54 protein-coding genes (2 of these 54 cut by a window edge) are annotated in these 57671 nt (G+C 71.4%); 31 read left to right on the forward strand and 23 right to left on the reverse strand.

The window, feature by feature from the left end; all coding sequences use genetic code 11:
* Positions 1-2237, reverse strand: partial view of a SpoIIE family protein phosphatase gene (locus tag ACFWBB_RS00485; RefSeq protein WP_385264855.1) — the 5' portion only. It extends 358 nt beyond the left edge of the window; only the first 2237 of its 2595 coding nucleotides appear in the window; it begins with the start codon at positions 2235-2237; its stop codon lies off the left edge, out of view.
* Positions 2238-2356: 119 nt separating this feature from the next.
* On the opposite strand from ACFWBB_RS00485, the gene ACFWBB_RS00490 reads away from it, so the two are divergent.
* Positions 2357-3202 carry a DUF72 domain-containing protein gene (locus ACFWBB_RS00490; RefSeq protein WP_385264858.1) on the forward strand — a complete coding sequence of 282 codons (846 nt, stop codon included), beginning with the start codon at positions 2357-2359 and terminating at the stop codon, positions 3200-3202.
* A 136-nt stretch (positions 3203-3338) separates the two neighbouring features.
* On the opposite strand, the gene ACFWBB_RS00495 is transcribed toward ACFWBB_RS00490, so the two are convergent.
* Positions 3339-3992: a lipoprotein gene (locus ACFWBB_RS00495; RefSeq protein WP_385264861.1), complete on the reverse strand. Its 654-nt coding sequence runs from the start codon at positions 3990-3992 to the stop codon at positions 3339-3341.
* Between the two features lie 227 nt (positions 3993-4219).
* Between ACFWBB_RS00495 and rpmG the strand changes: the two genes are divergently transcribed.
* The 3 genes from rpmG to ACFWBB_RS00510 all read left to right on the forward strand — a co-directional run bounded on the left by rpmG (position 4220) and on the right by ACFWBB_RS00510 (position 6655).
* Positions 4220-4384, forward strand: coding sequence for a 50S ribosomal protein L33 (rpmG, locus tag ACFWBB_RS00500; protein WP_385264863.1), 165 nt, complete (start codon positions 4220-4222; stop codon positions 4382-4384).
* A 143-nt stretch (positions 4385-4527) separates the two neighbouring features.
* Positions 4528-5064: a cysteine hydrolase family protein gene (locus tag ACFWBB_RS00505; protein ID WP_385264866.1), complete on the forward strand. Its 537-nt coding sequence runs from the start codon at positions 4528-4530 to the stop codon at positions 5062-5064.
* Between the two features lie 163 nt (positions 5065-5227).
* A complete protein-coding gene (locus tag ACFWBB_RS00510; protein ID WP_385264869.1) occupies positions 5228-6655 on the forward strand; it encodes an alkaline phosphatase family protein in 1428 nt (475 codons plus the stop codon).
* A gap of 20 nt (positions 6656-6675) precedes the next feature.
* Here ACFWBB_RS00510 and ACFWBB_RS00515 read toward each other — a convergent pair whose 3' ends face one another.
* On the reverse strand, positions 6676-7083 hold the full coding sequence (locus tag ACFWBB_RS00515; protein ID WP_385264871.1) for a cupin domain-containing protein: 408 nt from the start codon (positions 7081-7083) through the stop codon (positions 6676-6678).
* Positions 7084-7740: 657 nt separating this feature from the next.
* On the opposite strand from ACFWBB_RS00515, the gene ACFWBB_RS00520 reads away from it, so the two are divergent.
* From ACFWBB_RS00520 to ACFWBB_RS00535, 4 genes are all read left to right on the forward strand, one after another.
* Positions 7741-8433: a hypothetical protein gene (locus tag ACFWBB_RS00520; protein ID WP_385265549.1), complete on the forward strand. Its 693-nt coding sequence runs from the start codon at positions 7741-7743 to the stop codon at positions 8431-8433.
* Between the two features lie 193 nt (positions 8434-8626).
* On the forward strand, positions 8627-10693 hold the full coding sequence (locus ACFWBB_RS00525) for a DUF1996 domain-containing protein (RefSeq protein WP_385265552.1): 2067 nt from the start codon (positions 8627-8629) through the stop codon (positions 10691-10693).
* Between the two features lie 231 nt (positions 10694-10924).
* Complete coding sequence (locus ACFWBB_RS00530) at positions 10925-12316, forward strand: diacylglycerol kinase family protein (RefSeq protein WP_385264873.1); 1392 nt, start codon at positions 10925-10927, stop codon at positions 12314-12316.
* A complete protein-coding gene (locus ACFWBB_RS00535; protein WP_385264875.1) occupies positions 12309-12911 on the forward strand; it encodes a phosphatase PAP2 family protein in 603 nt (200 codons plus the stop codon). Before ACFWBB_RS00530 ends, ACFWBB_RS00535 begins: the two co-directional genes overlap by 8 nt.
* A gap of 75 nt (positions 12912-12986) precedes the next feature.
* Here ACFWBB_RS00535 and ACFWBB_RS00540 read toward each other — a convergent pair whose 3' ends face one another.
* Positions 12987-13622: a class I SAM-dependent methyltransferase gene (locus ACFWBB_RS00540; protein ID WP_385264877.1), complete on the reverse strand. Its 636-nt coding sequence runs from the start codon at positions 13620-13622 to the stop codon at positions 12987-12989.
* Positions 13623-13751: 129 nt separating this feature from the next.
* Between ACFWBB_RS00540 and ACFWBB_RS00545 the strand changes: the two genes are divergently transcribed.
* Positions 13752-13925: a hypothetical protein gene (locus ACFWBB_RS00545; protein ID WP_385264879.1), complete on the forward strand. Its 174-nt coding sequence runs from the start codon at positions 13752-13754 to the stop codon at positions 13923-13925.
* 52 nt (positions 13926-13977) lie between these two features.
* Here the strand turns inward: ACFWBB_RS00545 and ACFWBB_RS00550 are convergent, their stop codons facing one another.
* Complete coding sequence (locus tag ACFWBB_RS00550; protein WP_385264882.1) at positions 13978-15810, reverse strand: NlpC/P60 family protein; 1833 nt, start codon at positions 15808-15810, stop codon at positions 13978-13980.
* Positions 15811-16049: 239 nt separating this feature from the next.
* Entirely contained in the window at positions 16050-16397 is a 348-nt protein-coding gene (locus ACFWBB_RS00555) for a helix-turn-helix transcriptional regulator (protein ID WP_385264884.1), read from the reverse strand.
* A 126-nt stretch (positions 16398-16523) separates the two neighbouring features.
* On the opposite strand from ACFWBB_RS00555, the gene ACFWBB_RS00560 reads away from it, so the two are divergent.
* The 11 genes from ACFWBB_RS00560 (at position 16524) to ACFWBB_RS00610 (ending at position 27578) form a co-directional block, all read left to right on the forward strand.
* Complete coding sequence (locus ACFWBB_RS00560; protein WP_385264887.1) at positions 16524-17321, forward strand: ANTAR domain-containing protein; 798 nt, start codon at positions 16524-16526, stop codon at positions 17319-17321.
* A 248-nt stretch (positions 17322-17569) separates the two neighbouring features.
* Complete coding sequence (locus tag ACFWBB_RS00565) at positions 17570-18013, forward strand: hypothetical protein (RefSeq protein WP_385264889.1); 444 nt, start codon at positions 17570-17572, stop codon at positions 18011-18013.
* Entirely contained in the window at positions 18010-18669 is a 660-nt protein-coding gene (locus tag ACFWBB_RS00570) for a hypothetical protein (RefSeq protein WP_385264891.1), read from the forward strand. Before ACFWBB_RS00565 ends, ACFWBB_RS00570 begins: the two co-directional genes overlap by 4 nt.
* Positions 18669-20333 carry a putative T7SS-secreted protein gene (locus ACFWBB_RS00575; protein WP_385264894.1) on the forward strand — a complete coding sequence of 555 codons (1665 nt, stop codon included), beginning with the start codon at positions 18669-18671 and terminating at the stop codon, positions 20331-20333. Before ACFWBB_RS00570 ends, ACFWBB_RS00575 begins: the two co-directional genes overlap by 1 nt.
* Before the next feature lie 27 nt (positions 20334-20360).
* Positions 20361-20774, forward strand: a complete 414-nt coding sequence (locus ACFWBB_RS00580) for a DUF4279 domain-containing protein (RefSeq protein WP_385264896.1) — start codon at positions 20361-20363, stop codon at positions 20772-20774.
* Between the two features lie 79 nt (positions 20775-20853).
* Positions 20854-21228, forward strand: coding sequence for a hypothetical protein (locus ACFWBB_RS00585; RefSeq protein WP_385264898.1), 375 nt, complete (start codon positions 20854-20856; stop codon positions 21226-21228).
* A 455-nt stretch (positions 21229-21683) separates the two neighbouring features.
* Positions 21684-23198, forward strand: coding sequence for a flavin-containing monooxygenase (locus ACFWBB_RS00590; RefSeq protein ID WP_385264901.1), 1515 nt, complete (start codon positions 21684-21686; stop codon positions 23196-23198).
* 513 nt (positions 23199-23711) lie between these two features.
* Positions 23712-24551 carry an SDR family oxidoreductase gene (locus tag ACFWBB_RS00595; protein WP_385264903.1) on the forward strand — a complete coding sequence of 280 codons (840 nt, stop codon included), beginning with the start codon at positions 23712-23714 and terminating at the stop codon, positions 24549-24551.
* Between the two features lie 196 nt (positions 24552-24747).
* Entirely contained in the window at positions 24748-24975 is a 228-nt protein-coding gene (locus tag ACFWBB_RS00600; protein ID WP_385264906.1) for a hypothetical protein, read from the forward strand.
* A gap of 96 nt (positions 24976-25071) precedes the next feature.
* Entirely contained in the window at positions 25072-26538 is a 1467-nt protein-coding gene (locus ACFWBB_RS00605; RefSeq protein WP_385264908.1) for a cytochrome ubiquinol oxidase subunit I, read from the forward strand.
* Complete coding sequence (locus ACFWBB_RS00610; RefSeq protein WP_385264911.1) at positions 26538-27578, forward strand: cytochrome d ubiquinol oxidase subunit II; 1041 nt, start codon at positions 26538-26540, stop codon at positions 27576-27578. The genes ACFWBB_RS00605 and ACFWBB_RS00610 overlap by 1 nt, the downstream gene beginning before the upstream one ends.
* Before the next feature lie 10 nt (positions 27579-27588).
* On the opposite strand, the gene ACFWBB_RS00615 is transcribed toward ACFWBB_RS00610, so the two are convergent.
* The 15 genes from ACFWBB_RS00615 to ACFWBB_RS00685 all read right to left on the reverse strand — a co-directional run bounded on the left by ACFWBB_RS00615 (position 27589) and on the right by ACFWBB_RS00685 (position 42815).
* Positions 27589-29169 carry a GMC oxidoreductase gene (locus ACFWBB_RS00615; protein WP_385264914.1) on the reverse strand — a complete coding sequence of 527 codons (1581 nt, stop codon included), beginning with the start codon at positions 29167-29169 and terminating at the stop codon, positions 27589-27591.
* Between the two features lie 173 nt (positions 29170-29342).
* Positions 29343-29828: a gluconokinase gene (locus ACFWBB_RS00620; protein WP_385264916.1), complete on the reverse strand. Its 486-nt coding sequence runs from the start codon at positions 29826-29828 to the stop codon at positions 29343-29345.
* 26 nt (positions 29829-29854) lie between these two features.
* Entirely contained in the window at positions 29855-30799 is a 945-nt protein-coding gene (locus ACFWBB_RS00625) for a cyclase family protein (RefSeq protein ID WP_385264918.1), read from the reverse strand.
* Between the two features lie 3 nt (positions 30800-30802).
* A complete protein-coding gene (locus ACFWBB_RS00630; protein ID WP_385264920.1) occupies positions 30803-31681 on the reverse strand; it encodes a glycoside hydrolase family 15 protein in 879 nt (292 codons plus the stop codon).
* A 320-nt stretch (positions 31682-32001) separates the two neighbouring features.
* Positions 32002-32262, reverse strand: a complete 261-nt coding sequence (locus ACFWBB_RS00635) for a phosphopantetheine-binding protein (RefSeq protein WP_385264922.1) — start codon at positions 32260-32262, stop codon at positions 32002-32004.
* Positions 32263-32374: 112 nt separating this feature from the next.
* Positions 32375-32959, reverse strand: a complete 585-nt coding sequence (locus tag ACFWBB_RS00640; RefSeq protein WP_385264925.1) for a hypothetical protein — start codon at positions 32957-32959, stop codon at positions 32375-32377.
* A gap of 4 nt (positions 32960-32963) precedes the next feature.
* Positions 32964-34328: an aldehyde dehydrogenase family protein gene (locus ACFWBB_RS00645; protein WP_385264927.1), complete on the reverse strand. Its 1365-nt coding sequence runs from the start codon at positions 34326-34328 to the stop codon at positions 32964-32966.
* Between the two features lie 33 nt (positions 34329-34361).
* Positions 34362-34637: an acyl carrier protein gene (locus ACFWBB_RS00650; protein ID WP_385264931.1), complete on the reverse strand. Its 276-nt coding sequence runs from the start codon at positions 34635-34637 to the stop codon at positions 34362-34364.
* Positions 34634-36277, reverse strand: coding sequence for a class I adenylate-forming enzyme family protein (locus tag ACFWBB_RS00655; protein WP_385264934.1), 1644 nt, complete (start codon positions 36275-36277; stop codon positions 34634-34636). The genes ACFWBB_RS00650 and ACFWBB_RS00655 overlap by 4 nt, the downstream gene beginning before the upstream one ends.
* A 3-nt stretch (positions 36278-36280) precedes the next feature.
* Positions 36281-36979 (reverse strand): cupin domain-containing protein, encoded by a 699-nt coding sequence (locus tag ACFWBB_RS00660; RefSeq protein ID WP_385264935.1) that lies wholly within the window; start codon positions 36977-36979, stop codon positions 36281-36283.
* A 77-nt stretch (positions 36980-37056) separates the two neighbouring features.
* Positions 37057-38184 carry an SIS domain-containing protein gene (locus tag ACFWBB_RS00665; RefSeq protein ID WP_385264938.1) on the reverse strand — a complete coding sequence of 376 codons (1128 nt, stop codon included), beginning with the start codon at positions 38182-38184 and terminating at the stop codon, positions 37057-37059.
* Entirely contained in the window at positions 38181-38990 is an 810-nt protein-coding gene (locus tag ACFWBB_RS00670) for a BtpA/SgcQ family protein (RefSeq protein WP_385264940.1), read from the reverse strand. The genes ACFWBB_RS00665 and ACFWBB_RS00670 overlap by 4 nt, the downstream gene beginning before the upstream one ends.
* Complete coding sequence (locus ACFWBB_RS00675) at positions 38987-40498, reverse strand: pyridoxal phosphate-dependent aminotransferase (protein WP_385264943.1); 1512 nt, start codon at positions 40496-40498, stop codon at positions 38987-38989. The genes ACFWBB_RS00670 and ACFWBB_RS00675 overlap by 4 nt, the downstream gene beginning before the upstream one ends.
* A 130-nt stretch (positions 40499-40628) precedes the next feature.
* Entirely contained in the window at positions 40629-41486 is an 858-nt protein-coding gene (locus ACFWBB_RS00680; protein WP_385264946.1) for a TauD/TfdA family dioxygenase, read from the reverse strand.
* Positions 41487-41570: 84 nt separating this feature from the next.
* Complete coding sequence (locus ACFWBB_RS00685) at positions 41571-42815, reverse strand: MFS transporter (protein ID WP_385264949.1); 1245 nt, start codon at positions 42813-42815, stop codon at positions 41571-41573.
* 119 nt (positions 42816-42934) lie between these two features.
* Here ACFWBB_RS00685 and ACFWBB_RS00690 point away from each other — a divergent pair, with 119 nt between their 5' ends.
* From ACFWBB_RS00690 to ACFWBB_RS00740, 11 genes are all read left to right on the forward strand, one after another.
* The gene (locus tag ACFWBB_RS00690) at positions 42935-45814 is read left to right on the forward strand and encodes a class I tRNA ligase family protein (protein WP_385264951.1); all 2880 of its coding nucleotides are present in this window, start codon (positions 42935-42937) and stop codon (positions 45812-45814) included.
* A gap of 16 nt (positions 45815-45830) precedes the next feature.
* The gene (locus tag ACFWBB_RS00695) at positions 45831-47438 is read left to right on the forward strand and encodes an amino acid adenylation domain-containing protein (protein ID WP_385264954.1); all 1608 of its coding nucleotides are present in this window, start codon (positions 45831-45833) and stop codon (positions 47436-47438) included.
* Positions 47428-48492, forward strand: coding sequence for a GNAT family N-acetyltransferase (locus ACFWBB_RS00700; protein ID WP_385264956.1), 1065 nt, complete (start codon positions 47428-47430; stop codon positions 48490-48492). The genes ACFWBB_RS00695 and ACFWBB_RS00700 overlap by 11 nt, the downstream gene beginning before the upstream one ends.
* A 176-nt stretch (positions 48493-48668) precedes the next feature.
* The gene (locus ACFWBB_RS00705) at positions 48669-49052 is read left to right on the forward strand and encodes an NUDIX domain-containing protein (protein WP_385264959.1); all 384 of its coding nucleotides are present in this window, start codon (positions 48669-48671) and stop codon (positions 49050-49052) included.
* A gap of 171 nt (positions 49053-49223) precedes the next feature.
* Entirely contained in the window at positions 49224-50279 is a 1056-nt protein-coding gene (locus ACFWBB_RS00710) for a response regulator transcription factor (protein ID WP_385264962.1), read from the forward strand.
* Between the two features lie 137 nt (positions 50280-50416).
* The gene (locus tag ACFWBB_RS00715) at positions 50417-50953 is read left to right on the forward strand and encodes a hypothetical protein (protein WP_385264964.1); all 537 of its coding nucleotides are present in this window, start codon (positions 50417-50419) and stop codon (positions 50951-50953) included.
* A 165-nt stretch (positions 50954-51118) separates the two neighbouring features.
* Positions 51119-51328: a hypothetical protein gene (locus tag ACFWBB_RS00720; protein WP_385264966.1), complete on the forward strand. Its 210-nt coding sequence runs from the start codon at positions 51119-51121 to the stop codon at positions 51326-51328.
* 31 nt (positions 51329-51359) lie between these two features.
* Entirely contained in the window at positions 51360-51620 is a 261-nt protein-coding gene (locus ACFWBB_RS00725) for a response regulator transcription factor (protein WP_385264969.1), read from the forward strand.
* Between the two features lie 6 nt (positions 51621-51626).
* Positions 51627-53117, forward strand: coding sequence for a BTAD domain-containing putative transcriptional regulator (locus tag ACFWBB_RS00730; protein ID WP_385264971.1), 1491 nt, complete (start codon positions 51627-51629; stop codon positions 53115-53117).
* Between the two features lie 268 nt (positions 53118-53385).
* Complete coding sequence (locus ACFWBB_RS00735; protein WP_385264974.1) at positions 53386-53994, forward strand: flavin reductase family protein; 609 nt, start codon at positions 53386-53388, stop codon at positions 53992-53994.
* A 72-nt stretch (positions 53995-54066) separates the two neighbouring features.
* Positions 54067-54420: a hypothetical protein gene (locus tag ACFWBB_RS00740; protein ID WP_385264977.1), complete on the forward strand. Its 354-nt coding sequence runs from the start codon at positions 54067-54069 to the stop codon at positions 54418-54420.
* 48 nt (positions 54421-54468) lie between these two features.
* Here ACFWBB_RS00740 and ACFWBB_RS00745 read toward each other — a convergent pair whose 3' ends face one another.
* Positions 54469-55455: a helix-turn-helix domain-containing protein gene (locus ACFWBB_RS00745; protein WP_385264979.1), complete on the reverse strand. Its 987-nt coding sequence runs from the start codon at positions 55453-55455 to the stop codon at positions 54469-54471.
* 309 nt (positions 55456-55764) lie between these two features.
* On the reverse strand, positions 55765-57671 hold the 3' portion of the coding sequence (locus ACFWBB_RS00750) for an ATP-binding protein (RefSeq protein WP_385264982.1). The gene runs 349 nt beyond the window's last position; only the last 1907 of its 2256 coding nucleotides appear in the window; its start codon lies beyond the right edge, outside the window; the stop codon is at positions 55765-55767.

A 57671-nucleotide genomic window follows, 5' to 3' on the forward strand; every position in this document is an offset into this window, starting at 1 on the left:
CCGCGCAGGTCCACGACCTCGGTTCGGCCGTCGGGGTGGCGCAGCAGCGGCGGCAGGTGCCCGGCGCGCACCGCCCTGGCCACCCCGGTGGCGGGGTCCAGCCGCACGTAGCAGCAGCTGGCGAACTGTCCGGGGTCCAGGTCGATGAGGAGGTGGTTCGTGCCGCCCATGACCTCCTCGGGTGGCCGGTCGCCCAGCGCGAACGCCCGCACCGCGCTGCGCAGCTGCCCCATGGTGGCCGCCGCCTGCACGCCGTGCCCCTGCACGTCCCCGATCACCAGGGCCAGCCCGTCCCCGGCCTCCACGACGTCGTACCAGTCGCCGCCCACGTCCATGCCCTCGGTGCCCGGCAGATAGCGCCCGGCGGTCTGCACGCGCGCGTGCTGCGACAGCCGCCGGGGGAGGAGGGCCTGCTGGAGCCCTCGGGCGAGGGCGGCCTCGGTGTCGTAGCGCTGCGCCTTCTCCATCGCGTGGGCGATCAGCCCGGCCAGCGCGGTCAGCACCGTGCGTTCCTCGGAGCTGAAACTGCGCGAGCGGTCGAAGCCGAGGATGCACGAGCCGACCGGGCGTCCCGAGGCGATCAGCGGCAGGAAGGCGCGGGCGCCCTCCGACGCGTCGAGGGCGATACCCGGATAGGCGGCCGACAGCTGCGGCATCGAGTCGAAGAAGAGCGGCCGGCCCGTGGTGAGGGTCTCCACGCCGGGCAGCCGGGCGTCCAGAGCCACGCCTTCGAAGGGGCGCAGGAACCCTTTGGGGAAGCCGGACTCCCACGCCAGATACAGGTGCCGTTCCTGGAGCAGGTAGATGGCGAGCCGACGGCCGCCGAACGCGGGCAGCAGCTCCTGCATCACCACCGCCGACACCTGGCGCGCGGTCACCGCCTCCGTCAGCGCGATGGCCAGGACGATGGGCCGGTAGAGCGGGGCGGTCGAGGCGGCGGTGCCGGGCGCGGGCGGATCCGTCTCAGGGGGCTCGGGGGCCGTGCCGTCCGGCACGCGGTTCGCCGGTACCGCCGTGCAGGTGACGAGATCCGCGCCCGGGTACAGGGAGATGCGCAGCCAGTCGCCCTCGTACGGCCGGGGGACGGCGGAACGGCCGTCGGCGACGGGAAGCCGCACATGGAAGTGCGCGGGCTCCGGCGACAGCAGGGCGCCGCGCAGATGCTCCTCGGACGTGGGCTGGTTCAGCCACGGCACGGCCTCCCACAGCGACCGGCCGACCAGCCGGTCCCGCGGCACGCCCAGGAGATGCCCGGCCCGCGGGTTGGCGTACACGACGAGCCCCAGCCGGTCGAGACAGAACACCCCCTCCGGGAGGAGGTCGGCGGCTCCGTCGGCGAGCGCGCCCGGACCCGGATCGAGGAGGACGCCGGCGATGGGGCGGGGCGTGGCCGCGGACGCGACGGCATCGGGCGGGCCGGTCGCCGCGCCCGTCGCCTCCCACAGCTCGAGGAGCCGCAGGCCGCCCTCGGTGGTGCGCACCTGGAGCGGCAGCGGCGGGGGCCGGCCCCGGGCCGTCCGGTGCAGCAGGCCGGGGAGCCGGTGGGCGTCCGTCGGGTCGACGGCCCGGGCCAGGTCGTCCAGCGTGCCCGGAAACTCGCCCGGGGGCAGACCGAGCAGGGCGCGTGCCTGTTCGTCGAGGGTGACGACGTCCGTCGCCGGGTCCCACGAGAACCGCCCGACGCGTCCCGGGGCCGGCCCCGCGGCCGGCGGCCGTACGCACAGCGGTTCCCCGTCCCAGGTGGCGTCCCCGCCGTCCGCGTCGAGCCGCAGCAGGGCCGCTCCCAGGGAGTCCGCCACCCCCGTCAGGCGCTCACACTCCCCTTGCACCTCCGCCGCGTCGGCCGCCGCCGGGCGCAGAACGGCCAGCACCCCGAAGGACCGTCCGTCCGCCACGACGGGCACATAGATCGAACCGAACTGGAAGGGCAGGCCCGCCGCGAGCTGCGCGTAGTCGCGCATCATCTCGGTGGCGTTCGCCAGTACCACCGGTACGCCCGTCCGGTGCACGTCGGCCACCGGGAACGGCCGGTCCACGGTCACCCGCCACCAGGGGCGGAACAGCGGACCGGGCAGCCCCGCGAGGACCGCGAGGCGCAGCAGCCCGGGCGTGGCCGAGCACAGGTACACGCCACCGACGCGGCCGCCCGTCGCCCGCAGCGCGTCCGCCACGGCCCCGGTCAGCAGCGCGGGTGGCGGCCCGGACGGCGTCCGCTCGTTTCCGGCCATCCCAGTCATCAGGCCCTACCTCGTCCGTGCGCCGCCGCTTGGGCGACACAGCAAGAATGCGCCACACCTGGCCGGATGTGCATCCGCGCGACGGGAGAGATCGCGTTCCGGCGGGGTAGTCGCTCGCCATGGGTGAGATTCTCGTGGGCTCGTGCTCCTGGACGGACCGGACGCTGGTCTCCAGCGGCTGGTACCCGACCGGGCGGCGCGACGCGGAGGGACGGTTGCGCCACTATGCCGAACGCTTGCCGGTCGTCGAGGTCGACGCCACCTACTACGCGCTTCCGGGCGAGCGCACCAGCGGACTGTGGGCGCAGCGCACTCCCGACGGTTTCGTGTTCGACGTGAAGGCCTTCTCCCTGCTGACCGGCCACCCCACCCGGTCCGCCGTACTGCCACCGGGGCTGCCCGACGACATCCGGAGCCCCAAGGCCCTGGACGAGGTGTGGCGGAGGTTCACGGACGGGATCCGGCCGTTACGGGACGCGGGGCGACTGGGCGCCGTCCTCTTCCAGTTCCCGCCGTGGTTCCGCCCCGGCACACGGGCCGAAGCGTTCCTGGCCCAGTGCGCCGAGCGCACCGCCGGGTGGCCGGTCTCCGTCGAGTTCCGGCATCCCGACTGGTGGCGGGGCGAGCAGGAGCACGCGACCGCCGGACTGCTGCGGTCCCACGGCTTCGCCGCCGTCGCCGTCGACATGGAGCAGTCCCTGCCCTCCGCGGTGCCCCCCGTCACGCCCGTCACCTGCGGGCGGCTGGCGGTCGTCCGCCTGCACGGCCGCAGCCCGGCCTGGGGCACCGGCAGCAAGGAGGACCGCTTCCGGCACGAGTACACCGACGCCGAGCTCCGTGAGTGGGTGCCGAGGGTGCGGGCGCTCGCCCGGGGGGCCGAGCAGGTGCACGTGCTGTTCAACAACTGCTGCGGCGACTCCGCCGTACGCGCAGCCGGGCGGATGCGTGCCCTGCTCGGCCGCTGACCGCCCCGGCTCCGGCCGGTCGACCGGCCGGACGAGTCCCCGGTCCTCGGCCGGCGGCGGGGGCGGCTCACCGCGGCGCGTGAGCACGCCCCGGTCCTCGGCCGCCCCCGGGAGTACGGCCGGGGCCTGGGCCGGTTCAACCGGTGGCGTGCAGCGTGCTCTTGGCGAGCTCGTACGCCGGGAGCATCGCCTCGTGCTCCGCGGTGTCCATGCCGCCCAGATGCAGGACGACGGGACCCTCGGACGTGGTGACGGCGAGGGCGTGCTCCTTCTTCGTCTCATCGAGGAGTTCGCTCCTGGTGACGTACTCGACTTCGGTGCCGGTGACGTCGCCCGCCTGGACCGTGCGGTACTTCGCCGCGCTCGCGCCCTGCTCGGCGGCCACGAAGCCCTTCAGCACGGCACGCGCGTCGGCATCGCCGGGCTCACCGGTCCACACCCGCAGGAACCCGATCTTCCCGGCGGGCTTGGCGTCGATCTCGCACGCCATGGTGACCGGGCCCTGGCGCAGGAAGGCGTCCGCGAGGTCGGCCAGGTCGCCGGTGGCGGCTGTCGCCTCCCCGGCGTCGACGGCCTTGGCCTTCCAGAACTCGGCGACGTCGAAGGTGACGGGAAGTTCACAGGCGGACCCGGAGGCCCCGACGGACCCTCCGCGCTGCGCGACCTTCGCGGCCGTCCCCGCGGATGCCCCCGTGGACGCCCCCGACGCGGAGCCGGGGCCCGCCTCTTCGGCCGCGCATCCCGTCATCAGGCCCGTCGCCAGGACCGCCGGCGTCAACCACCGCCCCATGTGCCCCACATGCCCCACGTTCCCCACCCCAAAGCGCACCGCTGTGTCTCCTCTCGGTACCGGCGAGTTACCGGCGGAGCACTGTAACCGAGCAGGTCGCGGCGCCCGCCACCGAGATTCGCGGTCGGGCGGCCCTGTCGGGGAATGCGGCGGCCCCGCCCCCTGTTGCAGCTCCTGACTGACATGCACCGTTCAGTGGGTGCGAGTCGGTGTGAGAGGAGGCCCCCATGGCCCGCAGTACAGCGCGCCCCGTCATCACGCTGAGGTCCACCGCCGGTACCGGTGTCACCTATGTGACGCGCAAGAACCGCCGCAACGACGCCGACCGGCTGGTCCTGCGCAAGTACGACCCCGTCGCCGGGCAGCACGTGCCGTTCCGGGAGACGCGATGAGGCAGGCGCCGGCCCGGCAGAGCTGAGCGTCGCGGTCCGAGGCAGGGGAGCGGCCGGGATCCCGGGAAGGGAGCCCGGCCGCTCTCTCGTGCGGAAGAGTGATGTGCCGTCATATCCGTGCTGTGCCGGGAACCCATAGCGGCATGAGCAAGACCGCGCTGATCGTCATCGACATGATCAACTCCTACGACCACCCGGACGCCGAGCTGCTTCTGCCGTCGGCCCGCGAAGTGGTCCCGGTGGCCGCCGGTCTCGTCGACCGGGCCCGCCACGCCGGTGTGCCCGTCGTCTACGTCAACGACAACTTCGGCCAGTGGCGCTCCCACCACGGCGAACTCCTCGACAAGGCCCTGTCCGGATCGCACGCGGAACTCGTCGAGCCGCTGCTGCCCGACCAGAGGTCCCTGTTCATCCTGAAGGCCCGGCACTCGATCTTCTTCGAGACGCCGTTGTCCTACCTGCTCCGCCAGGAGGGCATCGACCACGTCGTGCTGTGCGGACAGGTCACCGAGCAGTGCGTCCTGTACTCGGCGCTCGACGCCCACATCCGCCACATCGACGTGACCGTCCCACGGGACGCCGTCGCCCACATCCACGCCGATCTCGCGGACGCGGCGCTGCTGATGATGGAAAGCAACATGGGGGTGCGGGTGTGCGACGGCGAGGAGCTGTGGTCCTGAACCAGGCGGGGCCGCCCACCGTCCGACGGACGGTCCGTCCGGCGCCGGTTCCGCGGTCTCCGCGTCCCCGGCCCGGGCGGAGAACGAGCGGTGGCCCGTCTCGCGCGGGGCACCGGCCGGTGCCTTCCTCCGCTTCCCCCGCTCACCGAGGGACACACCACACATGGCCGAGTTGACCCGACGCAGACTCCTGGGCTCGGCCGCGGGCGCGCTGGGGGCGGCGGCCACCCTCTCCCTCCTCCCGCCGAGCGTGCAGAAGGCCGTCGCGGCCGGACCGTCCCGGCGCGGCTCACTCGCCGACATCGAACACGTCGTCCTGCTGATGCAGGAGAACCGCTCCTTCGACCACTACTTCGGCACCCTGTCCGGTGTGCGCGGTTTCGCCGACCCCGACGCGCTCACCCTCGACACCGGACGCTCCGTCTTCTACCAGCCGGACACCGGGAACCCCGCGGGCTACCTCCTGCCCTTCCACCTGGACACCCGCACCTCCAGCGCCCAGGCCATCCCGTCCACGAGCCACGCCTGGTCGGTGCAGCACGAAGCCTGGAACGGCGGCCGGATGGACCGCTGGCTCTCGGCCCACCGCACGGCCGACGGCGCCAACGCCCCCTATGTCATGGGCTACTACACGCGTGAGGACATCCCGTTCCAGTTCGCCCTCGCCGAGACCTTCACCGTCTGCGATCACTACTTCAGCTCGGTCCTCGGCCCGACCTGGCCGAACCGCCTGATGTGGATGACCGGCACCATCGACCCCGAGGGCGCCCACGGCGGGCCGGTCGTCCGCAACTCCGCCCCGACGCCGTTCAGCTGGACGACGTACGCCGAACGGCTCCAGACGGCCGGGGTCGGCTGGAAGGTGTACCAGCAGGAGGACGACTACGGCTGCAACCTGCTGGAGCAGTTCGCCACGTTCAGGAACGCGCTCCCCGGCTCCGAGCTGTACGAGCGGGGCGTACGGCCTCAGCCGGAGGGCACCTTCGAGGACGACGCCCGGGCCGACCGGCTGCCGACCGTGTCCTGGCTGGTCCCGCCCGGGCACCAGTCGGAGCACCCGGACCACCTGCCGGCGGCGGGAGCGGCCTTCGTCGCCGCCAAGATCGAGGCCATCGCGGCCAACCCGAGGGTGTGGCGCAAGACCGCGTTCATCCTCAACTACGACGAGAACGACGGCCTGTTCGACCATGTGCCGCCGCCCACACCGCCGGTGGACACACCCGGGGAGTTCGTCGCCGGGCTGCCGATCGGCGGCGGGTTCCGGGTCCCCGCCATCGTCGTCTCGCCCTGGACGGTGGGCGGTTGGGTGGCCACGGAACCCTTCGACCACACCTCGACCCTGCGGTTCCTGGAACGGCTCACCGGGGTCATGGAGCCCAACATCAGCGGATGGCGGCGCAGCACCTTCGGCGACCTCACCTCCGTCTTCCGCTTCACCTCCGCCGGAACGGTCGCGCCGGCGCTGCCCGAGCACACTGCGGAGCAGCTGCTGCGGGCCCAGGAGGACGTCGTCACCCTGCCCGCGCCCGTGCTGCCGGGCGCCGAGCAGGCGTTCCCGGTGCAGGAGACGGGCCCCCGGCCACAGTGCTGACGCCGACGGGCCCGCCGGCGTCAGCCGCAGGCGACCTGGTCCGGCGGTTCTGCGCGCGTAGACAGCGGCCTGCCCTGCGGCAGAAAGAACAGGGCGCAGATGCGCAGGGGTTCCGGCTCCCGGTTCTCCGCCATGTGTACGCCCTGCGGCCCCACCGGTTCGACGACGCACCCGCCGACGGGCGTCACGCACTCGGATCCGTCCGCCAGGGTCCGGGTCAGGACGCCCGCGGTCACCACGGCCACGACCCGGCCCTCGTGGTAGTGCCAGGGCAGCGAGCGGCCCGGTGGAATCTCGTACTGCGCCACCACGACCCGGGTGTCCTCGGGTACCGCGAGTGCCAGCCGCTCCGTGAGCAGACCGTCGGCGAGCAGGGACGGTACGGGTTCGGCGGCGGGCCGGGCCTCGACCGGCGAAGGTCGCTTCACGCGGCGGTCGCCCGGGGCGGAAGAGGCAGGGGTTGAGGAAGGGGGCCAACGACGCCGGGACCGGCCGGCCCCGCCGCGCGAGGTAACCCGGCCCGGGTCATGTTCCGCTGGTCAGTGCGTTCCACAGCGGTGACATTAGCCCACTGGAGTTACGGGGGCGTGACCGGGTGTCATCGGGCCCGGTGGTCGCCTGCCGCCTCAGCGCCTCCGTATCTCCCCGGCCGCACCCGCCTTACCGGGACGTGGTCGGAATGTGAGGTAGACGGCCTGCGCGGGAGTAATCCTCGCGGGCCGTCCTTGCGTCTTCCGGGTCGTGACTCGTAGGAAACATCGTGCGACGAGTGTTTGGGGGAGACCTTGAGCATCCTGCGTCCGGACGTGGAGCGGCCTCGCGAAAGCCGTGCCGGGGACGAGCCGCGCGCGGGCCGTGGCGAGGGCGGGCCGCGCGGTGGCCGTCCCCAGAGCGGTTCACGCGGTGGCCGGACCAAGGGCGGGCCACGCGGTGGCAGTGCCACTGCCCGGCCGGGCAGTGGCCGTACCGAGGCCCGGCCGCGCGGTGGTCGTACCGGGGACGAGCCGCGCGCCGACCGTGCCGGGGACGAGCCGCGCGTAGACCGTGCCGAGGGAAGGCCGCGAGGCAATGCGCTCTCCCGCACCCTGGCGTTCGTAGGCCGGACGCTGCGGGGCGAGTGGTACGGCATCGTCGTCGATCCCCTCCGGCGGTTGCGCAGGCGCGGGCCGGCCGCGCTGGTGCTGGCCTTCGTCGCCTGTGGGGGTGTGATCTTCTTCCATGCCATCGCCCAGCACCCCACGGGCGCGACCTGGGTGCGGATCCTCGGCGGGGTCCAGGGCGACCTGCCGCTGTGGCTCGCCCTGCTCCGTACCCCTGTCTCCCTGTACGTCCCTGCCCTCGACCTGCCGGTGTGGGCGGGCATCACGCAGCTCTTCCTCGCCTTCGCCCTGGCCGAACTCGCCCTCGGCCGCCGCCGGACCCTGCTGATCGCCTACACGTCCACCCTGGCCGGAACCCTCACAGTGCGGGTGATGATGGCGATGGGGCCGGGGTGCTGGGGTCTCGGACTGCCGCCCGAGATCGGCCAGGTGCTCGACACCGGCCCGTCCGCGGCGGTCGTCGGACTGTTCTCCTATCTCTCGGTGGTCCGCCGCGCCCCCATCGTGTTCACGCTCACCGGCGGCTCCATGGTCCTCGAGTCGATCGCCAAGCCGAACCTCGCCGGCCGTGAACACCTCATCGCGGTGGCCGCCGCCGTCGCCCTGGGTCTGCTGCACGAGCGGGGGCGCCGTCGGCGGCAGGCCGCCACGAAGACCCAGGACGCGGCGTCTGTCTGAGATCTTGCTATGAATTCGTGGTGCGGCTGAACACTCCTGTGCCCGGTTGCGTATAGGGCCGGGGGACTTCATGCTCATGGCCGCCGACGACGTGTAGGAGCACTCCTTGGTACAGAACAGGCGCAGACGCCAGACGGGCGGACGCCGCGCGACTTTCGCGGCGTTGGCGCTCATTCTCGGCGGCGGTGGGCTGATGGCGGTGAATGTCTACGCCTCGGCCACCGAGGACGGCTCCGACGGCAACTCCGTGAAGCGGGGCGGCAACAGCGCCGTCACCATCGACTGTCCGGACGTCGGCAGCAAGCTGACCGACGTCCCGGAGCAGGCCTCGCCCGAGGTCGCCCGCGAACTCGCCCTGCTGGACGAGCAGATCGCCGCCGCGTACCGCCAACTCCAGGAGTCGGCGGATGCGGTGCGGCAGGACGCCGGCTTCGCGGACAACGCGGTCATGAACCCGTTGAAGGAGAAGCGCGGCGCGACGATCCAGCGCATCGCGGAGGCCATCGACCGGGCCGGTGACCGCCCCGAGGGCCTGGAGGACCTCGCCGGCTGCACCCTGCGAGCCAACGACGACCAGGCCGACGAAGGCGCCGACGGCAACGGCGACGAGAACCAGAACGGTGATCAGGCGGGCGACGACCAGAACGGCGACGGAAACCAGCAGGGCAACGGTCAGCAGGGCAACGGCGGCCAGCAGGGCAACGGCGGCCAGGCCGGAAACGGCCCGGTGGCCGCGGACTACGCCGACATCAACAGCGTCCAGCCGACGCAGCAGACCCCGGATCCCAGCTCAGGCCCCTCCCGCGGCACGTTCGTCACCAGCTGCGGAGTGAACGCGAACGGCCTGTTCAACTCCGACAACGTGATCGTGGCCCCGGGCGTCAGCAACGGCGCCCACCACTTCCACGACTACGTCGGCAACCAGTCCAACACCGCCTTCGCCTCCGACGACGACCTGGCGAAGGCCCGGACCAGCTGTGTGGACCAGGGTGACAAGTCCACCTACTACTGGCCCGTGCTGCGCCTGCAGAACGGCACCCAGGAGCGGGACGCGCAGAGCCCCGGTGGTGGCATCGAGGGCAACGCCGGCAAGATCGTCACCCCCAAGGACGTGACGCTGACCTTCGTCGGCAACCCGCGGACCCAGGTCACCGAGATGCCCCGGCTGCTGCGCGTCATCACCGGCGACGCCAAGGCCTTCGTCAACGGCACGGCCAACGCCAACGCGTCCTGGAGCTGCACCGGCTTCGAGGACCGGCAGCTGAAGGACAAGTACCCGCTCTGCCCGTCCGGCAGCGACGTGGTGCGTACCTTCCGCTTCCAGAGCTGCTGGGACGGCAGCAACATCGACAGTGCCAACCACCGCACCCATGTGGCCTTCGCCGCCGCGGACGGCACCTGCCCGAGCGGCTTCAAGGCCGTTCCGCAGCTGGTGCAGCGCATCGTGTACGACGTCGACGCGCCGAGCCTGCAGGACGGCGGCAGGACGACTCCGCTGTTCGCGGTGGACTCCTTCCCGGAGCAGCTGCACAAGCCGGTGACCGACCACGGCGACTTCATCAACGTCTTCGACGAGGACCTGATGCGGGAGATGGTCGACTGCATCAACGGGGGCCGCACCTGCGGCGCGGGTAACGGCGACGGTACCGGCGGCGACAACGGCTCCGGAAACGGTGACAACGGTTCCGGCAACGGCGGCGGCAACGGTGACGACGGCTCCGGCAGCGGTGACGACGGCTCCGGCAGCGGCGGCAATGCCGGCGACAACGGCTCCGGTGGCGACGGCAACGCCAACGGCGGCGGCAACGATTCCGGCAACGGCAACGGCAACGGCAACGGCAACGGCAACGGAGCCGACGGGGGTACGCAGCAGCCGTCCCAGACCCCCCAGGCACCGGTGACCACCGAGCCCGCCGAGGGCAACGCCGGTTCCGGCGGAAACTCCGCCACCACCGGGCCCCGCGTGTACACGAAGCCGTCGGCCAAGGCGGCCACCTCGGCGCCGGCGAGCAGCTCGGGCGGCGAGATCGGCACCCCGGCGACCGCTCCCGCGACCACTCCCGTGACCACTCCCGAGCAGTCGCAGAGCCCGGCCGGCACGGGGACCGACACCACCATCCCCGGCGGCACCGAACCCCAGGCGGTCCAGACCGGCGGCCTCGCCGAGACGGGCGCCAACCTCTGGCCCGCGGCCGGCGGAGGACTGCTGGTGATCGCCGGCTTCGCCGTCCTGTTCCGCAACGCACGCCGTAAGTACTGAGATTCAGCCACTCCACCGGGGGCCCGTCGCACTGCCGACGGGCCCCCTCCCCGTGCCCCCGCCGTGCCGCCGCCCCGGTGAACCTCACCCCCCGGCGTACGGGCATCGGCATGACACGCGCACGAACACGGGGACCACGGGCACATCCGGCTGCTCCGCCATGGACAATTGATCGGGATCGTCGGCGCTGTCGACGCACAAGAGGGGGCCTCGGAGCATGGCGGGCGCACGGTGAACGAGACACGTAGGACGAAGCGGGCGCTGTCGCACATCGACCCGGCCCAGCGGGACGCGGTCTCCCGCGCGCGGGGCTGGGCGCGGCTCGCCCTGGTGCTGCTCGCCGCCTGCGTCGGGGTGGTGATGGCGGGCGCGGGCTCCGGCGGCTGGCTGATCCTGTTCATCGGTTTCGTCCTCCTCGCGCTGGCGGGGGCGGGCGTGTGGTGGATGCTGGCGCACCGGGGCGGAGCCCGGCTGCTCGGCGGGCTGGTGGCCGTCACCGCGCCCGTGGGCGTGGTGGTGATGTACGCCTTGTCCGGCCTGTGGCCGGTGGCGGTGGGCGCGCTCGCCCTGTGGGCGGGGGCCCTGGCCTCGGCCCGGGCCTCGCTGCGCAGCGTCCGCCGTCCCAAGGGCACGCACGGCCGGAAGACCCCGCCGCCGCGCCGGCCGGTCCTGATCATGAACGTGCTCTCCGGAGGCGGCAAGGTCGTCAAGCACGGCCTCGTGGAGCGCGCCCAGGCGCTCGGCGCCCAGGTGGTGCTGCTCGGCACCGACGGCGTCTACACCGACCCGGAGGCGGAGGCCCGGCGGGCCGTCGCCGAGGGTGCGGACCTGCTCGGCGTCGCGGGTGGTGACGGCACCCAGGCGCTGGTCGCGGCCGTGGCCGCCGAACACGACATGCCCTTCCTGGTGATCGCTGCCGGCACCCGCAACCACTTCGCGATGGACCTCGGCCTCGACCGCACGGACCCCACCCACAGCCTCGACGCCCTCACCAACGGCGTCGAACTCCGCGTGGACCTCGGGGACGTCGGCGGACGGGCCTTCGTCAACACCGTCTCCTTCGGGGCGTACGCGGAGATAGTGCAGAGCCCCGACTACCGCGACGCCAAGGCCGCCACCGCGCTCGACCACCTGCCCGACCTGCTCCAGGGCGAGGCCGGCCCGACCCTGGACGTCCAGGCGGACGACACCCACGTGCACGCGCCGCAGGCCCTTCTGGTCAGCAACAACGCCTACGCGCGCGCCGACCCGCTCGGCGGCGGACGGCGGCCCCGGCTGGACGCGGGAGTGCTCGGTGTGATCGGTGTCCGGGTGGAGAGCGCGGCCCAGGCCGCCGAACTCGCGCTGCTCGGCGAGCGCGCGGGCAGCATCACCTCGGTGACGTCCCGGCGCGTCGTCGTCGACGCCGACCGGAAGCGCATCGCGGTGGCCGTCGACGGCGAGGCACTCGAACTGGCCACCCCTGTCGTGTGCACGGTACGGCCCGCCGCGCTGCGGGTCCGGGTGCCCCGGCACCGCCCGGGCGCGGCCTATGCGCCCCCCACGGTCGACTGGCGGCGCATCGTCCGCCTGGCGCTCGGCCATCCCGACCCTCGATCGATCAAGGAGGCCTACGATGTCTGACAGCCGGCCGACGGTGCCCGCCCTGAGTCTGGTCCGTGACCTCGTCACCATGGACCAGGCCCTGTACGAGACGGTCACCGTGACCAGAACGCCGACCCTGGACACCGCGCTGCGCCGGCTGTCGGCGGCCGCCGACCACTCCAAGCTCTCCTTCACGGTCGCCGCCGCGCTCGCCCTGCGGGGCGGGCGCCCGCGCCGCGCCGCGGTGCTCGGCGTCGCGGCCATCGGTGTCGCCTCGGCGACCGCCAACCTGCTCGGCAAGAAGCTCGTACGCCGTCCCCGACCGCACCGCGGCGAGGACTCGCCGTTCCCGGGGCGGCACGTGCCGATGCCGCACTCGGCGTCGTTCCCGTCCGGGCACACCGCCTCGGCCGTCGCGTTCGCGGCCGCGGTCGGCCCGACCCTGCCGGTCTCCGCGGTCCCGCTGGGCCTGCTCGCCTGCGCGGTGGGCTACTCGCGGGTTCACACCGGGGTGCACTACCCGGGTGACGTCGTGGCCGGAGCGCTGCTGGGCACAGGCTCGGCGGCGCTGGTTCTGGCGCTCACCTCCGGCAAGGTGGGCCCGCGGGGCCTGAGAGTGGCCCGCGGGGCCTGAGAGGTCCGCGGGGCCTGAGAGGTCCGCGGGCCGGGGGGTCCACGGGGTCCAAGCGGCCCGCGGGCCCCGACGGTCCTACTCCTTGCCGCAGTAGAGGAAGAGATGCGGCTCCGGTACGGCGTCGGGATGGTCGGGCGTGAACAGCACGTTCTCCTGGGCCGACACGGTCAGACCGGCCCCGGTGACCACGTCGACGAGATCCTGGCCGGCGAAGCTGGTCACCCGCACGGGCTGTCCCATGAACACGGCGTCGACCTCCACCACGTCCAGCGGCACGGTGGCCAGCACGAGACTGCCGCCCGGCCGCAGCGCCCGAGCCAGCCGCCCGACCAGCTCGGACTGCTGTGTCCGATCCAGTTGCAGCAGCGAGAAGTACACGCAGACGGCGTCGAACGAACCGTCTTCCAGAGGGAGTTCGCGTACGTCGGCACACCGGAACTCCGCCTCTGGCACCTGCCGGGCGGCCAGTTCCACCATGACGGGGGAGACGTCGACTCCGAGCACCTGATGGCCCGCCCGGGCCAGGGTCTCGGCCGTCGGCCGCCCCGTCCCGCTGCCGACGTCCAGCACTCGAGCGCCCGGGGCGAGCCGCCCCAGCAGCCACTCCAGGGACCTGCGATGCGCCTCCGAGTGCGCGAACGCCTCCTCGTACACGGACCCGAGCGCGTCGAACACCCGCGCGGCACGCTGCCCGCCGTCCTCGCTGATCAAGAGTGTTCCTTTCTGGCCGGAATCGTATTTTCCGCTACCGTAAGTAACATGATCCAATCCTCTTGACGCGGGCCCTACTGATGAGTAGCCAAGGCCCCGGGTAACCGTCGTTTCGTTCGGAGGACCCCCATGCCCTCGCCTGAGGACGCCCTGCAAGTCTCCCGTAACGCCTACGAGGAGCACGCACGCACCTGCCGTCAGTGTCACTTCGACATGTCGCCTTGCGCCGTCTCCAAACACCTCCTGCGCGCCTACAACAACGCCAGACGAGCCCAGGCGCGTCCGAACTCCGCGCTGCGCTGAGCGCCCCCGCCGACCGGCCACGCCCGGGCTCCGTCACACCGCTCGCCGCACCTCAGGCGGGTCGAACTGCGCCGCGCAGGGCGCCCTCCCCGAACGGGAGGATCGCCTCCTCGCGGATGTACGCGCCCGGACCCGGGGCGTGGATCATCATGCCGTTGCCCGTGCACAGGCCGGTGTGGCTGAGGTCGTCGAAGAAGAAGACGAGGTCTCCGGGGCGCAGTTCGGCCAGACTGATCCGGGTGAAGGCCTTGGCCTGGTCGATGGCGGAGCGCGGCAGCGTCACGCCGGCGGTCCGCCACGCGGCCTGCGTGAGACTGGAGCAGTCGTAGGACTCCGGCCCCGTCGCTCCCCATACGCACGGTCGGCCGATCTGTGCCCGGGCGAAGGCCAGAGCCTTGTCCGCCTTCCCCAGGTAGGCCGTCCCGGTGGCGCTGACCGTGACATCGGCGGGGGCGGCAGCCGGGGCCACGACCTCGGGGAGCGGGGCGGCGGGGGCCGTGAGGACCGTGACGGCGGGAGCGGACGGATAGCCGGTGCCCCCGGTGAGAAGGTCCCCCATGGGCGCCTGGTGGCTCGGCATGGGCGCGGAGGGCATGGAAGGCGCGAAGCCGGGTGTGGCATAGGCCGACTCCGGCGCGGCAAGGGGGAGTTCGGAAGTCGCATAGCCCGACGGCGGTGTGATGAAGCCGAGTTCGGACGCCGGGTATCCGGGTGCGGCCACGGCCGCGACCGGGCCTGCGCCGGGAGCGATGAGGCCGGGCGCCGTAAGGCCCGACTCCGGTGCCGTCAGGCCGAGTTCGGAGATCGGATAGCCGTACGGCGGTGTGGTGACACCGAGGTCCGGGGCCGGATAACCGGGAGCGGCCGCCGTGAAGGCGACTTCGGCTGCCGTGAAGCCCGATGCCGGTGCGCCGAAGCCGGGTTCACCTGCCGTGAGGAGGCCCTCCGAGCCGGTCGGTGAGGCCGTGCCCGGAGCGGCGGTGGGCGGCCGTCCCGCCCACGCGGCCGTGATCTCCGCACGGAACGCCTGCTGTTCCGCTGTGTCCCAGGGCTGCTGGACCGGCTGTGACTCGGCGGGCTGCGCCCCGGTCACGGGCAGCGAGGACGTGGGCAGGGAGGGCATGGCCAGGGAGGGCATGGGCGCGACCGGCGCGGGCAGGGAGGGCATGGGCGCGACCGGCGCGGGCAGGGACTGCATGGGCGCGACCGGCGCGGGCAGGGACTGCATGGGTGGGGACTGCATGGGAAGGGACTGCATGGGCTGAGCGAGGGCGCGGGCCAGCACCTCCCGGGCGGTGCTGAGCTTCCGCCCGATCTGCTCCTTGCTGTTCTTGAGCGAGGCCTGCCGGTCCGCGGGAGCGGAGGCGGAGGGCTCGGCCCGGGCGGGGGAGGGGGCGGCGGCAGGTGAGGGGACGGCGGGCAACAGGGCCCTGAGCTCCTCCGGGCGCGGCTCGGGTGCGGCGGGAAGCGCGGGGACGGCACGGGCCGTCAGTTCCGGGACCCGCCGGGTGGCCGCTTCCAGCTCCCTTGCGACGGTACTCTCGGCCGACCGCTCCGGTGCGCTCGCCTGGCGCGCGGGCCGAGCCGGACGGGCCGGCTGACGATCGTTCGGCAGCACCGCGGGCACGGTCGGCCCCACGCGGTCGCGCGCCACGTCGAACCACTGCCTGGCCACCGCCTCGAGCGATGGATCGGCCGACCCCCGGCCGCTGTTGGCGACGGACGTGACCGCCCTGCGCGTCCCGCTAGACCTGGCCCGGGTCATGTTGTAGGTGCCCGTGTCGCTCTCGGCCCGGTCGTAGAGCGAGTTGACCCGCTGCTGGATCTCCGCCCGGCTCGGTTCGTCGATGTTGCCTGGGGAGCGCGGGCTGCGATCCGTCGCCATGGAAGACGTACTCCTTCCGTGCTCCGCCTGTCGGTCGGCGGAGGAATCCGGGCGACCCTGCTTGCAGGTGCCCTCAAGCCCCCTGCCCTGAAGGGCAGTCGTACGGCCTGGGCGTCAACTTAACCAACTTGTGTGGCTGGCGTGAAGATTGAAGTGGTAAATGTCCGATACGTTTTCGTGACCTTCGTCTCTCGCCGGGATCGGCCCGGCCGTCCGCTTCACGGACCGTCGCGCGCCGGTCACGAACGGCGGTCGCGTCCCTCCGTTTCCAGGCGTCCGACGCGGCCCGCCTCGTCCTGGGCCAGCATGGACAGCAGGGCCGCCACGCTCAGACCCGCCTCGGCGGGATGGCGCAGCACCTTGTCGGCCTGGACCCGGTAGATGTTGCCACGCCCTTCCTTCGTATGGGACAGGTAACCGTCCGTCTCGAGGTCGGCGATGATCTTCTGCACCGCCCGCTCGGTGAGCCGGCAGTGCGCGGCGATGTCCCGGATGCGGGCACTGTGATTGTCGGCGATGGCGGCCAGCACGCGGGCGTGGTTGGTGAGGAACGTCCATCCGTTGTGTGACTCGGGCACTCCTTCCATGCGGCGATAGTACGGCGGGACATTCACGTATACAAAAGCCGGAACTTCGTTTCATGTATCGCTTGACGCATAACGGGTGGCGGGTGAATCTGGACGGGACATGTGAAGTGGCCGAGGGAGGAGGACATGCCGGAACCTGCTTACGATGCGCACACCGGAGACGGGGACGCCCGCGGCGGCGCGGAGGCGGGCGGTGCGCGCCACACCGGCGCCGCCCCTGTACCCGAGATCGGTGTCCGTCCTGACGGCGACCGGGTCGTCGTGGCGGTGTGCGGTGAACTCGACCTCGACGCGGCCGAGCAGCTGGGCCAAGCCCTGCGCACGGCTCTCGGCGCCGCGGTGCGCGGTGTCGATCTTGAACTCGGCGGTGTCGGGTTCTGCGACTGCTCCGCCCTGAACGTGCTGCTCGACGTGCGCGAACAGGGGCTGAAGCAGGGAAAGACGGTCGCCCTGCGCACGGTCGGCCCCGCGGTCGCACGGCTGCTGACCCTCACCGGCACCCGGACGCTGTTCGACGTCCCCCGCCCCGACGGCAACGGCGGCGGCGAGGGCGATGGCGATGGCGAGGCGAACCGTGATGGCGCCTCGGTCGGAGCCCCCGGTGGCATCGCCGCGGACGACCAGCGCATCGAGCTCGTCCAGTTGCGGCGCGCCATGCAGACCCGACCGGTCATCGACCTGGCCCTCGGCGTCCTCATGGCGTCCTTCGGTCTGAGTGTCCAGGAGGCCTGGCGGGTGCTGGTCCTGGCCTCGCAGAACACCAACACCAGGCTGCACCACCTCGCCCGCGACCTGGTCGCCGCCGTACCGGGCGAACCGCCCGGGGCGGCCGTGCAGGAGCAGGTGGCCTCAGCGGTCGCCACGGTCAGAGCGGAGATCGCCGCGAGCGGACCGAACGACGGAATCGATCGCGTCGACGACTGACTTCGGGCCCTCCTCGGCGTCACCGCCGCCCCGCGCCGTCTCCTCGTACTTCCCGCTCATGCCGGCGCCTGACGCCATCGACCCCCTGGCCCGTCGCCGGGTGAGGGCAGGCGAGTGGTCAAAGCTTCGTAAGCCCTCGTTGTCTCCGCAGACGCGCCGATGTGATGATTGCGATCGTGTCCAGCAACGGGGAAGACAGTACGGCGAACGCGCACAAACCAAGGTCCCGCTTGTCCGACTACGTGGATATGGACGTTCCGGCACCGGCCGAGCAGGCTCCGGAGCCGGCTGCCGGGAATCCCGAAGCGGCGGCGCGCAGGCGGCGGTTCGCGGAGTTGCTGGAGGAATTCCGGCATACGGCGGTGCTGGTGCCGCTGGGTGAGGCGGACGCGCCGGACCGTGAGCGGGGGATGCTGACCGCCGACCGGAACGGGGTGCGGTTCATCCTGGCGTTCTCCGACGGGCAGGCGCTTGCCCGTTATGCCCGGGCGCGGGGCGAGTTCGCCCGGGACTGGACGTATCAGACGGTCCTCGGCGCGCGGCTGCTGGATGTGGCGGTACCGGCCGCCGGGGTGCCCTGTGGGGTGGCGCTGGACTGCGCGGACGGGCCGGACGGGATGGTGTTTCCACCGGTGCGCGGTGTCGTGCCCGACGGTGCGGCGGTGGACTTCGAGACGGGGGGCCCGGCATGACCGGCGGTGGGGGCAAGGACCTGAAGACGGAAGGGCTCGCCCTGATCGTCAAGGGATTGACCGAGGCGCTGGGCGAGTTGAAGGAGCTGGGCATGGTGGGGCAGGCCGGGGCCGGGCGCGGCTTCGGCGACATCGCCCTGTCCGGGCTGGAACTCGGCCACGAGGGGCTCACGGGTGCGTTCACGTCGTTCTGTGAGCGCTGGGAGTGGGGCGTGCGGTCGCTGATCAACGAGGGCAACGGGTTCGCCGAGAAGACGGGTCTGTCGGCGGGCACGTACTACGAGACCGATCATTACGTCGAGGGCAGTTTCAAGGTCGTCGCCAACTCGGCCATCGGCAATCCGTACGCCTCCGAGGAGGAGGTGGAGAAGACGGGCTGGAGCGACATCGCGAAGTCCGGTGTCTACGGCGGCAACGTGGACTACAGCGAGGAGTCCTTCGACCGGGCGCTGGCCAACAGCGGGCAGGCCTGGAAGGACGCGGGCCGGGACGTGATGACGTCGCACACGGTCGGCCCGCTGGGCCTCAACCCCGAGAACCTGCACGGCACGCTCGGCGTGTCGGACCAGGAGTACGGCAATTTCCTGGACGACACCTTCGGTCCCTCTCCCGAGGAGCGGGCCAAGGCGGCCGAGCAGCAGGGCGCTGAGGGCTGATGGGGCTCGGAGACCTCACCAACTCGCTCCTGGGCGGCGCGGAGGACCTCTACGACGCGGGCAAGGAGAAACTCGGCGAGGGCGTCGACTGGGCCACGGACAAAGTGGGCGAAGGCCTGGACAAGGTCGGTGCGCACGACTGGGCCGACAATGTGCAGGACTGGGGCGACGAGGTCGCCTCGGACCTGGGCGCCACCCCCGGTGAGCAGCAGCTCGGTCAGACCGAGGAGGCCGACGAACTCGTCCACGGCAATCCGGACAGGATCCGCGAGAGCGCCAAGCACCTGAAGGACTTCCACGGCGCCTTCGGCAAGGTGAATGCGGGGCTGAAGAAGGTCGACTCCTCCGGCTGGCTGGGCGAGGGCGGCGACGCGTTCCGGGAGAAGTTCGGCGTCCATCCCGCCAAGTGGGCACAGGCGTCCGAGGCGTGCGACGCGGCGGCGGGAGCGCTGGAGTCGTACGCGGGCACCGTCAAGTGGGCGCAGGGCCAGGCCAAGGAGGCGGTGGAGCTCTACAAGAAGGGGGTGAAGGCGTCCCAGGACGCGGCCGACGCGTACAACAGGAAGGTCGACGCCTACAACGCCAAGATCAAGGCGAACGAGGACCCGGGCCCCAGGCCTGAGCCGTTCAAGGACCCCGGCAAGGCCGACGTCAGGGCGGCCGCCGAGAAACTCGCCGAGGCCCGCAAGCAGCGCAACACGGCCGCTTCCGAGGCGCAGGGCAAGGTGAAGGCGGCCCTCGCGCACGCACCCGCCGAACCGCCGCCGCTGGAGCGCCTCGGCAACGACTTCACGGACGGCTACCAGGCCGTCAACACCGAACTCACGCATGTCGTCGGCGGCGCTCTCAAGGGCACGGCCGGACTGCTCAACTTCGTCCGCGGCCTCAACCCCACCGACCCGTACAACCTCACCCACCCGGCCGCCTATGTGCAGAACGTCAACATGACGCTGGCCGGTCTGGTCTCCACCGCCTCGCATCCCGAACGGGTCGTCCAGGCAGCCGTCGACGGCTTCGAGAAGGACCCCTCCGAGTTCGTCGGCCGCCTCATCCCCGAGCTCGTCGGAACCAAAGGCGCCGGCCTCGCCCGCGGCGGACTGCGCCTGGCGGCGAAGGAGGGCCTGGAGTCGGCGGCGCAACGCGGAGTGCGGGAGGGCCTCGAGCGTCAGGCCGCCAGAGGTTCCGGGGACCCCATGCCCGAGCGTGCCGACGTCATGCAGGCGCTGCGGGACTCCAAGCCGGAGGTTGTCAAGAAGGACTGGCCGGACACCGACGGCCGCTACTACGCGGACCGGGTTCTCGCCGGTGGCCGCCCGGACGGAGAGAAAGTCTTCGCCGGTCATGGCTACCTCACCCGCAACGCCGGCGACGTCGTGGTCCCCGAGGGAACCAACATATCTTTTTATGTGCAACACGGAGACCCACTTCCGGGACTCAACGGCCTTACCGTTGAGCGGGGTGTCTACCCGGGAGGTTACGTGGAGACATTCGGACCGGGCGACGTCCTTCCGAACTACACGCTGGGGCCTCCCGCCCCCATGGGCGGCGGAGGTTTCAGTGTGTTCGAGAATTCGACGACCGTCGGCCAACGAGCCACGCTGCAAGATCTACTGGAGCCAGGCATGGGGAATGTTCACTGGGCGGCGTGCCGCGAGATTAAGTAGGATGTCTCGACCTGCGAGGAGCCATACATGGATGTAGCGAAGAAGCGCGACTGGGTATTGACAGACGTGACACTCATGATCAGTGGAGGGAATCTCAAGCCCGAGGAGATAACGTCCCTTCTCGGTATCGAGCCCACTGGCGTGCGCAACCCGGGCCCCAGCAAATGGGCTCGGCCGGGCGACGTCGACGGACTGTGGAGTATCAGCTGCGACGAGCACGTCAGCCGGGACTTTCACGAGCAGATGAACAACATCCTTTCCACCATGGAAAGCAAGCGGCCCGAGCTCGTGCAACTGACCGGACGGGGGTATGAGGTGACCGTCGAAGTGTACGGATTCGCCGGGAACGACTGCACTCTCGCCCTCCAGCCGGAGGAACTCGGACGAATCGCCCGCCTGGGATTCCCCCTCCAGGTCGCGGCCAATATGAACGAACGCTGAAAGAACAGTCATGGAACCTGGAGCGAAGTTGAAGACGTGGGGAAACCTGAGCACGTCCCTGGTTGTATCAGGTCGGGAAGTGGATTCTGCTTCCCTGCTTTTCGAGTTGCAGCTCGCCGACAGTGAAGAATTCTCCTCGTCCGAGGGCCTGGGCGTCTATTCCGGCCCCGGCTGGGCCACGCTCACCGTCGACGAGCGACATTCGAAAAGCGCCGACGAACAGGCCACGGAACTCATCGGATTCCTCGGCCCCCGCAAGCCGGCGCTCGACGCGCTGAAGGAAGCGGGTAAATCGGTGAAGATCGATATGGCAGGCGTCGCCGAGTCAGGATCGGGACTCCGCATCTCGCCGGACGTTCTTGCGGCTCTCGCAGAGCTGGGAGTCCCTCTCACCTTTACGACGGTCCGGGCATCGGGGGAGGACGAGGAAGACCCACTGGCCTGGCTCGGCTGATCCCTCTCGGGTCTGTGGGCGTTGCTCGGGACCTTCCGTTACACCGCGGGCCAGGGCAGAGCGGGATTCCGCACGCGCAGCGCATGCGGCCGACTCTGCCCGCCCCTTCCTTCACCGCCACCCTGCGTGACGACCACGGCCGCCGCATCGACGACTCTTCGTGGGGATCCGACTGCCACCGGAGCTGAACCTGCCTGATCGGGTGGGGTGACGCCGCGGCGTCACGATCGTTGGCGGTAGGTGATCACACCACTCAGGCGGGTCTCGTCCCTGCCTTCCCTGCTGTCCCACGCCGCCGCCCAGGCCGCCATGTCCCGGACGCAGTTGTCCGGATCCGCCCGCCGAACGGCTCTGCGAGAGCTGCGTGCGGGCCGTGACCTGCGCGCCGGCCGCACGGCTGGAGCGTCGCTGTGATCCCGCCGCAGAGGGCACGGACCGGCAGGGACGCGCGAGCCGTGATCGTGGGAGCCGGGTTCTCCGGAATCGGGGCCGCCGTACGGCTTCGCGAGGAAGGGGTCGAGGACATCCTCGTTCTGGAGAAGGGGACGCAACTCGGCGGCACCTGGAGGGAGAACACCTACCCGGGCTGCGCCTGCGATGTGCCCTCGACGCTCTACAGCTACTCCTTCACACCGGACGCAGCCTGGAGCAGGATCTTCGCCGGGCAGCGGGAGATCCTCGCCTATCTGCGGGCGACAGCCGAGCGGTACCGGCTCGGTGACGTGCTGCGCTGCGGTGTGCAGGTGCTGGGGGCCCGGTGGGACGGGGCGGCCGGCCGCTGGCTGCTGGAGACCAGCGACGGGCCCTACAGTGCGGCGGTGCTGGTCCTGGCCACCGGCCCGTGGCACGTCCCGCGCCGCCTGGACGTTCCCGGGATCGAGGACTTCGACGGTCCCGTGTTCCATACCGCCCGGTGGGATCACAGTGTCGACCTGACCGGGCGGCGGGTGACCGTGGTGGGTGGCGGTGCCTCCGCCGTCCAGATCGTCCCGGCCATCGAGGCACAGGTCGCGGCCGTGAACCTCTTCCAGCGCACGCCCCAGTGGGTGCTGCCCAGGCCCGATCTGCCGGTACCCGCAGCACTCAACCGGCTGGTGGACCGCGTCCCCGGCGCGCGCGGCGTCCTGCGCGCCGGCCAGTACACCCTGCAGGAGGGTTTCGGCTATGCCTTCCGCCACCCGCAGGCCGCTCGTCTCCTCGAGGCGGGCGCCCGCGCACACCTGCGCCTGGCGGTCCGTGACGGGCAGTTGCGCCGGCACCTGACACCGGACTACCGGCTGGGCTGCAAGCGTCTTCTGACGTCGAGCACCTTCTACCGGGCCCTGTCCCAGCCGCACGTGCGACTGCATCCCACCGCCGTGAGCGCCGTGCGCGGCAACGAGGTCGTCGGCGCGGACGGCACCGCCGTGCACACCGACGTGCTCATCGAAGCCACGGGCTTCCGCGTCGGTGAGCTACCGCTGGCCACGACCCTGCACGGCACGGACGGACAGACACTCGACGAAGCCTGGGGCGGCGAACCGCAGGCGTACCTGGGCACCACCGTGAGCGGCTTCCCCAACCTCTTCCTGCTTCTGGGACCCAACCTGCTCGGCGGATCCACCTCCGCGATCACGGTCCTGGAAGCCCAGCTGACCTACATCACCGCCGCTCTGGCCCACCTCGACCAAGGCGGTCACCGCGCCCTGAACGTCCGGCCGGCCGCACAGGCCGCGCACAACACCGCCGTCCAGGAGGCGCTCGCGACCACCGTCTACAACACGGGCGGCTGCACCAGCTACTACTTCACTCCTACCGGGCGGAACACCTTCGCCTGGCCGTGGTCCACCGGACGGCTCGTGCGCCGCCTGCGCCATTTCGACGCCGACGCCTGCACCGCCGACACACCGGCCCGCCCCCTTCGCCTCCCCGCGCAGGCGAGGCCGCAGCCCGGAGACCGTACGGCAGCCACGAACGCAGAGCAGCCATGACGCGGAAGGCAGGGGTCCGACGGGAGAACGACCAGCCTTGTCCACGGATACCCGTGCCGGGCCGCAGCGAGCAGTGCGCCGACCGTGCTGCCGAAGGTACGGGTGAGGGCGGTGGTGCGGCTCTACTGCGGCACCCTCGGCGTCGTGCTCGCACGTAGGTGGCCGTGCCGACCACGGATGTCACGAACGTGCAGGCCGGAGCGGCGGGCACGACGGTGGCCACGGGTGATCCGCGGCCGGCGGGGATCGGACCGGGCAAAGGAGCCGGGTCCGCAGGACGCCGGCCGGGGAAGGGTTCGGGGCGGCTCGTAGCCCGGCCGTGTGACATGCCCCGCCGAAATCGGCTGCACAGCGTGCCGGTCGGTCTCGCGCTCGGCGCAGGGTGCTTTCGTCTGAGGCCGGGTATGCGACGGCTCCGGTGTCTGTCCTGGCGGGCCGGCCGAGTCCCGGCCCACTTCATGTGCGTCGCCCGATTCCTGAGGGCGTGCCGTCCGAAACGCCCAAGGAGAGATCGTGGTGGCAGCGAAAGCCGAGAACCGCGGGACGACGTCCGCGCAGCTTCTCAGGGGCCAGAAGGCGCTGGTGACCGGCGCCAACTCGGGTATCGGCCTGGCCACCGCCATTGCCCTGGGTCGGGCCGGAGCGGACGTCGTGGTGAACTACGTCGTCGGTGCGCACGAGGCAGAGAACGTCGTGAAGGAGATCGAGGGCTGCGGGGTCCGCGCCTACGCCCACGAGGCCGACGTGTCCGACGAGGACCAGGTGACCGGCATGGTCGCGCGGATGGTCGAGGAGTTCGGCACCATCGACATCATGGTGGCCAACGCGGGCCTCCAGCGGGACGCAGCCGTGACGGATATGACGCTCGCTCAGTGGCAGAAGGTCATCGACGTCAACCTGACCGGCCAGTTCCTGTGCGCGCGGGAGGCCGCCAAGGAGTTCATCCGGCGCGGCGTGGTGGAGGAGGTGTCCCGTTCGGCGGGAAAGATCATCTGCATGAGCTCGGTCCACCAGATCGTCCCGTGGTCAGGGCACGTGAACTACGCCTCCTCCAAGGGAGGTGTGGGCATGCTGATGCAGACCCTCGCCCAGGAGCTGGCCCCCCACCGGATCAGGGTCAACGCGGTCGCACCCGGCGCCATCCGCACGCCGATCAACCGCGACGCCTGGTCCACCCCCGACGCCGAGGCCGAGCTGCTGCGCCTGATCCCGTACCGCCGCGTGGGCGACCCGGACGACATCGCCAACGCCGTCGTCGCCATGGCGTCCGACCTGCTCGACTACGTCGTCGGCGCCACCCTCTACGTCGACGGCGGAATGACGCTGTTCCCCGGCTTCGCCACCGGAGGCTGATCTCCGACGCAGGATCACGTCACGCCCCGCCCGTGATGAGCCTGAACCAGCTGCCCGGCCTGGCCGAGGTCGCCATGCAGTCGGGCGCATACGCCGGCCGGAGCGTACGCCACGCCGCGAAAGCAGGACGAGACAGCCCAAGCCCTTCAGGTACCTGGATCTTGGCAACGCCGCCTACATCGCCCGCGGCCGGGCCGTGCGCAGGCCCGGCCCGCTGCATCTGCCGGGCTTCACCGGCTGGTTGGCCCGGCTCTCCATCCATCTGGCCTTCCTCGCCGGCTTCCGCAGCAGGCTGGGAGCGGTGCTGAGCTGGTTCGTGTCCTTCGCCACCAGCTCGCGCCGCGAACGCGCCTTCACCATGCCCGACACAGACGCTCCAGCCACCGGGAGGCCCGAGTCGAAGGCGTCCACGCGGCATTCCTGACGACGGCCCTCCGGTCGGCCTGTCCGGGCCGTCCCCTCCAAGACCTGTCCTTCCCCAGCCCCGCCTCCCCGGGCGGAGCAGACCTCCGAGGCGCACATGTTCAGCACAGCGGTCCTTCTCGCGAACACGCCGGACCAACTCCTGCCGGCCCGTGAGCTGATGGCCTTCACCCTGGCCTCGCACATCCTGCTGGTCCCGTTCGGCGTGGCACTGCCGTTCATCACGCTGCTGATGCACCACCGGGGGCTGCGCCGCAACGATCCCGTCGCGCTCCTGCTCGCCCGGCGCTGGTCGGCGGTGATGGCCGTCCAGTTCGCCATCGGCATCATCACCGGCACCGTGCTGTCCTTCGAGTTCGGCTTGCTGTGGCCCGGGATGATGGGCCGCTGGGGCGACGTCTTCGGCCTCGGGTTCGGCGTCGAGGCATGGGCGTTCTTCCTCGAGGCCGTCCTGATCGCGATCTATCTCTACGGCTGGCGCCGGCTCAAGCCCTGGACCCACTTCTGGCTCGCCGTACCGCTGCCGCTGGCCGCCCTCATGGGAGCGTTCGGCATCATCGCGGCCAACTCCTGGATGAACACGCCGCAGGGGTTCGGTCTCGACGCCCAGGGCAAGCCCATCCACGTCGACGTGCAACAGGCGATCTTCTCACCGATGTTCGGCCCGGAGTACTGGCACTTCGTGGTCGCGATGCTCCTGACCGCCGGCTATGTCGTCGCCGGCGTGTACGCGGTCGGCCGGCTGCGCGGGCGCCGCGACCGCTACCACCGGCTCGGCTTCACCGTGCCGTTCACGGTCGCCGCGATCCTCACTCCGGTCCAGTTCGTGCTCGGCGACTCCGCCGCTCGCGCCGTCTTCCACAAGCAGCCGATCAAGTTCGCCGCCACGGAGATCGTCTGGAAGACGGACACCCACGTGCCCGAGTACATGTTCGGACGGCTGAACAGTGACGGGACGATCTCCGGCGGGCTGAAGATTCCCCAACTGGACTCGATTCTCGCCGGCTTCAAGCCCAGCACCCAGGTGAAAGGGCTGACGTCGGTGTCGCCCGTCGACCGCCCCACCGTTGTCCAGGCCACCATCGCCCACTGGGCCTTCGACATCATGGTCACCGTCGGCAGTGTGCTGATCCTGTTGGCGCTCTGGTACGCCTGGTCCTGGTGGCGGCACCGGGACAACCCCCGCGGCCGCTGGTTCTACCGCTGCGCCGCCCTCGCGGGCGTGGCCTGCCTGGTCACCGTCGAGTGCGGCTGGATCACCACGGAGGTCGGCCGTCAGCCTTGGATCGTCTACAACCACATGAGGGTCTCGGAGGCGGTGACGGGTACCCGCGCCGGATCGCTGTGGGCGATGCTCGGCATCGTCATCGTCGTGTACGCGGCCGTTTTCGGCGCGTTCCTCGCGGTCGTCCTTAAGATGCGCACCCGCTGGCGCATCGCCGACGAGGGATCGGCCGCCGCGCGCGCCGAGCTGCCGCCGGAGACCGACACCCCGTACGGGCCCAGAAGCGAACCCGAGCCCACGGCCGCCGGGGCCGACCACACCCCTGGCGGTGCGTCGTAATGGCCGAATTCATCGCAGGGGTGCTGGTGCTCGCGATCGCCGCCTACGCCTGCGCCGGAGGCACCGACTACGGCGCGGGCTTCTGGGACCTCCTGGCCGGCGGCGCGGAGCGCGGCAAGCGGCCCCGCTGGCTCATCGACCACGCCATGGCACCGGTCTGGGAGGTCAACAACGTCTGGTTGGTCTTCGTTCTGGTCATCATGTGGACCGGCTTCCCGACGATGTTCCAGGCCGTGTTCTCCGCGATGTGGCTGCCGCTCGCCCTCGCCGCCGTCGGACTGGTCCTGCGCGGCGCCGGGTTCGCCCTGCGCAAGCCGACCCGCCGTCTGGCCCAACAACGGATCTATGGCGCGGCGTTCGCCGTCTCCTCGCTCGTCACGCCCTTCTTCCTCGGGGCGGTACTCGGCGGCATCGCCTCCGGCCGGGTCAAGGTCGGCACGACCGCCTCCGCGGACGCCTGGGCCAATGGAACCTCCGTCCTCGTGGGACTGCTGGCCATCGCCGCCGCCGCGTTCCTCGGGGCGGTCTTCCTCTGCTCCGATGCCCTGCGGTTCGGCGCGGACGACCTGGTCGACTACTTCCGCCTGCGGGCGCTGATCGCCTTCGGCGCGGTCGTCGTCCTCGCCCTCATCGGCCTGCCGGTGACCCACAACGACGCCCGGTATGTATGGGACGGCCTCACCGGGGGCCTGGGACTGCTCCTGATCATCCTGGCCGCGATCTGCGGTCTGGCCACGGTGCTGCTTCTGCTGCGCCGGTCCCACGGCTGGTCCCGATACACCGCGGTGGCGAGCGTCGCCCTGAGCGTCGGTGCCTGGGGCTGCGCGCAGCGGCCCTACCTGCTGCCCACCTCGCTGACCGTCGCCGAGGCGGCCGGGGCGGCTCACACCCTGCGCTGGCTGATGATCGTCACGGGCATCGCGATCGTGCTGGTCGGTCCGGCGCTGGTGCTGCTTTACCGGCTCGACACCATGGGTGAGCTGGAGGAGCTCACCGACGCCGACACCGGGGCCGTCAGATCACCGGGGGACAACCTGTAGCGACGTCCCGTCAGTTCAGGCGGGCGGCGATGTGGTCGCCCACCCGCAAGGCGTTGGCGATGGCGGTCAGGGACGGATTCACCGCGCCGATGCTGGGGAAGAAGCTGGTGTCCACGACGTAGAGGTTGTCGAGGTCGTGGGCCTTGCAGTTGACGTCGAGGGCCGAACTCCGCGGGTCGTCGCCGAAGCGCACGGTGCCTGCCTGGTGCGCGGTGGCGCCGATCGGCATGCCCTTGTGCAGGTAGATGCTGTGATCCAGCAGGTGGTGCTCGTGCATGCCCAGCTGCCCGAGCATCCCCCGCAGCTTGTGCTGGAGGCGCTTCAGCCCGGCGATGTTGTTCTTCTCGTCCAGAGCCAGGTGGATGGCGTCGTCCTTGTCGAGGGTGACCCGGCTCCCGGGCAGGGGGAGGTCCTCTCCGCACAGCCAGAAGTCGACGGCATGGTGCGCCAGTACCTCGAAGGGCATGTCGGGCATGACGGCGCCGGCCCAGCGCGGCGCCTCGCCGTGGATCTGGTCGGCGTCCGACTTGCCGAGCATCTGGATGCCGCCGAGCGGGTACTCCCAGTCGTCCGCGCCCAGGTACCAGTCGTTCAGCGCCAGGGTCTTCTGGAATCTGGTGGGGTTCGGTTCCTTCGAGACCGCCATCAGCGCCAGGTTGTTGTGACGCATGTAGTGGCGTCCCACCACGTCCGAGCTGTTGGCCAGGCCGTCGGGGTGCTTGTCGTCGGCCGAACGCAGCAGCAGGACGGCGGAGTTGACCGCGCCGGCGGCGACCACCACGATGTCGGCGCTGAATCCCTCGGTCACTCCGTTCTCGAGCTCGGAGACGACCGTGGTGACGGTGCGTCCGGTCGGGTCGGTGTCCAGGCGCCGCACATTGGCGTTGGTCACCATCGTGACGTTGTCGTACGTGAGCGCCGGGTCGACGCAGATCACCTGGGCGTCGGACTTCGCGCCCACCAGGCAGGGGAAGCCGTCGACCCGGTCGCAGCGGATGCAGACGCTGTCATGGGTGGGCCGGCCGTTGTCGTCCTGGGTGAGGTTCACACCGATCGGCAGGTGGAAGGGGTGCAGGCCGGCCTTCCCCAGATCGTCGCTGAGTTGCTGGATGCGCGCCTCGTGCTCGACCGGCGGGTAGGCGTACTGCGCGCTGGTAGGTCCTGCGGTGGGGTCCTCTCCGTGCCGGCCGTGCACCAGGTAGAGGTGCTCGGCCTGGGTGTAGTACGGCTCCAGGTCCTCGTAACGGATCGGCCAGGCCGGAGAGATGCCGTCGTGGTGGCGCAGCTCGCCGAAGTCCTCGGGCCGGAGCCGGAAGAGCGCGGCTCCGTAGAACTTGGTGTTGCCCCCGACGTAGTAGTTCACCTCAGGGGGGAACTCATCGCCGTGCTTGTCGTACCAGAACTCGGGGGCACGGTACTTGCCCTTGACGAAGACGGCGGTGGAGTCCCAGTTGTCCCGCTCCCGTGGCAGGTAGCCGCCGCGCTCCAGGATCAGGACCCGCTTGCCGGTGGGGGCCAGCCGGTGGGCGAGCGTGCCGCCGCCCGCGCCCGTACCGATGATGATGACATCGTAGTGCTGATCGTCGGCCATGAGAGGGTCCCGTTCTAGGAGTCGTCGGCTGTCCTGGCCGTAGCGCCCGCCCGGGAACCGGGGGATGTGCTGTTCCGACCCCGGACACTCGCACAATCGGGATATTCGGCACCAAATCCCAAACTATCGGGTGAGTCGGGTGGTGGCGACCCGGTGGAGTCGAACACAAGCGGTCACCTCCTTGCCCGGACGGCGCGCGCCGCCTGGTCGACGATGGTCTGCGGGTCGGCCACCGCGTCGACGGTCAGACCGGATTCGTCCGACCGCAGCGGTTCGAGAGCGGCGTACTGGGAGTCCACCAGCCGGGCGGGCATGAAGTGGTCCACACGGCCTGCGACCCGCCGGTCGGCGGCCGCTCTGTCGAGCGCCAGGTACAGGAACCACACGCCTGCGTCCGCACCACGGAACACATCCCGGTAGGCGTGCTTGAGGGCCGAGCAGGCCACCACTCCGCCCTGGCCGGCATCGGTCGCCTCGCGGATCCATTCGGCGACGGACAGGAGCCACGGCCGGCGGTCCTCGTCGTCGAGTGGGTGACCCGCGGCCATCTTGGCGCGGTTCGCGGCCGGGTGGACGTCGTCCGCCTCCAGGAAGGGCACTCCGAGGCGCTGCGCGAGCAGCAGTCCCACGGTGGACTTGCCCGAACCCGAGACACCCATGACCACCACGACTGTGGGCGCCGGGGTCACAGGACGGCGATCGGGTTGACCGGTGAGCCGGTGGCGTCCGGCAGCCTCAGCGGAGCGATCACACACAGGAAGGACCAGCGTCCCTCCGCTTCGCAGACCGGTGCCAGGTCCTCGAACTGCAGGTAGTCCAGCAGGTGAAGGCCCATGGCGTGGACCGCCAGCACATGCACGGGGAAGTCGACGCCCTCGGTGGAACTCGGGGCTGTGTCGTTGTTGCCGTCGCCGCCGAGCACGGCGACCCGCCGGTCCGACAGGAACTCCAGCGCGGACGGGTGGAGCCCGGCGCGCTCACGTGCCGCGTGCCACGGCCCGAGTTCGGAGCGGCGCCGGCGGTGGCCGACCCGGACGAAGAGGAGGTCGCCCTCGGTCACGCGGACGTGCTGGGCGGTCTCGGCCGCGGCGAGGTCGTCGACTGTCACGTGATCACCCGGTTCGAGCCAGGGCACGCCACGCAGCCGCGGAATGTCCAGCAACACGCCGCGTCCGGCGATCCCGTCACGCGCCGCCTCGATGGAGAGCGTCGTGGCCCCGTCCGCCGTGACGCTGCTCGCGGCCACGCCGCCGTGCAGTGTGCCGTCGTAGATCACGTGGCACAGGGCGTCGATGTGGCTGTCGGCGTCACCGTGCACGTTCATCGCGAAGCTGTCCCTCGCGAAGTGGAGCCCGCCGGCCGTGTCTTGGTCCGGCTGCCCGCACATCCGGTGCCTCGCGGGCTCCGGGTTGTCCGGGCCGGGCAGCGTCTCCACCGGCGCGGCGAGCGTCACCGTCCGGCCGGTCCGTACCTCCTGGGTGGCGGCCACCACCCGGGCAGGAGTGAGCGTGTCCAGAGCGCCCCGGTCCCCGGATGCCCAGGCGGCGCGCGAGAGCAGGTGCCGGTACAGCACGCCGAACTCGTCCTCGGTCAGCGGCGGCGGTCCTGCCGGACGGGCATGGGTGACCATGAGTCAGCGTCCTTGCTCGGCGTCGAGTTCCCTGTCGAGCGTGGTGGCCGCCAGGATGAGCGACAGACGGGTGAACGCCCTTGAGAAGTTGCCCAGTTGCTCGCCGGTCGGACCGAACTCCTTGTCGATGAGCCCGACATGGTTGGCGTAGGTCTGCGTCTTCTCGAACGTGTAGCGGGCCCGGGCGAGACGCACCGTCCGGGCCGGTGCGTCGACGTGGAGGAAGGTGCACAGACTGAAAGTGCCCTCCGAGCCGCGCAGCCCGTCCGGCGATGGCGCTGGGTCGTAGCGGTGGACGAGGCTGTCAAAGACGAGTTCGCGGTCCACCGCGTCGAGCGTGCAGAGCCGGACCGGGTCCCTCGGGGCGATGGATTCGACCCTCGCCATGAGCAGCAGGGAAGCGTCCAGGACATCGCCGCCGAAGTGCTGGACGAAGCCGCCCTCCTGCTCGCTCCAGCCGCGTTCCATGACCTGCTCGAGGATGGTGTCCCTGGCGCCGCGCCACTTCTCCACGTCGGCGGGCCCGCGGAAGTGCCCGGCCGGGCTCGGTCCCTGGTCGAAGGCGACCCAGGACATCACGTGGCCGTAGGTGAAGTCCTGGCGGCCGTCGCGGGTCTCCCGGATGCCCTCGTCCGGCGACATGGATCGGGTCCCCGGAATGGCCGTGTCGAGGTGGTAGAGCTGCTTGCAGGTCGCGTCGGGGTGTTCGAGGGCCGGCCGTATGTACCCTCCGCCGTCGTGGTCGATCAGGGCGGCGAAGATGCTGGGCGAGTCGAACCGGGGAGCGGCGAACCAGTCCACGACACCCCGCGACGAGACGAGGGCGGCGGTCTGCAGGTCGCCCACCGGGCCGTGTTCGGCGATGGGAGGGTAGCGGTCCATTGCGGCTCCGAAATTCTCATAGGAGCCCCCTACGTTCACTATCGGCCACTCGGGTGGCCCTTGCGCGTCGGAACGGTCCACGACCGCTCGCCCAAGATGACCTCGGCCACGAGCTTGTCCTCGACCGGTTCGACGGCCGGGATCTCGTAGTTGCTCATGTCCGTCCGTCCCGGCTGATTAAAAGCCCAGGTCAGAGCCCCTACCAGTTTGTCACGTCACGGACTTGCGCGATCTTTCGGACACGCTCTCACAGCGGCGGGGTGACGAGGGAGTGCGCTGGTGGCGCCGCCCCGGGCGGACGGCGCCGCCCAGGGCGGATGTCAGTTCGGGGACGGGGTGAGCAGCGTGCGGACGGCGTCGGTGAGCGTCCGGATGGTGCGGAACACCTCGGGGGTGACCGTGTCCGCGGGGAACTCCAGGGAGAAGGCCGCCTCCAGGTCGACGAGGAGACCCGCCACACCGAGCGAGGTCAGCCCCAGTGACGACAGCTCCGTGTCCGGGTCGTCGGGCGGCCCGACGCCCGACCCGGCTCGGCGTCGCACCGCCTGGGCGACGGAGGTCATGAGGGGGTCCATGGCCATGGGTGTTCTCCTTCCGCTGGGAAGCCGCTGCGGGCGGGGTGCCCGCTGGGGGACGAGAAGTGGTGCGCGGTCCGGCGTCGGCGCCACGCACCGGTACCGCCGGTGCTGCCGGTCAGTCGGCTCCCGGGCCGGGTGCCGCCGGATCCAGGCGCCTGTGCACGTGGGCGTGGCGTCTGCCCGCCCCGTCGTCGAAGGTGGGACCGCAAGGGGTGAAGGCCAGCAGATCGAGCAGGGTGCAGGTGTCGCGCAGGTCGGGGTTGACCTGTGCGCGCAGCACGTCGCCGCCCGTCTCGGTCGCCACCTCCACGGCCCGGCGCACGCACCGCAGCCCGACCAGCGCCGGAACCGTCAGCCACGCGGGCGCGACGGCCAGCCGCGACAGGTACAGGGGCCGCTCGGCGAGCGGGAAGACGGCCTCGTTCGTACCGAAGGGCGGACGCCGAGTCAGCGTGAACATGCCGGCCGGTCCGGTGGAGTGGCGCAGCAGGTGCACCGAACCGGACTCCACCAGGCGCCGGGTGGTCTCCTGTCGCCGCTGCGGGGCGGGAGTGCCGGACATCGCCGCTTGATGGGCGTCGCAGGAGGTCAGCAGCGCGTGCACCTCGGCGGCGTCGGTTGCCGTCTGCCAGCGCCAGGAAGGTCCCCCGGCGTCGTGCAGCCCGGTGTGCGGAGTCTCGGGCGAGGGGATCGTGGTCACTTCTTCAGCGCTCCCCGATACGGACGGTGACGGTCTTGGGGCGCTGGTACTCCGTCAGCGCGAGCACACTCATGTCCGTACCGTGTCCCGAACTGCCGCGGCCGCCGTGGGGCAGCTCTGCGGTCTGGTCCAGATGGCAGTTGATCCATACCTCGCCGGCGTTCAGCTCACCGGCCAGGGCCAGTACGGTGGCCGTGTCGGAGCCCCATACGCTCGCGGCGAGGGCCTGCGGCACGGAGTTGGCGAGCGCCAGGGCCTCCTCTACGCCGTCCGCCATCTGCACCGTGAGCACGGGTCCGAAGACCTCTTCGACCACCGCGGGGTCGTCGGGCGCGAGATCGGCCAGAACGCGTCCGGGCCGCCAGTGACCGCCTTCCTCCCCCGGCGCCGGGGCGAGGCCCGCGACATGGTCGACGCCCGCCGAGCTGCTCTCGAGGATGCGGTCGTAGCGGGCTGCCTGGTCGGCGTTGTTGAGCGGCCCGAAGTCGGCTCCGGCGCGCCGGTTGGCCATCGCCTTGGCCAGCCCCTCGACGACCCGGTCGTGGTTCTGCCGCACAGTGATCACTCTGGCCGGGGCGGCGCAGCTCTGGCCGGCGTTGTAGGTGGCGGCCCCCACCAGTGCGTCACAGGTGTCGTCGGGGGCGTCCGGCAGCACCAGGGCGGGACAGTTGCCGCCGAGTTCCAGGCTGAGCCGGCGCAGTCCCGCTCGCGCGGCGACGTCCTGGCCCCCCACCACGCTGCCGGTGAACGCCACGGCGTCGACGCCGCCGGTGACCAGCAGGCGGCCTGTGTCGCGGTCGCCGGGCACGGTCAGCAGCACGTCGCGGCCGAGTGTCTCGGCGGCGTCCCTGGCCAGCAGGAGCGCGGTGTCCGGGGTGGTGAGAGCGGGCTTGAGGATGACGGCGTTGCCGGCGGCGATCGCCGGGCCGATGCGCCACGCCGCCATCATCAGGGGGTAGTTCCAGGGCACGATTGCGGCGACGACCCCCAGGGGTTCCCACCGTACCCAGCTCTCGCGGCCGTGCATGAGCCGGCCGGCGGCCGGCGCGGTGCCGGTCCGCAGCGCTCCGGCGTAGAACCGCAGCAGATCGGCGCAGCTCTCGACCTCGCCGTGTGCTTCAGCCATGGGCTTTCCGGTGCCGGCCCGTTCGGCCTGTGCGTACTCGGCGGACCGTTCCTCGATGAGGTCCGCGAACCGGAGCAGGCGCCTGGCCCGGTCGCGGGGGGTGAGGCCGGCCCAGGCGGGTTGGGCCGCGCGGGCCGCCGCCACGGCCGCGCCGGTCTGCTGTTCGCGGCCGACGGCGACGGACAGCCGCTCCGTTCCGGTGCGTGGGTCGGTCAGGGCGATCGTGGGGTGGGTCTGTGACATGGCCAACTCCTCTGTCTCCGTTGTCTGTCCCGGTCAGGTCCGCGGGGTGGCCGTCACGGTGTCGGCGGACAGCTTGGCGGCCACGAAGTCCGCGATGGCGTTCACCGACCGGAAGCGGTCCCGATCGAGGTCGCCGGCCGTCACGCCGATGCCGAAGGTCTTCTCCAGGGCCGCGAACAGGTGCAGGAAGCCGACGGAGTCGAGCAGGCCGGCCTCGATCAGTTCGGTGTCCCGGCCCGGCACGTCGATGTGCAGTTCCTCTCTGAAGATCCGCGCGACGCGGCCGGCGATGGGTGTCGTCTCAGTCACTGGGTGCTCCTGCTGGGCGGGACGGTTTCGGGACGCGGAGGCAGTGCGGTGATCCGTGCGGCGAGTTCACGGCGGATCACCTTTCCCGTGGCGGTCCTCGGGATCGCCTCGAGGACGAGAATCCGGCTGGGCCGGCAGGTGGGCCGGAAGGCACGTGACAGTGCGTCGCGCGCCTGGCCCACCGCGTCGGCGCCGGGCATCGGTACGACGGCCGCCACGACCTCCTCACCGAGGAAACGATGCGGCAGCGCCACGGACGCGGCGTCGCGGAGCCTCGGCACGGCCCGCAGCACTCGGTCCACCTCGTCCAGGGAGACGGCCTCACCGCCCACCTTGGCGATGTTCTTGATCCTTCCGGTGACGACCACGAACGGCCTTCCGGTGTCGGGGTCGACGATCTCCGTGCCCAGGTCCTGAGAGTGGAACCATCCACCGGCGAAGGCTTCGGCCGTGGCCTGCTCGTTGCCCTGGTAGCGGGTCATCACGTTGTGCCCGCGCACGCAGATCTCGCCTTCCTCCCCCGGCGCCGCCCGCTCTCCCCGCGCGGTGAGCACCGCGACCTCGTTGCCGTACAGGGCTGTACCGATGGACGGGATGTCGGCGTCCAGAAGCAGACGCCGGTAGGAATCCTCGGAGAGGTCGGGCGGAAGTGTCGTGGAGAAGTTCACCGTCTCGGTGAGCCCGTAACCCTGGAGCACGCGGGCCCCGGTCCGCTCCCGTACGGCTCGTGCGGTGCGCGCGGTGAGGGGTGCGGCCGCGGACACGAAGTAGTCGAAACCGGCGGGCAGGCCGGGGCGCCGCCAGGTCTCCGCGAGGGCCTCCAGGACGCTGGGGACGACGCTCGCGATCCGCGGCCGGAAACGCTCGGCCAGCCGCGGGTAGCGCAACGGGTCGAAACCGGGGGCGAGCATGACGTGCGCGCCGGCGGCGAGGACGCCGAGCACGGTGAAGTGCAGTCCGTTGACGTGCTGGATGGGCAGGCAGCCGAGCACCCGGTCCCCCGCGCGCAGCTTGTGGTGGCGGCGCAGGGCCTCCGCGTTGACCGCGGCGGCGTAGTGCGACTGGGCCACCAGTTTGCCCGCCGCGGTCGATCCGGAGGTGGCGAAGAACAGGGCATCGTCGGCGGGGTCGCACCGGGTGCCGGGCGGCGGGGCGACCCGCTTGTCCAGGGTGTGCGGATCGGGCAGCGCAACGGCCTCCGGCAGGGCGTCCGCCGCGACGGCGGCGGGCCGCAGGATCAGGTCGGCCCCGGCCGCCGATGCCTGCTCCCGCCGGCGGCCTGCGGGGTCCTGCGGGTTGAGCAGGAGCAGGGGGGAGCCGGCCCGCAGCACCGCGAGGACGGCCAGGACCGACGCCGCGTCGTTGACCGGTGCCAGGGCCACGGTGCGACCGGGCGGGACGGCCGGCTCGCGGCGCAGCCATCCCGCCAGCCGCCGGCTCAGCGCGTCGGCCTCGCCGTAGGTGAGCGTGACGGTGTCCCCGTCGGGCGTCGGTGTGGTGAGGAACGGTGCGTCCGGCCGTACCCGGGCGTGGTGGTCGAGGCGGGACAGCACCGTCGGCCAGGGCGTCAGCGGCTCGGTGAGGGGCTTGCCCAGGTAGGTGTGGGCACGGTCGAAGTCGGTGGGGGCCGGTGGCGTCACGGTTCACCCGAACCGGTGCGGGGAGTGCGGGCAGCCCTTCGCCGCGAGCTCCTCGCCGCTGGAGGCCCGGATGTCGCAGAGCCGGCAGGTGATGTCGCCCAGGTCGCCGAGGAGGGCGGTGTACGCGGTCAGCTCCTGCCGCTCGGGGCTGTCCAGGTGCTCGTGCGGGGCGCCCACGGACAGGATCATGTGGTCGGTGACCGCGCCGACGGCGTGGGTGACGGCGCCCTCGACCATGTAGACCTGGCCCGGGCGGGTTTCCACGATCTCCCCGGCGACGGTGATGGTGCCGGTGCCGGCCAGGACGAACAGCAAGTGGTCTCCGGGGTGGGTGTGCGGGGCGAAGCCGCTCCGGGCGGGGATGTGCAGGATGTCGGCCCCCATGTGCCCGCTGGACAGCAGGGACCGTCCGGTGGCGTCGGCGGTCTTCGACACCCGGGTGGGGCCGGGGGCGACGTCGATGCCCAGTTGCTGGGTGGTGCCGTCCAGGCCGAGGTCGGCGGCCCAGTCGCAGATCAGCAGGGGTGCGGAGCGGGTGCCGGGTTCCTCGGGGCGGGGGACCGCGGCGGATTTCGCGAGGCCGAGGACCGACAGCAGTTCCACCGCCTTGGCCTCTCGTTCGGCGGGGGTGCGGCTGTGCAGTTCCTCGGTCAGGGCTTCGATGACCTGCTCGGTGGGCAGGCCGTGCGTCGTCTCGCTCACGGTGGTCCTTCGGGTCGTGGTCGATATCGGTGGGGCCGGGGGCACTCGCGCCGGCCGGCCTGTGGCACAGCCCGCGGCTACGGCGGCGAGGGCCGGCCGGCCGCGAACGGTGTCCGGTCGAGGCGTTGTGCGAGATGGCAGGCGAGGGGGGCGGCGTAGAGGTGGTAGAGCAGCGGGGAGAACTCCTCCCGCACCTGTCCGTGTACGGGAAGTTCCGCCCAGCTCTCGGAGGCACCGGGGAGGTCTTCCGCGGGAGCGACGGCGACGACCCGCCGTCCCAGGACGGCGGCCTGCCGTACGACCTGGCCGGCGTGGCGGGACGACTGTCCGGGCGGTGCCACGACGAAGACCGGCATGTCGCTCGGGCGGGCGAACCGCTCGACGTGACACCACTCCTCCAGATCCTGCCCGGCGGCGAACACCGCGGAGGTCTCGATCACCTTGGCGGCGCTGTAGAGGGCGGTTCCGTAGGAGGGCCCGCTGCCGAGCACGGCCAGTACCGGGGCGTCGGCGATGCGGTCGGCGAGCTCCCGGCACGGTCCGCCGACGGCGCGGACGGTCTCTTCCACCGCCCCGGCGAGTCCGGCAAGTTCACCCCGCAGGGCGTCGGCCCGGTCCAGGTCGAGCCGTCCCCGCGCCTGTCCCAGCCGGACCGCGATCAGCAGGGCGCCGAGCAGGCTGGCCTGGTAGGTGCGCACGCCGGGTGACGGCTCCTGGCCGGGCAGGCCGACCAGGAGGGAGGCGTCGGCGGCCTCGGTGAGCGGACTCGCGGGCGTCGCGGTGACGGCGACCACGGTCGCCCCCGCCCGGCGTGCCTGCTGGGCCGCCCGGACGACGAGCGGGGTGCGGCCGGAGGCGGAGAGGGCGATCGTGAGCACGGTGTGCGGCGGGCGGGACGCTTCCGGCGGCGGATAGTGGGTGAAGGGCAGCGCGCTCACCGGGCGGCAGTCCACCCCCGCCAGCGACGCGAAGGCCAACTCGACGGCGCGGGCGGCATGGTAGGAGTCCCCGTCCCCTACGACGACCACGGACTCCGTCCGAGCCAGGCGCGCGAGGGGCAGCAGCGAACGCACCTGCTCGTCGAAGGCGCCGGCGTGCGTGCGGATGTCGTCGGCGAGGGCCTCCGCCTGGCGCAGCATCACCTCGGGGCGCGGTGCGATCGCCCGCACCGCGGGCCGGCCCCGGCCCGGTACGGAATCGGTCATTGTTCCGCGCCCCGGACGATGTCGACGTAACGGCGTACGCGGTCGACGTCGATCGTGCCGCCCCAGCCGCCGCTCTCCAGACACGTGCCCACGAACGCCCCGTCCGCTGCGGCGAGCAGCCGCGCGGCGTTGTCGTGGTTGGTGTGGCCCGCCAGGATGACCGGCAGACCGGGCGCCGCGTCACGGACGGACGCGATCATCTCCAGCGCCGTGCGCTCGTCCGGATGCGACAGCGACACCGCGTCGGCCCCGGCGTTGCGGGCGGCGCGTGCCACCTCCGCCGTGGTCTTGTCCCCGCCGAACCATCTGAAGTGCATGGAGTCGACGTCCGCGACGACGCCGACGCCCTCGGCACCGATGGAGCGGCGGTACGTCATCACCTCCAGTGGATCGGGACGCACCATGCCGTGGGCGGTGAGGGTCTGTCCCACCAGGGCACCCGCCCGGATGAAGTCGCCCCCGGCGACGCGCGCCACCGCGAGGGACGCCTTGCTGGCGTTGCGCATGAGCTGCACGCCGACGCGGAACCGCTCGCCCGTCGCGTCGGCCACGGCACGTGTGATCAGCCCCATGGCCACGGTGCGCGCCGGGTCGGACTCGTCGGCGACGCTGTAGACACGGTCCACCGTCTGGATGAGGCATCCGTCCGCGCCGCCCTCGTACAGGGCCCGCGCGGAGGCGACCGCGGTGTCCAGGATGCGGGGAAGGGTGCCGGTCTCATGGAAGGGGGTGCCGGGCAGGGGGGCCAGATGCACCATGCCGAGGACCAGTTTGTGGCCGCCGCCCGGTGTCGTCCATGTGCTCATGAGTCCCTGCCTCGGTCGAGAGTGGTCGTCAGCGGGCTTGCCGCGGCGCTGAGATGGGCGCCCAGCCGGTCGAAGGCGGGGGCCAGCTCCTCCCAGGGGCGCGCTGTGGTCACCCGCATCACCGCGCCGGAGAATCCGAAGGTGAGGATGCCCGGGAAGAGGGACACCCCGGTCTCCCGCAGGATGTCGCGGAAGCAGCGGTAGGAGTCGTCCCAGCCGGGCAGCTCCACGGTCGTGTTGATGGAGAAGCGCGGTGGCAGCACGCGCGCGGGCAGCTCGGCGAGGCGGACGGTGGTCGCGTCACGCAGCGTCGTGAGATCCTCGGTCCGCCGGAGCCGCTCCGTGCGGTAGCCGCGGTAGGCATGGCGCAGTCGGTCAAGGCCGAGTCCGTAGGACTCCTCGAACTCCTTGAGTTCGGCGGGTCCGGGGGTGTCCACCCCGGTGATGAGCCACCGCTCCATACGGGCCAGCACTTCGACGACCGTGTAGAAGAACGAGGACGGTCCGCCGAACGACGAGGACGCGTGCTCGTGGTACTCGGCGATGAAGGCCGGGTCGGCGAGGAACCAGCCGACCTTCACCCCCGGGGCCGACCAGGTCTTGGAGAGGCTGGAGACGCGCACCACGTTGGACGCGGCGCGGGCGGAGGACCGCTGCTCGTAGGTCCCGAGCCATTCGTGGCACTCGTCGAGCATGATGACCGTGGAGGGAGAGGCGGCCCGGATCAGTCGCGCGAGCGCCTCCTCCGGCACGGCGGCACCGGTGGGGTTGCCCACGGTCTGCAGCAGCACCAGCGGGGTGTCGGGGGTGAGGGCGGCGATGAGCGGTTCGAGGGAGGTGAGGCCGTTCTCGCTCGGCAGCGGCACCAGACGTGTGTCGTGCCGACGGGCAACCGTCTCCACCAGCGGCGGATAGTTGGGTATCGCGCACAGCGCGGGGGACGCGGCGGGCGTACGGTCGTGCAGCAGGAAGTCCGCCAGGCTGCTGACCGCGAAGGTGCCGCCCATGGTCATGGCCACGTGTTCCGGGCCGTAGCGAACGCCGGCGACCCTGGCGTTCTCGTAGGCGGCGATCGCCTCGCGCACCGGGGCGCGGCCCCGCAGGTCGGAGTAGCCGTACCAGTCGCGGTCGAGGGCGTAGCGGATGCATTCCTTGAGGCTCTGCGGCAGCCCCCACCGTTCCTCCTCCACGGAGCCGCTGGAGAGGATGTAGCGGGCGCTGTCCCTGAGGTCGCCGTAGAGGTCGTCGCGGAAGTACCAGTTGAACAGTTCCTTGACGAACCGGACCGTCGCCCTGGAGCGCAGTACCTCGTCCGGCTGGACCGAGCGCAGACGGCGGCTGTCCCGCCAACGCTCGGCGAGCGCCTGGTGCCGGGCGTGGCCGCCCAGTTCGTGCTCCACGCGCCCCAGCCAAAGGTCGCGCAGTTCCATGGGGTTGTCGGGTTCCCGTGCCCGGGCGTAGACGTCGAGGACGCGTTCGTCGACGTGGGTGGCGAACGTGTTCGTCATGCCGCCGGGACTCGGCGCGCGCGCCGCTGTCTCCCTGGCGTGGTGCGGCACGTGCGAAGGTCGGGGGCTCGGGACGGAATCGAAGAGTCTCATCGGCTTCTCGCGTAGAGGGGCGGTGAGCATGGCCGGGTCAGCGGATACGGAGGCGCTTGAGGTGCCGCTGCCTGCGCGGCGGCGCCACCGGGCCGGCTGTTCTGCCGTGGAGGTAGTAGGTGTTGTCGATCACGACGAGGAGTCCCCGGCGCCACCGCACTCCCGCCGCCTGTTCGGGCTCGTACATGGCGGTCAGCAGTTCACGCAGAGCCGCGTTGACCGACTCCGCGTCGGTGTCGTCCCCGGAGTGCGTCCACTGGAGCTCCTGGCCGAGGAAGTCACGGAAGGAGAGCACCCAGTGGCCGTCGACGCGTCGGGCGATCGGCGGGACCTCGGGGCGGTCGCGGTAGCGGGTGTGCGACAGCAGCTCCAGCGTGCGCGGCGCCAGCCTGCGCGCCACCTCCTGCATGGGGACGAGCACCGTGACGGCGTGTTCCGCGTCGTCGCCGGGGTCGACGCACATCAGCACGATGTACCGGGGTTGCTTCGCCAGCGCGGTACCGCTGCTCTCCGAGTGCAGGGAGAGCGGGTTCCTGGCGAAGGGCTGCAACGACATGTCCGCCGTGGGCGCGTGCTCGCTGCGGAGGTTGAGGACGATGCCGTCCTCGACGTAGTGCAGCACCGCGGGGTCCGTCTCCGGAATCGCCGTGCCCAGGTAGTCACCGAGGGCGAGGAACCGGTCGTGGGCCAGCGGCGCGTCCAGTTGGACGGCGGCCAGTCCCCGGTGCCACAGCTGCTCGCTCACCTCCCGGTGCAGGGTGTCGCTCTCGGCGGGTCCGTGGTCCTGAGTGTGTGACACGTCCGGGCCGGGCAGGCGGGTTCCGCCGCCCAGCAGCACCTCTCGTGCGGCGACGTGCGGGTCTGACGGTGACGCGCGGAAGCTCCCGTGGGTCACGGCCTCCCGCGTCCTCGGAGCGGCTCCGGGTGAGGGGGGCGCGTTCCGGGCTCCCGGGCTTGCGTGGGTGGGCTGTTCCATTGCCTACTCCTTGGGTCGGTGGGTCAGCCCGCCGGGGGTCATGGCCGCCGCGAGGCGGTCCCGCTCGGCCCGGGCGACGACCGGCCTCAGGGCAAGGCCGGCCGCGACGAACAGCACCGCCGGAACCAGCCAGCCCAGGGCCCCGCCCTCGATGACGACGACGGTCAGAAAGGTGGGGGCGATCATCATCGCCACGGCGTAGCCGGTGAAGAAGAAGCCTTGGTACTGGCCTTGCCGATGGGCGGGGGCGAGGCCGAACCCGATGGTCCACGCCGCCGCCGAGAAGATCATCTCCCCGTAGGCGTGGACGCCTCCGGCCAGTACGAGGAACACCGCCGAGAGCAGCGCGGTGTGTGTGGAAGAGGCCGCGAAGAGGAGACACGCCGCGGCCAGCACGAACCCGGCCAGTCCGATCGCGCGTACCGCGTGGGTCAGGTCCGGTACGCCCTTGGCGATCCGTACCTGGAAGGTGACCACGCTGATCGTGTTGAGCAGGAACAGGACGGTCACCATCCACCGTGGGGCGTCCGTGTGACGGGCGATCCACAGGGGGATCACCAGCTCCAGGAGCACGGCGTGCAGCGCCAGAACAGCGCTGAGGGCGGTGACCAGGACGAAGGGACGGTCGCGCAGGACGGCCAGCCGGGGTTCTCCCGCCGCTTTCGGGCTCGGCGGGATGGGAGGCAGAGCGGTCATCACCAGGCCCGACAGCAGGAAGCCCGCGGCGTCCAGGACGAGGACGGTGCGCAGCGCCGCCGGGGAACCCACTTGCAGTGCCACACCGGCGAGGCCGGCGCCCACCGCCAGCCCCACATTGGTGACGGACCGCAGATAGGCCCGGGTGGCCACCAGGTCCGTGCCGCTCAGCGTGCCCGCGATGGCCGCCTGGAGGGCCGCCCGGCTGCCCCGCTCCAGCACGATGAAGGCGCTGGCCGCGAGGAGGAACTGGGCGAAGGTGCCGACGAAGAGGTATCCGGCGGCCGCCGCCCCGTTCAGGGCGACCAGTATCGCGGTGGTCCCGCGCGGCCCCTTGCGGTCCGCGAGGTGCCCGAGCGGTATGCCCGCGAACAGGCCCACCGCTCCGGCGATGGTGAGACCCAGCCCCCATTGCGCGACGGACAGACCTGCGACGGTGGTGAAATACAGGGCCGAGCACGTCATGAACGCGCCCTGGCCCATGGTCATGAGCAGCGTGGCGACAGCCAGGACGCGGCCCGGTCCCGGGACGGGAAGAATTCGACTCAGCACGGCGAACAAGCTAACGGCGGCCATGGAATTGCCGGGGAACCCCGACGGCACCGGGCGAATTCGCCGCGATTCCCGGCCAATTACCCGGCACTTCCGACTCGATTGTTAACGTGCGCCCCATGCACGGGTTCTTGAATGCCCCTTCCGCCTGGGCCGGCACGGCACCCGCCCATATGCCCATCGCCGACCTCGAATCCGAAGTCCTCCAGTACTGGGAGAACAACGACATCGTTCGGGAGGCGATCGAACCGAGACCTGCGGGAAGCACCGACTTCACCGTCTACGACGGCCCTCCGTGCGCCATCGGAGTGCCTCATTTCGGGCACCTTCTCGCCGGGTACGTGAAGGACGTCGTACCGCGCTACCAGACCATGCGGGGCCGGTATGTGGAGCGTCGTTTCGGATGGACGTCGCACGGGCTCCCGGTGGAAATGGAAGCGGAGAAGGAACTGGGTATCCGCACCAAGTCCGATGTCGACGAGATCGGCATCGAGAGGTTCAACGACGTCTGCCGCAAGGCCATCGCGCGGCACACCGGGGAGTGGCAGGAGTACATCAGGCGCCAGGCCCGCTGGGTCGACTTCGACAAGGACGTGAGGACCCATGACCTGAACTACATGGAGAGCGTCCTGTGGGCCTTCAAGCGCCTGTGGGACCAGGGACTCGTCCACCATGGCGACTCGGTGTCCTGGTACTGCGGGCGGTGCGAGGCCCCGGTGTCCAAGTCCGAGGTGAGCGGGCGGCTCGACGGCAACGACACCAAGCGCCCGGTCCCCGGCACCACCGCGGTGGTGGGCATCCCGCTGGACGGCGGCGAGCTGCTCCTCGTCGAGACGGACACGCCCTGGGCGCTGCCCGGCACCGCCGCCGTGGCCGTCCGTCCGGACGCGGACTACGCGTTGCTGGAGAGCCCCGGCGGCCGGCGCTATTTCCTGTCGTACGCCCGTGTCGACGCCTACCGGGACTGTGCGCCGGGGCGGATCACCGCCGTCGTCAAGGGCGCCGAACTCGTGGGGCGGTCCTATCGGCCCCTGTTCGACGTCCGCGGGGCCGGTCAGGGGGCCCATGTGGTCATCGGGGCGCACCATGTGGACGCGCACCAGGGCACCGGCGCCCTGGCGGTCACCCCCTGCTTCAGCGAGCGCGACCACGCCGTGGCGGGATCCGCCGGCATCACCGGCCCCCGACCGGCCGACAGCCGCGGCAGGTACACCGACGACGCCCCGCTGTGCGCGGGCCTGTCCGTGCTGGACGCGGCGCTTCCCGTCGTCACCGCTCTCGAGGAGCGGGAACTCCTGCTGAGACGGCGCCGGCACACGCTGCCCCGGCCGCACTGCCGAAGGTGCGGCACGACGCTGGTCGAACAGTCCCTGCCTACTTGGTTCCTGGGTGTGACCCGGATCCGCGAGCGGATGCTGGAACTCAATCAGGAGATCTCCTGGCGGCCGGAGCACATACGCGAGGGGCAGTACGGAGACTGGGTGAGGAACGCCCGCGACTGGAACATCTCACGGAACCTCTTCTGGGGTACGCCGATTCCCGTCTGGATTTCCGACGACCCGGCCTTCCCGCGCATCGACGTGTACGGGTCCCTCGACGAACTGGAAAAGGACTTCGGCGTCCGGCCCGGGGATCTGCACCGCCCCTTCATCGACACCCTCACCCGCCCGAACCCCGACGACCCCTCCGGCCGGGCCGTCATGCGCCGTGTCCCCGAAGTGCTGGACAACTGGTTCGAGACCGCGTGTTTCCCCTTCGCGCAGGTCCACTATCCCTTCGAGCGCACGGAATGGTTCGAGCAGAACTTCCCGGGGGACTTCACCTCGGAGTACTACCCGCAGGTCCGGAACTGGTTCTATTACCTCAACGTCGTCTCCACCGCACTCTTCGACCGTCCGGCCTTCCGGCACTGCACCGTACTCGGCGTGGTTCTCGGCGACGACGGACAGGCGATGTCCAAGGCGCGCGGCAACTACCTCGATGTCAACGAGGTGTTCGCCCGGCACGGGTCCGACGCGCTGCGCTGGTACCTGATGAGTTCGAAACTGCTGCGCGCGCAGGACGTCGCCGTCTCGGCGGCCGGCAGCCGAGAGGCCCTGCGCAAGGTGGTGCTGCCGCTCTGGAACGCCTGGCGCCTCCTCACCTTGTGCGACGCCTCCGCCCCGGTCGCGGGGCAGGCCCCGGCACGGCCCCGGCACGTCCTGGACCGCTATCTGCTGGCGACGACGCGCGCCCTGATCCCGACGGTCACCGCCGCGATGGACAGCCATGACTTCGCGAAGGCGTGCACGGTGCTGCGGCACCAGGCGGACCTGCTCGCCAACACCTGCATCCGGTTCACCCGCGCCCGTCTCACCGCCGGCGACAGCGAAGCGATCGCGGCCCTGCGCACCGCCCTGGAACTGCTGTGCCGGCTGATGGCACCGCTGCTGCCCCTGGTCACCGAGCGGATCTGGTGCGGACTGACCGGTGGCCGTACCGTCCACGCGGCGCCCTGGCCCGTCGAGGACGAACTTCCGGCGGACGAGGGGCTGGTGCCCGCCGTCAGCCGGGTGCTGCACATCGCGGCCACGGCGCTCGGCGCCCTCCCGCGGGAGGAACTGCGCACCGGACGTCTCGTCGTCGTCGCCCGGGACGCCGCCGCGTTGCGCCCGTACCGTGCGTTGCTGCTGGAGCTGACGGAAGCGCCGGACGTGACGTTCACCGCGGACGTGTCGGCGTACGGCCGGATACGGCTGAGCGTGTTGCCGCACGTGGCCGGGGTGCGGCTGGGCCGCGCCACCCGCGAGCTGGTGCGGGCGGCGAGAGCCGGGCAGTGGGTGCGCGACGCCAGCGGCGGCGTTTCCGTGGCAGGGACACGCCTGCGTGACGGGGAGTACGAGGAGACCGTCGCCGCGCGAGTCCCCGGCGCCCTCGCTCTGCCGGACGGATCGGCCCTGCTGTTCGTGGAACGGCCCGCCGCCGACCCCGTGCCCGTGGGAACGCGCACACCATCGTAACCAGGAAGGAATGCCCATGAGTCGCCTGGAGAGATCCGTCAGTTCCCAGGCTGCCGAGACCCCCGGGTCGGTAGCCGTCGTCTGCGCCGACGAACGCCTCACCTACCTCGAACTCGACGAGCGGTCCAACCGGCTGGCCCGGGCGCTGCGTGCCCGCGGCTTCCGCCCGGGTGATCGCGCCGCCCTGCTGGCGCCGAAGAACGCCCGTGCGATCGTGTCCGTACTCGGGGTGCTCAAGGCCGGTGGCGTGTGTGTCCCCATGGACACGGGGTCACCGGTCGAACGGCTGCTCAGCATCGTCCGGCGCACCGGCCCGTGCTGGCTGCTGGCCGGCGACGTACGCACCGAGCTGCTCCCGGAACTGCTCGCCGGCGTCACGTCCGACGTCGTGACGGGGCTGTGCCTCCCCGAGGGCACGTACGAGGACGCGGCGCATCGGCCCGTGGTGGACGCGGCGGCGGTGGCCTCCGCCTCTTCCGCCCCGCTGGGTCCCGGGGCGGACGACTCCGCGATCGCCTACATCCTTTTCACCTCGGGGTCCTCGGGGGAACCCAAGGGTGTGTCACTCACCCACCGGTCGATCGGCCACTTCGTGCGGTGGGCGAACACCCACTTCGGGATGTCCGCCGACGACAGGGTGGCCTGTCACCTGCAACTGCACTTCGACTTCACTCTGTGGGACGTCTACGGCGCGCTGACCTGCGGAGCCCAGCTCCACCTGGTGCCGCCGGCGGCCGGTCTCCTCCCCTCGACCCTGGCGGACTTTCTGCGGACGTCCCGGGTGACGCACTGGAACACCGTGCCGTCGGTGCTGTCGGCGATGGCACGATACGACGTTCTGTCGTCGCGTCCCCTGCCCGACCTGCGGCGCATCGTGTGGGGCGGGGAGGTGTTCCCACCCCGCGACGCCCTGCACTGGCAGCAGATGCTCCCGGACGCACAGCTCACCGGGGTGTACGGCACCACGGAGACGGCGATCGCCAGCACTTACCACACGCTCGACGCCGCGCCCTGCGAGAAGACGCCGCTGCCGATCGGCACGATCATTCCCGGAGAGTCGGTCACGATCGTCGACAAGGACCTCGCTGCGCTGCCCCAGGGGGCTGTCGGCGAGATCGTCATCGGCGGTACCGGTGTCGGGCCCGGGTACTGGAACGACCCCGAGCGGACGGCGTCCGCCTTCGTCGAGTTTCCGCCGGGGTCGGGTCACCGGGCCTACCGCACCGGTGACCTCGGATCACAGGACGCGCACGGCGTCTTCCACTTCCATGGTCGCGCCGACCGGCAGGTCAAGGTCAACGGCTATCGCATCGAACTCGACGAGGTCATGACCGCGCTCAACACCGTGCCGGGGGTGGCCGCGGGCGTGATCGTCGCCGTGCCGGGCGACACCGGGCAGCCGCGCATCTGCGCGGCGTACTGCCTCACCCCCGGCACCGACCTCTCCCCGGTCGAACTGCAGGCGGCACTGGCGCACAAGGTGCCGTCCTACATGCTTCCGGTCTCATGGGCGGAGGCCGACCCGATGCCGGTCAGCCCCAACGGAAAGATCGACATACGAGCCCTTCAGGGGCGTTTCGCAGCGCAGGAAGAAGCAGGAGAAGGAGATCGCCGTGACGGTTGAGCGGCTTGCGCCCGACATCACCATCGGCTCGTACAGGGCGGAGGACCTGGCGGACGTGGTCGTCTTCCAGGATTCGCTGTGGTTCGGCGGTACGGAGGGGAACACCCGGTACTTCCACTGGAAGTACCGCGACAACCCGTACCTGGACCACCGCTACATCGTCGTCGCCCGCCAACGGGGCGAGATCGTCGGCATGATCGGTGTCTTCGGCTCACTCTGGGAACACGAGGGCCGCACCTACATGTTGCCGTGCCTCACCGACACCATCGTCTCGCTGGAGCACCGCGGTGGACCTCTCTTCCTGGCGATGACCGACGAGGTGGCGAAGCGGCTGGAGGCGGACGGGGTGCCGTGGCTGCTGGACTTCGGAGACCAGTACGCCACACCGGCGATGATCATGGCCGGGTGGACCCAGATAGGCCCCTGGGGGCAGGCGGTCCTCATGCGCGAGACGGCGCTGTTCGAGGAGGACAGCCCCTGGTCCCGGCTTCCCGCGGCACGTGGTGCGCGTTCGGGGGAGGTGGTGCGGGCGGTTTCCGCGCCGGACGCGGAGGCGATGGCCGGCCTCGTCCGTCGGCTGCCGCACAGTTCCGGCATAAAGGTGGCACGCAACGCGGACTACTTCCGGTGGAGAGCGGCCAATCCGCTCGCCCGCTACTTCCACCTCGAAGTGGGTGACGACGAGCTGCGGGGTTTCCTCATCGGTCACCGGGCCGCCGTCGACACGGACGACGGCCATACCCCCACCACCATCGTCGACTGCGAGGCCACGACCGACGACATCTTCGCCGACCTCGCCGCTTTCGCCCTGGAACACCTGCCGGGCAGGGAACTGCTGATGTGGACGCGCGACCTCAGCCCTGAGCGGGTCGGGATCCTCCGGGACCTCGGGACCGGTTTCCAGGAACCCGCTCTCCGCTTCACCGATGACCTGTTCCTGCCGAATCTGGTGGTCCGCGAGACCGGAGCCGGGCCGTGCGCACCCGCACCGGAGCTCATGCGCACACCGGACTTCTGGCATGTGTACGGAGTGTCCGGAAGAGCCTGGCGGTAGGCCCACCCGGCGGCGCGTGTGCTGCCGTACGACGAGAGGGCGGAAACCCCATGGGGTACACACGCGGACGCCGTGTCACACACTGTCCGTACTGCGGAGCACCCTGCGCCGAAGGGGCCGGATGGCCGAGGGACTGCCCCGGTTGCGGGGAGACCCAGTGGCACAACCCCCTGCCGGTGGCCATCGCCCTCCAGCCGGTGGCCACCGCGTCCGGCCGGCTGGGCGCGGTCGCGGTGCGCAGGGGGATCGAGCCCGCGCTGGGCCGGCTGGCGCTGCCCGGCGGCTATGTGGAGGTGGGCGAGACCTGGCAGGAAGGCGCCGTACGGGAGCTCCGGGAGGAGACGGGGCTGGTGGCCGATCCGGGCCGGGTCCGCCTCTTCGACGTGCGCTCCACGGGGGACACCCTGGAGGTCTTCGCTCTGCTGCCGGTGCGCGAGGCGGGGAGCCTGCCCGAGGCGGTGCCGCAGCCCGAGACCACCGGCTGGCAGGTGCTCGACACTCCGGGTGAGCTCGCCTTCGCCGGTCACGCGGCGGCGCTGGCCAGGCTGCTGTCCGAGTGAACCTCCGGGTGACGGCGATCATCTACCACGCGAGGGTGCTTCTCACCGCACTCCCCGGTAGAGAGAAGGAAGCAAGATGCTGTTGAGAGACCGACTGCCAGGCGTTGCACCCTCGTCCGACGGTTTGTCGGCGCTCCCTTCCCACCCTTGCCGCGCACGCGAGGGGTGTTCGTGAACCTGCCTCGGCAAGCCGACTCCCGCAGCGCCTCGTACCTCAGTGAGAGCGAAGTGCTGGTCTATTCCTACGCGCTGAAACACCAGCAGGTGGACCGGAGACGGCCGGCCGTCCAGGCCGAGCTCGAACTGTCCGAGGAGCAACTGGACGCGGTGGTCGGGAGACTGAAGGAACTGGGTCTGCTGCGCCCCCATCCGCAGGACCCCGCGCTCCTGCTGCCGGTCGACCCGGACCTTGCCGCCGCCGCGCTCTCCGCCCCGATCCAGGAGTCCCTGCAGGAACAGCGGCGCCAGCTGAACCAGATCAGTGTCGAATTCGACCGGCTGCGCACGCGTTTCCTCGAAGGCAGGCGCCATCACCTGGGAAGCATCGAGGCCGTCTCGCATCTGGACGAGGTCCGCGCCGCCCTGAACCGTGCCTCCAACGAGTGCCGGCGGGAGGTCCTGAGCAGCCAGCCCGGCGGCAGGCGGGCGCCGGAAGTACTGCATGAGGCGATGAGCCGTGACACGGCGTTGCTCGCCCGGGGAGTGGGCATGCGCACGATCTACCACCACACGGCCCGGTTCAACGCGCCCAGCCAGGCATACGTGGCGGTGCTGTCCGGCATGGGCGCCGAGTACCGGACCGTCCACGATCCGTTCGGCCGGCTGATCGTCTTCGACCGGGAAGTGGCGTTCATCCCGGACGGGGAGGGCGGTCTGGGGGCGGTCATCGTGCGGGAGCCGTCCATCGTGGGCTATCTCTGCTCGGTGTTCGAGAACGAGTGGGCCCACGCCCGGCCCTTCTCGGACGCCGCCGTCGACGGCCTGGAATCGGTCGCCAAAGAGCTGGACGGAACGATCCTCCGATTACTGGCGGCGGGCCACAAGGACGAGACGATCGGCCGCAGGCTGGGCATGTCGCTGCGCACCACGCGCAAGCACGTAGCCGACATCATGGACACCCTCGGCGCGGTGAGCCGGTTCCAGGCCGGAGTCCTCGCCGCCCAGGCCGGACTGCTGGACCAGGAGGAGGACGGGCCGGACACCGACGCCCCGAAGACGGCCCGGTAGCCAGGGGCCCCTTCGCAGTTGTCACGCCTTCGCGGGACCGGGAAGGCGTGACTGGTGGACCGGTTCCCCCAACGGTGAGGATGCAAGGTGTTTCCACTGCGGTCACGCGAAGCGATCCGGACAACGAAGGACAGTGGGTGTCCGCAACGGACTGGGAACTCCTCCTCCGCGACGTGGCGCTGTGCCTGTCGGCGTATCAGGACCGGAGCCCCGCGGTGGTCTGGCCCGAACACGCCCACGCCGTCCTCCCCGTCCTGCACGGCACCGCGTACGGCGACGACGTCGATCGCGGCGAGGCGGACACCGACTGGCAGCCCGCGCCCCACGGGACGGGCGCGCACCGGCTGGCCGTCGGCCTCGGCCACCTGATGGGCTACGCCGTCGACGCCTTCACGCGCGTGCTGCCCGCCGGGAAGGCACTCGTCGTCGAGTGCTTCGGCGCCGACATCCTGATCCTGCCCCTGCGCGGCGGGGTGCGCTGCCGCATCGAGCCTCCGGGCCGACGGGACGCTGAACACCAGGGCGGCCAACACCGCGATGCCGAACGCCAGGGCGTCGAACTGCGGTTGCGTGCGGGGGAGATCCTCTACGCCCCCGCGAGCCACACCTGCGCACTCTCCGGCGCCAGCCCCCCCTGCCCACTGCTGCTTCTCGTGCTCCACGCCACCCCCTGAACCCGGCACCCGCAGCAATGCCCGGATGCTTTCCTTTCGCCCCTTACGGCCACCCCTCGCTTTGCTGCCCGGCATGTTGGTGAGCAGAGCGGCGCATGGTGCGTGATCCACTCCAGGACCATCATCGAGACATCAGCCCCAACGGACTTCACCGGAGCCCCACACATGAAGACGTCCTCCCGTTTCGCCGCCGTACCCGTGATCGCCGCGATGGCCCTCGGCCTCGTCCTGAGCGCGGCCCCGCAGCCGACCGAGGTCCGGGCCGCGGCCCCGCGGGCCACACACGTCCGCACCGCCTCCATGGACGGCGCGGCCCTGATCAGCACCGGCGACACGCCCTCGGGCAACGGCGACACGGGCTGGGGACGCAGGTAGGCAACCGTCGACCGTCAGGCCGCTCACCGTCATGAGGTCGTCCGACCGTCATCCGCTGAACGCGCTGAGCGACCGCGAACGCGAGGTACTGGCCTGCGTCCTGGAAGGCCACACCTACCACTCCGCGGCGCGTCTGCTGGGGCTCAGTCCGCACACCGTCGACACGTACATGCGTCGCGTCCGGGCCAAGACAGGGATCACCAATCGCATGCAACTCCTGCTGCTCGCGATGACCGAAGCGCCCGGCGAGACCACTGACGAACACGGGGACACGCATCCAGACAGAAGGTGAGGTTCCGTGGAGTTCCAGTTGCTCGGCCCCCTGACGGTGATCGACGACGGGGTGCCGGTGCCCTTGGGCGGAGTGATCAAACGGGGCGCCCTCGCCCATCTGCTCATCCATGCCAACAGCGTGGTGCCCACGAGCAGGCTGCTGGCCGCTCTGTGGCCCGGCGGCACCCCGCTCACCGCCAGGAAGATGCTGCAGAACGCGGTACGGGACCTGCGCCAGACCCTGTCGTCCGGCGCCGGCCCCGGCCACACCTCCGGCGGGCAAGTGGCGCTGACGACCGACGCCCCGGGTTACCGGCTCCGCGTCTCCGCCGAGGCGATCGACCTGTTCCGCTTCCGCCGGGCGGTGGAACGCGGACACGCCGAGGTGGCGGCCGGGTCCTACGAGTCCGCGGCCCGCGTACTGCGGGAGGGCCTCGGGCTGTGGCGGGGAGCCGCCCTCGCCGATCTCGTCGAGGCCGGTCTGCCCTGGCCGGAGCTGACCGCATGGGAGAACACCCGCCTCAACGCCCTGGAGGACCTCTTCGAGGCCGAGCTGGCGCGCGGCCGCCACCAGACGGTCCTCGGTGAACTGCAGGCCGCCGCCGCCGCCGCACCGACGCGGGAGCGGCTGAGCTGTCAGCTCATGCTGGCCCTGTACCGCTGCGGCCGGCAGACCGACGCGCTCGCCGCCTACCGCCACATCCGGGCCGAGCTGATCGAGCGGTACGGTCTCGAACCAACCCCTGGCATGCGGAAGTTGGAGCAGGCGATCCTCGAACACGCGCCGGAACTCGACCCGCCGCGCCGCCCCGAGCCGAGCCGTACGGCGCCCTCGCCCAGGACCGACGGCACCCGCCCGGCACCTGCCCCGGCCCGTGCCGGCCTCACCGCTGTCCGCGAGCAGGCCGCCACCCACCCCCGCCGCGTCGGCGAGTTCACCACGGAGCACAGACGCATCAGCCTCGTGTGGGTGCGTTACGCCCTGGAAGGCCAGGGGCACGACCCGTTGAGCGTCCAGAACGACCTGTGGGAGGCCGAGAAGGCCGTCCGAGAGGAAGGCGAACGGTTCGGCGGGACGGCAGGGCATGTGGCCGGGTCGGTCTTCTCGGTGCTGTTCGGCCACTCCGAGACGGGTGAGGACGACGCGGCCCGAGCGGTACGGGCGGCGTTCGCGATGCGTGACCGGCTCACCGCCCGTACCTGCGGACCCGGGCCCGTGGCCTCGGCCACGCAGGCGAGCCTCCATGTCGCCGTGGCCACCGGAGACGCCTACCTGCTGTTCCATGCCGGAGAGACGGACACCGCCCCGAGGGTGACGGGGGAGGTGGCGGACAGATGCTTCCGCCTGCTGGCGCTCGCCCCCCAGGGGCAGGTGCGGGTCTGCGAGGCCACCCGCCGGGCGAGCGAACCGGACATCGCCTACCAGGTCGGCCCGGAACCGCCCGACGGCTGGAAGGCGATCCGGGTCCGCAGACAACAGCGCGACACCGAGATGTCCCTGCGCGCCGCCCTTTGACGGCCCGGAACCGCCGGATCACACCCTCGAACCGCTGCCGTATCCGCCCGGGAGACGGGCCGTACCCGCCGATGGCATCTGGCCGCGTCGGGCCTGTGCGGGGACCTCGAAGTCGTACACGGGGACAGGCCGGTGGTGGTGGGCGTTGCTCTGTCGGCTCCAGGGTCCGGATCCTTCCGACACCCGGGACCTTCCTCGGCACTCACGGCTGCGCCATGCCGCTGACCTGGTGATATCGTCTGCGGCTCGGCGCGGGATACTGATCGGCATGCGCATCGACTTCGATCCCCGGGCCATGGACGTCAGTGAGTTCTACCGGCTGCTGACCGCAGTGGTGGTGCCCAGGCCGATCGCCTGGGTGTCGACCCTGGCGGCGGACGGCACGACCGCCAATCTCGCCCCGCACTCCTTCTTCACCGTCGCCTGCACCGATCCGCCGATCGTCCAGTTCACCTCCGTCGGGCGCAAGGACTCGCTGCGCAACGTCGAGGCCACGGGTGAGTTCGTGGTAAACTTCGCCTCCGAGCCGCTCTTCGAGCAGATCAACGCCACCGGCACCGACTTCCCCCCGGACGAGGGCGAGTTCGACGCGGTGGGCATCGAGCGGGAGCCGTCGCTGCGGGTGAGGCCGCCCCGCGTTGCCGCCTCGCCCGTGGCTCTGGAGTGCCGGCTGCACTCCACGCTCGGCATCGGTAACTCCACGCTGGTCCTCGGCGAGGTCGTGCACGCGGCCGTGCGCGGCGATGTCGTCGTCGACGGACACCCCGACATCCGGCGCCTGCGACCCCTGTCCCGGCTGGGCCGCAACGAGTGGGGCACCACCGGCGAAATCCACGACCGGGCCCGCATCGCCTACCGCGACTGGCCGCCGTCCTGACCCGTCCACTCCTATGATCGGAGCATGACGGATTCCAGTACGAGATCCGGAGCGAGGACAGTGGCGCGGGCCGTGACCACTGGCGCAGGCGCCGACGGTTCCTGGCGTTCGCTGTGGTCGAAGAACTCGGCGCTGTCGATCGGCTCCGTCGACTCGTTCCTCTCCATCGGCTCCGTGGGCAGTTCCCTTTCCATCGGCTCCGTCGGCAGTTTTCTGTCCTTGGGGTCCGTGGGCTCCGCCGTGTCCTTCGTCTCCGCGGGTTCCTGGCTCAGCGCGGGCTCGGTGCTGTCCGGCCACTCGACCGGCTCGGTACTGTCCTGGCGCTCCCGCGGCGGCATGTGCGCCGTCGGCGCGGGGGCGGTCACGATCGCCGGGACGGTGCTCCTGTGCACCCGGGCATCGGGCCGAAGCCGATCCTCGGGGTGACGTGAGCCGGTCCCGACCGTGCACGGGCCGACCGGTGGCCCGGCCGGGTCAACCGGTCGGGAGCAGCTCGTGCCGGGCCTCGCGCCATTCGCGTGGGGAGCGCCCGTACGCGGCGCGGAAGACCCGGCTGAAGTGGGCCGGGTTGGCGAATCCCCAGCGCTGGGCGACCGACGACACCGTGGGTGCCGTGGCGTGGGCCCGGTGCAGTTCCCTGGCGCACCGCTCCAGACGGCGCTGCTGGATCAGCCGGGCGACCGTGACGCCCTCGCCCTCGAACAGCCGGTGCAGATAGCGCACGGAGATGTGGTGCGCCGCCGCGACGGTCTGCGGGGAGAGGCCCGGCTCGGCGAGGTTGCGGTCGATGTGGTCGCGGACGCGCTGGACCAGGTGGTCTCCCTGGTTCGCCACGGGCGCCGCGCCGTCCCGTGTCCGCTCGTCGACCAGGGTGGCGAAGAGGTCCACGACACCCGTGGCCAGCCTGGCGGCGACGGCCGGGGCGCAGGGCGGGACCGAGGCGGTCAGCGAGGTCAGGAAGTTCACCAGCAGGGCGCCGAACCCCTCCCGCCCGGTGATCGCGGTCCCGGTCACCCGGCGCAGGTCCTCCTCCGTCAGGCCGAGCGCCCGCCGGGGCATGTGGACGACCCGGGTGGCGAAGCGCCGGGGGAAATCCAAGGAGTACGGCCGCCCGGTGTCGTAGACCGCGAGGTCGCCCTCGGCCACGAAGGCACGCCGGCCGTCCTGGATCAGGGTCGCCGTACCCGCCGTCTGGAGGCCGACCGCCACCTGGTCCACGGCCGGGGCCGCGGCTCCGCGGGCTCCGGTGAGATGCGCGGGTGTGCGGCTCACGCGTTGCGCGTCGGCCTCGATCGTGGAGATGCGCAGATATCCCAGCCGCTCGGTGGAGACCCGGCCGTCGAACGGGCCGTCGTGCCGAGCGGTGACGTTCATCGGCACCAGCGCCCTGCCCAGCGCGTCCCGCCAGTACGCGAGTCGCTCCGTGTCGGGAACCGAAGCAGTCGTCAGCACCAGGGCCACCTGGCCCTCCTTCCCACCTGTACGAAAACCGGCGGAGAGGGGCGGACGGCGGCCCGTCCTCCCCGCCCTCACCAGCCAAGCAGCACCTGCAGACGGGCTCCAGGCAGGAAGCAGGCAGAAACGTTCACGGCGCCGACCCGGGTCGTGTGCCGTGCGCTGTGAGAACAGTGCGGTGCGCTCCGGGACAAGACGCGGGGGAGTGCGCGGGGGCAGGATGGGCGGCACGGCCAGGGGCATCGCCCGTCGGCGGCGCGCACCGCCTCCGCCCCCGTCCCCGTGTCGCGGCGGACCGGGGACGAGGGTGCGGGGTCAGAGCGCGTCGAGGCCGGCGAGGAGGTCACGGGCCTGGTCGACGGAGCGCGGGTCGGCGTGGCCACCGAGCGAGACACAGCGCGCGAAGGCCGCGCGTGCCTGTTCCGGACGTCCGGCGGACCGCAACGCCCTGCCGAGGTGGACGAGCTGGCGGCTCTCCAGGGCGGTGTTGTCGCTCGCCCGGCAGATCGCCACGGCGGTGGTCAGCTGCTCCACCGCCTCCGTCCAGCGCTCCAGCTCGCCGAGGCTGCTGCCCAGGCCCGCGTGCAGCCCGATCCGGGTGACGTCGGCGATATGCGGTTCCAGCCGGTCGCTGACCTGCTCGAGGAAGGCGAGCGTGTCCTCGTAGAACGCGTGCGCCTCTCCCGTCAGGCCCTGTTTCTGCAGGACGATGGCCCGCCCGTGCCGGGCCTGGAGACCGCCGTGCAGATCGCCGACGGTTTCGAACAGGTCGGCGGCGCGGTGCATGTGGTCGGCGGCGGGGCCCAGTTCGTCGATCTGCTGAAGCGCCCAGCCACGGTACATATGGGCCCACGCCTGCTGGCCGGCGGCGTCCGCCCGTACCGCGGCGGTCAGGGCCTCGGCGGAGCGCAGCAGGCTGTCCTGGTGGCGGCGTTCGCACACGAGGAGCGCCCAGGCGTGATAGTTGAGCATGGTGGCTTCCACCGCCGGATCGCCCAGCGCCCGCGCGCAGCGGGCGGCCGTGCCGAAGACCTCCGGCCAGTGCCCCCAGAAGATCCACTGGTCGGAGAACCAGTGCAGGGCCTCGGCCACCTCCACCACGGTCGCGTGCTCACCGGCGGCCTCCGCCGCGCGCAGGGCGGCCAGCCAGTTGGCACCCTCCGCCTGAAGCCACGCGCGGGCCCGGCCCGCCGTCGACAGGTCCACCGTGCCCTGCCAGGCGGGTGGTGGAGCGCCGTGGCCCGGCTCGAACCAGCGGCCCGCGACCACCGCGGTCTCCAGCAGCCAGCGGAAGAGCGCCGCACGGGCCCGGTCCGCCTCCTGCCCGCTCTCCTCGGCCTCCAGGCGCGTGCGGGCGTACAGCCGCAGCAGGTCGTGCAGACGGTAGCGGTCCCCGTCCGTCCCCAGCAGGCCGGTCTCGACCAGCTCCTCCAGGGTGTCCTCGGCGTCGAACAGCGGCTGCCCGGTGAGCCGGGCGGCACCGGATGCCGCCGTGTCCTGGCCGGGGACCAGGGCGAGACGCCGGAACAGCCGGGCGGCGTCGGGAGTCAGCTGACGGTAGGAGAGGTCGAAGGCGGCGGCCACCCGCACGTCCCCGGCGGTCAGCGCGTCCAGCCGCCGCTCCTCGACGGCGAGGCGGTCCGCGAGCCTGCGGACGCTCCAACCGGTGCGGGTGGCAAGCCAGTTGCCCGCCACCCGCAGGGCGAGCGGAAGGTGTCCGCAGCGCTCGGCGACATCGCGCAGGGCGGCCGGATCGGCGGCGGCCCGATCGGTCCCGACGAGGGCGGCCAGGAGTTCGGCGGCCTCCGCCGGGCTCAGTTCACCGAGCGGCAGCCGGTGCACGCTGTCCAGCCCGGTCAGCATGCGACGGCTCGTCACCACCACCATGGCGGCGCCCGCGGCCGGCAGCAGCGGACGCACCTGCCCCTCGTCGCGCGCGTTGTCCAGGACCAGCAGACAGCGCCGCTCGGCCAACAGCTGCCGGTACAGCGCCGGATGACCCTGCGGCCCGGCCTGGGCCAGGTCCCGGTCGGCCACCTGAAGGGCCTTCAGCACCCGCAGCACGAGTTCGGCGGGAGCGGGCGGATCGTCGTCCGTGCCGCGCAGGTCGAGGACCAGCTGCCCGTGCGGAAACCGGTCGGCGAGACCGCGTGCCGCGTGCAGCGCCAGCGTCGTCTTGCCGGTGCCCGGCGGCCCGGACACCGCCACCACCACCGGCTGGG

The organism is Streptomyces sp. NPDC060000 (assembly GCF_042737375.1).
Taxonomy (GTDB): domain Bacteria; phylum Actinomycetota; class Actinomycetes; order Streptomycetales; family Streptomycetaceae; genus Streptomyces.

What these genes read in the sequence shown, in the direction of transcription:
- ACFWBB_RS00490 (WP_385264858.1), top strand. Translation starts at nt 2,357, where the DNA reads ATGGGTGAGATTCTCGTGGGCTCGTGCTCCTGGACGGACCGGACGCTG.
- ACFWBB_RS00495 (WP_385264861.1), bottom strand. Translation starts at nt 3,992, where the DNA reads ATGGGGCGGTGGTTGACGCCGGCGGTCCTGGCGACGGGCCTGATGACG.
- rpmG (WP_385264863.1), top strand. Translation starts at nt 4,220, where the DNA reads ATGGCCCGCAGTACAGCGCGCCCCGTCATCACGCTGAGGTCCACCGCC.
- ACFWBB_RS00505 (WP_385264866.1), top strand. Translation starts at nt 4,528, where the DNA reads ATGAGCAAGACCGCGCTGATCGTCATCGACATGATCAACTCCTACGAC.
- ACFWBB_RS00510 (WP_385264869.1), top strand. Translation starts at nt 5,228, where the DNA reads ATGGCCGAGTTGACCCGACGCAGACTCCTGGGCTCGGCCGCGGGCGCG.
- ACFWBB_RS00525 (WP_385265552.1), top strand. Translation starts at nt 8,627, where the DNA reads ATGGCGGTGAATGTCTACGCCTCGGCCACCGAGGACGGCTCCGACGGC.
- ACFWBB_RS00535 (WP_385264875.1), top strand. Translation starts at nt 12,309, where the DNA reads ATGTCTGACAGCCGGCCGACGGTGCCCGCCCTGAGTCTGGTCCGTGAC.
- ACFWBB_RS00545 (WP_385264879.1), top strand. Translation starts at nt 13,752, where the DNA reads ATGCCCTCGCCTGAGGACGCCCTGCAAGTCTCCCGTAACGCCTACGAG.
- ACFWBB_RS00550 (WP_385264882.1), bottom strand. Translation starts at nt 15,810, where the DNA reads ATGGCGACGGATCGCAGCCCGCGCTCCCCAGGCAACATCGACGAACCG.
- ACFWBB_RS00555 (WP_385264884.1), bottom strand. Translation starts at nt 16,397, where the DNA reads ATGGAAGGAGTGCCCGAGTCACACAACGGATGGACGTTCCTCACCAAC.
- ACFWBB_RS00560 (WP_385264887.1), top strand. Translation starts at nt 16,524, where the DNA reads ATGCCGGAACCTGCTTACGATGCGCACACCGGAGACGGGGACGCCCGC.
- ACFWBB_RS00565 (WP_385264889.1), top strand. Translation starts at nt 17,570, where the DNA reads ATGGACGTTCCGGCACCGGCCGAGCAGGCTCCGGAGCCGGCTGCCGGG.
- ACFWBB_RS00570 (WP_385264891.1), top strand. Translation starts at nt 18,010, where the DNA reads ATGACCGGCGGTGGGGGCAAGGACCTGAAGACGGAAGGGCTCGCCCTG.
- ACFWBB_RS00575 (WP_385264894.1), top strand. Translation starts at nt 18,669, where the DNA reads ATGGGGCTCGGAGACCTCACCAACTCGCTCCTGGGCGGCGCGGAGGAC.
- ACFWBB_RS00580 (WP_385264896.1), top strand. Translation starts at nt 20,361, where the DNA reads ATGGATGTAGCGAAGAAGCGCGACTGGGTATTGACAGACGTGACACTC.
- ACFWBB_RS00605 (WP_385264908.1), top strand. Translation starts at nt 25,072, where the DNA reads ATGTTCAGCACAGCGGTCCTTCTCGCGAACACGCCGGACCAACTCCTG.
- ACFWBB_RS00610 (WP_385264911.1), top strand. Translation starts at nt 26,538, where the DNA reads ATGGCCGAATTCATCGCAGGGGTGCTGGTGCTCGCGATCGCCGCCTAC.
- ACFWBB_RS00615 (WP_385264914.1), bottom strand. Translation starts at nt 29,169, where the DNA reads ATGGCCGACGATCAGCACTACGATGTCATCATCATCGGTACGGGCGCG.
- ACFWBB_RS00620 (WP_385264916.1), bottom strand. Translation starts at nt 29,828, where the DNA reads ATGGGTGTCTCGGGTTCGGGCAAGTCCACCGTGGGACTGCTGCTCGCG.
- ACFWBB_RS00625 (WP_385264918.1), bottom strand. Translation starts at nt 30,799, where the DNA reads ATGGTCACCCATGCCCGTCCGGCAGGACCGCCGCCGCTGACCGAGGAC.
- ACFWBB_RS00630 (WP_385264920.1), bottom strand. Translation starts at nt 31,681, where the DNA reads ATGGACCGCTACCCTCCCATCGCCGAACACGGCCCGGTGGGCGACCTG.
- ACFWBB_RS00635 (WP_385264922.1), bottom strand. Translation starts at nt 32,262, where the DNA reads ATGGCCATGGACCCCCTCATGACCTCCGTCGCCCAGGCGGTGCGACGC.
- ACFWBB_RS00645 (WP_385264927.1), bottom strand. Translation starts at nt 34,328, where the DNA reads ATGTCACAGACCCACCCCACGATCGCCCTGACCGACCCACGCACCGGA.
- ACFWBB_RS00665 (WP_385264938.1), bottom strand. Translation starts at nt 38,184, where the DNA reads ATGACCGATTCCGTACCGGGCCGGGGCCGGCCCGCGGTGCGGGCGATC.
- ACFWBB_RS00670 (WP_385264940.1), bottom strand. Translation starts at nt 38,990, where the DNA reads ATGAGCACATGGACGACACCGGGCGGCGGCCACAAACTGGTCCTCGGC.
- ACFWBB_RS00675 (WP_385264943.1), bottom strand. Translation starts at nt 40,498, where the DNA reads ATGACGAACACGTTCGCCACCCACGTCGACGAACGCGTCCTCGACGTC.
- ACFWBB_RS00690 (WP_385264951.1), top strand. Translation starts at nt 42,935, where the DNA reads ATGCACGGGTTCTTGAATGCCCCTTCCGCCTGGGCCGGCACGGCACCC.
- ACFWBB_RS00695 (WP_385264954.1), top strand. Translation starts at nt 45,831, where the DNA reads ATGAGTCGCCTGGAGAGATCCGTCAGTTCCCAGGCTGCCGAGACCCCC.
- ACFWBB_RS00720 (WP_385264966.1), top strand. Translation starts at nt 51,119, where the DNA reads ATGAAGACGTCCTCCCGTTTCGCCGCCGTACCCGTGATCGCCGCGATG.
- ACFWBB_RS00725 (WP_385264969.1), top strand. Translation starts at nt 51,360, where the DNA reads ATGAGGTCGTCCGACCGTCATCCGCTGAACGCGCTGAGCGACCGCGAA.
- ACFWBB_RS00735 (WP_385264974.1), top strand. Translation starts at nt 53,386, where the DNA reads ATGCGCATCGACTTCGATCCCCGGGCCATGGACGTCAGTGAGTTCTAC.